The sequence below is a fragment of the Pseudomonas sp. B10(2017) genome (assembly GCF_002113295.1).
Classification (GTDB): Bacteria; Pseudomonadota; Gammaproteobacteria; order Pseudomonadales; family Pseudomonadaceae; genus Aquipseudomonas; species Aquipseudomonas pudica.
On the sequence record NZ_NEJU01000029.1, the window covers coordinates 1 to 50648 of the forward strand.

At 63.0% G+C, this 50648-nt stretch carries 43 protein-coding genes and 1 pseudogene; 30 read left to right on the forward strand and 14 right to left on the reverse strand.

Features of this window, described 5'->3' with window-relative positions:
- The 3 genes from CAF92_RS24540 to CAF92_RS24550 form a co-directional block, all read right to left on the reverse strand.
- Positions 1 to 158: transposase (locus tag CAF92_RS24540; protein ID WP_143516222.1), on the reverse strand; the 158-nt coding region annotated here is incomplete at its 3' end.
- 101 nt (positions 159 to 259) lie between these two features.
- Positions 260 to 1702, reverse strand: a complete 1443-nt coding sequence (locus CAF92_RS24545; RefSeq protein WP_085602193.1) for a SulP family inorganic anion transporter — start codon at positions 1700 to 1702, stop codon at positions 260 to 262.
- Between the two features lie 84 nt (positions 1703 to 1786).
- Entirely contained in the window at positions 1787 to 3493 is a 1707-nt protein-coding gene (locus tag CAF92_RS24550) for a S8/S53 family peptidase (RefSeq protein WP_085602194.1), read from the reverse strand.
- Positions 3494 to 3648: 155 nt separating this feature from the next.
- Here CAF92_RS24550 and CAF92_RS24555 point away from each other — a divergent pair, with 155 nt between their 5' ends.
- Together CAF92_RS24555 and aceA are read left to right on the forward strand one after the other, a co-directional pair.
- Complete coding sequence (locus CAF92_RS24555) at positions 3649 to 4413, forward strand: secretin N-terminal domain-containing protein (protein WP_173015139.1); 765 nt, start codon at positions 3649 to 3651, stop codon at positions 4411 to 4413.
- Positions 4414 to 4902: 489 nt separating this feature from the next.
- Positions 4903 to 6228, forward strand: a complete 1326-nt coding sequence (gene aceA / locus CAF92_RS24560; RefSeq protein WP_013973380.1) for an isocitrate lyase — start codon at positions 4903 to 4905, stop codon at positions 6226 to 6228.
- Between the two features lie 367 nt (positions 6229 to 6595).
- Here the strand turns inward: aceA and CAF92_RS24570 are convergent, their stop codons facing one another.
- Positions 6596 to 6838, reverse strand: coding sequence for a hypothetical protein (locus CAF92_RS24570; RefSeq protein WP_085602196.1), 243 nt, complete (start codon positions 6836 to 6838; stop codon positions 6596 to 6598).
- A 523-nt stretch (positions 6839 to 7361) separates the two neighbouring features.
- Between CAF92_RS24570 and CAF92_RS24575 the strand changes: the two genes are divergently transcribed.
- The 14 genes from CAF92_RS24575 (at position 7362) to nuoN (ending at position 23373) form a co-directional block, all read left to right on the forward strand.
- Complete coding sequence (locus CAF92_RS24575; RefSeq protein ID WP_085602197.1) at positions 7362 to 8024, forward strand: lysoplasmalogenase; 663 nt, start codon at positions 7362 to 7364, stop codon at positions 8022 to 8024.
- 383 nt (positions 8025 to 8407) lie between these two features.
- Positions 8408 to 8821, forward strand: coding sequence for an NADH-quinone oxidoreductase subunit A (locus CAF92_RS24580; RefSeq protein WP_003251427.1), 414 nt, complete (start codon positions 8408 to 8410; stop codon positions 8819 to 8821).
- 9 nt (positions 8822 to 8830) lie between these two features.
- Complete coding sequence (locus CAF92_RS24585) at positions 8831 to 9508, forward strand: NADH-quinone oxidoreductase subunit B family protein (protein ID WP_003251429.1); 678 nt, start codon at positions 8831 to 8833, stop codon at positions 9506 to 9508.
- A 78-nt stretch (positions 9509 to 9586) separates the two neighbouring features.
- Complete coding sequence (nuoC, locus tag CAF92_RS24590; protein WP_085602198.1) at positions 9587 to 11368, forward strand: NADH-quinone oxidoreductase subunit C/D; 1782 nt, start codon at positions 9587 to 9589, stop codon at positions 11366 to 11368.
- A 2-nt stretch (positions 11369 to 11370) separates the two neighbouring features.
- Complete coding sequence (gene nuoE / locus CAF92_RS24595) at positions 11371 to 11868, forward strand: NADH-quinone oxidoreductase subunit NuoE (protein ID WP_003251433.1); 498 nt, start codon at positions 11371 to 11373, stop codon at positions 11866 to 11868.
- Positions 11865 to 13229, forward strand: a complete 1365-nt coding sequence (gene nuoF / locus CAF92_RS24600; protein ID WP_085602199.1) for an NADH-quinone oxidoreductase subunit NuoF — start codon at positions 11865 to 11867, stop codon at positions 13227 to 13229. The genes nuoE and nuoF overlap by 4 nt, the downstream gene beginning before the upstream one ends.
- Before the next feature lie 133 nt (positions 13230 to 13362).
- Positions 13363 to 16077: an NADH-quinone oxidoreductase subunit NuoG gene (gene nuoG, locus CAF92_RS24605; protein ID WP_085602200.1), complete on the forward strand. Its 2715-nt coding sequence runs from the start codon at positions 13363 to 13365 to the stop codon at positions 16075 to 16077.
- On the forward strand, positions 16074 to 17081 hold the full coding sequence (gene nuoH / locus CAF92_RS24610) for an NADH-quinone oxidoreductase subunit NuoH (RefSeq protein WP_028632275.1): 1008 nt from the start codon (positions 16074 to 16076) through the stop codon (positions 17079 to 17081). The genes nuoG and nuoH overlap by 4 nt, the downstream gene beginning before the upstream one ends.
- Before the next feature lie 11 nt (positions 17082 to 17092).
- Positions 17093 to 17641 carry an NADH-quinone oxidoreductase subunit NuoI gene (gene nuoI / locus CAF92_RS24615; RefSeq protein WP_016488223.1) on the forward strand — a complete coding sequence of 183 codons (549 nt, stop codon included), beginning with the start codon at positions 17093 to 17095 and terminating at the stop codon, positions 17639 to 17641.
- A 10-nt stretch (positions 17642 to 17651) separates the two neighbouring features.
- Positions 17652 to 18152, forward strand: a complete 501-nt coding sequence (gene nuoJ / locus CAF92_RS24620; RefSeq protein WP_003261007.1) for an NADH-quinone oxidoreductase subunit J — start codon at positions 17652 to 17654, stop codon at positions 18150 to 18152.
- 3 nt (positions 18153 to 18155) lie between these two features.
- Entirely contained in the window at positions 18156 to 18464 is a 309-nt protein-coding gene (nuoK, locus tag CAF92_RS24625) for an NADH-quinone oxidoreductase subunit NuoK (protein ID WP_003251446.1), read from the forward strand.
- A complete protein-coding gene (gene nuoL / locus CAF92_RS24630; protein ID WP_046615590.1) occupies positions 18461 to 20314 on the forward strand; it encodes an NADH-quinone oxidoreductase subunit L in 1854 nt (617 codons plus the stop codon). Before nuoK ends, nuoL begins: the two co-directional genes overlap by 4 nt.
- 49 nt (positions 20315 to 20363) lie before the next feature.
- The gene (gene nuoM / locus CAF92_RS24635; protein WP_046615589.1) at positions 20364 to 21896 is read left to right on the forward strand and encodes an NADH-quinone oxidoreductase subunit M; all 1533 of its coding nucleotides are present in this window, start codon (positions 20364 to 20366) and stop codon (positions 21894 to 21896) included.
- Between the two features lie 7 nt (positions 21897 to 21903).
- Positions 21904 to 23373 carry an NADH-quinone oxidoreductase subunit NuoN gene (nuoN, locus tag CAF92_RS24640; RefSeq protein ID WP_025339926.1) on the forward strand — a complete coding sequence of 490 codons (1470 nt, stop codon included), beginning with the start codon at positions 21904 to 21906 and terminating at the stop codon, positions 23371 to 23373.
- Positions 23374 to 23452: 79 nt separating this feature from the next.
- On the opposite strand, the gene CAF92_RS24645 is transcribed toward nuoN, so the two are convergent.
- Entirely contained in the window at positions 23453 to 23716 is a 264-nt protein-coding gene (locus tag CAF92_RS24645; protein WP_046615588.1) for an ogr/Delta-like zinc finger family protein, read from the reverse strand.
- Between the two features lie 200 nt (positions 23717 to 23916).
- Here CAF92_RS24645 and CAF92_RS24650 point away from each other — a divergent pair, with 200 nt between their 5' ends.
- Positions 23917 to 24309 carry a helix-turn-helix domain-containing protein gene (locus tag CAF92_RS24650; RefSeq protein WP_046615587.1) on the forward strand — a complete coding sequence of 131 codons (393 nt, stop codon included), beginning with the start codon at positions 23917 to 23919 and terminating at the stop codon, positions 24307 to 24309.
- On the opposite strand, the gene CAF92_RS24655 is transcribed toward CAF92_RS24650, so the two are convergent.
- Genes CAF92_RS24655 through CAF92_RS24665 form a run of 3 tightly spaced genes read right to left on the reverse strand, consistent with a single transcriptional unit; the run spans position 24306 to position 25268 of the window.
- Complete coding sequence (locus tag CAF92_RS24655; protein WP_046615586.1) at positions 24306 to 24668, reverse strand: hypothetical protein; 363 nt, start codon at positions 24666 to 24668, stop codon at positions 24306 to 24308. The two genes, CAF92_RS24650 and CAF92_RS24655, sit on opposite strands and share 4 nt — an antisense overlap.
- The gene (locus CAF92_RS24660; RefSeq protein WP_046615585.1) at positions 24661 to 25008 is read right to left on the reverse strand and encodes a head completion/stabilization protein; all 348 of its coding nucleotides are present in this window, start codon (positions 25006 to 25008) and stop codon (positions 24661 to 24663) included. Before CAF92_RS24660 ends, CAF92_RS24655 begins: the two co-directional genes overlap by 8 nt.
- An 11-nt stretch (positions 25009 to 25019) precedes the next feature.
- Entirely contained in the window at positions 25020 to 25268 is a 249-nt protein-coding gene (locus CAF92_RS24665) for a helix-turn-helix domain-containing protein (protein WP_046615584.1), read from the reverse strand.
- Between the two features lie 220 nt (positions 25269 to 25488).
- On the opposite strand from CAF92_RS24665, the gene CAF92_RS24670 reads away from it, so the two are divergent.
- Complete coding sequence (locus CAF92_RS24670) at positions 25489 to 27555, forward strand: TonB-dependent receptor domain-containing protein (RefSeq protein WP_085602201.1); 2067 nt, start codon at positions 25489 to 25491, stop codon at positions 27553 to 27555.
- A 187-nt stretch (positions 27556 to 27742) separates the two neighbouring features.
- Here CAF92_RS24670 and chrR read toward each other — a convergent pair whose 3' ends face one another.
- Complete coding sequence (chrR, locus tag CAF92_RS24675) at positions 27743 to 28300, reverse strand: class I chromate reductase ChrR (protein ID WP_085602202.1); 558 nt, start codon at positions 28298 to 28300, stop codon at positions 27743 to 27745.
- Positions 28301 to 28457: 157 nt separating this feature from the next.
- On the opposite strand from chrR, the gene CAF92_RS24680 reads away from it, so the two are divergent.
- A complete protein-coding gene (locus tag CAF92_RS24680) occupies positions 28458 to 28676 on the forward strand; it encodes a hypothetical protein (protein ID WP_003261019.1) in 219 nt (72 codons plus the stop codon).
- Here the strand turns inward: CAF92_RS24680 and CAF92_RS24685 are convergent.
- The 4 genes from CAF92_RS24685 to CAF92_RS24700 all read right to left on the reverse strand — a co-directional run bounded on the left by CAF92_RS24685 (position 28660) and on the right by CAF92_RS24700 (position 33127).
- Complete coding sequence (locus CAF92_RS24685) at positions 28660 to 30909, reverse strand: Orn/Lys/Arg decarboxylase N-terminal domain-containing protein (RefSeq protein ID WP_085602210.1); 2250 nt, start codon at positions 30907 to 30909, stop codon at positions 28660 to 28662. The genes CAF92_RS24680 and CAF92_RS24685 overlap by 17 nt on opposite strands.
- A 174-nt stretch (positions 30910 to 31083) precedes the next feature.
- Positions 31084 to 31842 (reverse strand): DNA polymerase III subunit epsilon, encoded by a 759-nt coding sequence (gene dnaQ / locus CAF92_RS24690; protein WP_085602203.1) that lies wholly within the window; start codon positions 31840 to 31842, stop codon positions 31084 to 31086.
- Positions 31843 to 31893: 51 nt separating this feature from the next.
- Positions 31894 to 32340, reverse strand: coding sequence for a ribonuclease HI (rnhA, locus tag CAF92_RS24695; protein ID WP_003261021.1), 447 nt, complete (start codon positions 32338 to 32340; stop codon positions 31894 to 31896).
- 13 nt (positions 32341 to 32353) lie between these two features.
- Entirely contained in the window at positions 32354 to 33127 is a 774-nt protein-coding gene (locus CAF92_RS24700) for a class I SAM-dependent methyltransferase (protein ID WP_025339935.1), read from the reverse strand.
- A gap of 85 nt (positions 33128 to 33212) precedes the next feature.
- Here CAF92_RS24700 and gloB point away from each other — a divergent pair, with 85 nt between their 5' ends.
- The 8 genes and pseudogenes from gloB to CAF92_RS24740 all read left to right on the forward strand — a co-directional run bounded on the left by gloB (position 33213) and on the right by CAF92_RS24740 (position 44021).
- On the forward strand, positions 33213 to 33992 hold the full coding sequence (gene gloB, locus CAF92_RS24705) for a hydroxyacylglutathione hydrolase (RefSeq protein WP_085602204.1): 780 nt from the start codon (positions 33213 to 33215) through the stop codon (positions 33990 to 33992).
- A 100-nt stretch (positions 33993 to 34092) separates the two neighbouring features.
- Positions 34093 to 35523, forward strand: coding sequence for a lytic transglycosylase domain-containing protein (locus CAF92_RS24710; protein WP_046615577.1), 1431 nt, complete (start codon positions 34093 to 34095; stop codon positions 35521 to 35523).
- 217 nt (positions 35524 to 35740) lie between these two features.
- Positions 35741 to 37570 (forward strand): extracellular solute-binding protein, encoded by a 1830-nt coding sequence (locus CAF92_RS24715; protein ID WP_218191752.1) that lies wholly within the window; start codon positions 35741 to 35743, stop codon positions 37568 to 37570.
- Positions 37567 to 39402 (forward strand): extracellular solute-binding protein, encoded by a 1836-nt coding sequence (locus tag CAF92_RS24720; protein ID WP_046615575.1) that lies wholly within the window; start codon positions 37567 to 37569, stop codon positions 39400 to 39402. Before CAF92_RS24715 ends, CAF92_RS24720 begins: the two co-directional genes overlap by 4 nt.
- A gap of 1 nt (position 39403) precedes the next feature.
- Positions 39404 to 40477 (forward strand): microcin C ABC transporter permease YejB, encoded by a 1074-nt coding sequence (locus CAF92_RS24725; RefSeq protein ID WP_009686399.1) that lies wholly within the window; start codon positions 39404 to 39406, stop codon positions 40475 to 40477.
- Position 40478: 1 nt separating this feature from the next.
- Entirely contained in the window at positions 40479 to 41498 is a 1020-nt protein-coding gene (locus tag CAF92_RS24730) for an ABC transporter permease (protein ID WP_046615574.1), read from the forward strand.
- Between the two features lies 1 nt (position 41499).
- Positions 41500 to 43110: an ABC transporter ATP-binding protein gene (locus CAF92_RS24735; RefSeq protein ID WP_046615573.1), complete on the forward strand. Its 1611-nt coding sequence runs from the start codon at positions 41500 to 41502 to the stop codon at positions 43108 to 43110.
- Positions 43111 to 43758: 648 nt separating this feature from the next.
- Positions 43759 to 44021: pseudogene (locus CAF92_RS24740) on the forward strand (DUF3077 domain-containing protein).
- A 194-nt stretch (positions 44022 to 44215) separates the two neighbouring features.
- On the opposite strand, the gene CAF92_RS24745 reads toward CAF92_RS24740, so the two are convergent.
- Positions 44216 to 45379, reverse strand: a complete 1164-nt coding sequence (locus CAF92_RS24745; RefSeq protein ID WP_085602206.1) for an ATP-binding protein — start codon at positions 45377 to 45379, stop codon at positions 44216 to 44218.
- A 181-nt stretch (positions 45380 to 45560) separates the two neighbouring features.
- Here CAF92_RS24745 and CAF92_RS24750 point away from each other — a divergent pair, with 181 nt between their 5' ends.
- The 3 genes from CAF92_RS24750 to CAF92_RS24760 all read left to right on the forward strand — a co-directional run bounded on the left by CAF92_RS24750 (position 45561) and on the right by CAF92_RS24760 (position 50553).
- Positions 45561 to 48491 (forward strand): aminotransferase, encoded by a 2931-nt coding sequence (locus CAF92_RS24750; RefSeq protein ID WP_085602207.1) that lies wholly within the window; start codon positions 45561 to 45563, stop codon positions 48489 to 48491.
- 74 nt (positions 48492 to 48565) lie between these two features.
- Positions 48566 to 49471, forward strand: a complete 906-nt coding sequence (locus CAF92_RS24755) for a LysR family transcriptional regulator (RefSeq protein WP_025339945.1) — start codon at positions 48566 to 48568, stop codon at positions 49469 to 49471.
- Between the two features lie 122 nt (positions 49472 to 49593).
- On the forward strand, positions 49594 to 50553 hold the full coding sequence (locus CAF92_RS24760) for a hypothetical protein (RefSeq protein WP_085602208.1): 960 nt from the start codon (positions 49594 to 49596) through the stop codon (positions 50551 to 50553).
- The last annotated feature ends 95 nt before the right edge of the window (positions 50554 to 50648 follow it).

The following is a 50648-nucleotide window of genomic DNA, read 5'->3' on the forward strand; positions in this document are numbered from 1 at the left end:
CGAGGGCTGAGGCTGGCACCGACTTGGTAGCCAGCAACCCAGCGCCGAAGCAGGCTGAAATCGATGCCAAAGTGTTGTGCCACCTTGCGAAAGCCCCGGCTGCCCTCTAGGTAAGCGGTGATAGCCGTGAGCTTGAACTGCTCTGTGTATTTACCCATAGATCCCCCAAGGGTTGGATTGGTGTCCAACTTCTTGGGGGCAGTCCACCCTGTGGGAGCGGCTTTAGCCGCGAAGAGGCCGGTACAGGCAACAACCACTCTCAGTGCTGCTCACCAGCCCGCTTCAGCAATTTCTTGCAGCGCTCCGACAGATGCACCACCCGCAATTGCTTGCCGGCCCTGGCATAACGCTCGCGCAAGGTCTTCAACGCGGCAATCGCTGAATAATCGACAAAGCTCAAATGCTGGCAGTCCAGGGTCACCTTGGCCGGGTCGTTAGCCGGGTCGAACTGGTTCAGGAACACCGTAGTCGAGGCAAAGAACAGTGTGCCGTGCACCTGGTAACGCTTGCCGCCCTCCCCATCCTCACGGCTATCGGCATACAGCTCCCGCGCATGCTGCCAGGCAAAGTTCACCGCCGCGATGACGATGCCGAACAGCACCGCCACCGCCAGGTCGGTGAGCACCGTGACCACGGTCACCGCGATGATCGCCAACACATCGCTAACCGGCACCTTGTGCAGCACCCGCAAAGACGCCCAGGCAAACGTCTGCTGCGCCACAACGAACATCACCCCGACCAGCGCCGCCAGCGGAATGCGCTCGATAAGCGGCGACAGGAACAACACGAACAGCAGGACCATCACCCCGGCCACCACGCCCGACAGCCGGCCACGGCCATTGGAGCTGAGGTTGATTACCGTCTGGCCGATCATCGCGCAGCCCCCCATGCCACCGCACAGGCCGGAAACCATGTTGGCCGCGCCCAGTGCCATGCACTCGCGGTCCGGGTAGCCACGGCTCTCGGTGATTTCATCGGTCAGGTTGAGCGTCAGCAGGGTTTCCAGCAGGCCGACCATAGCCATCAGCACCGCGTAGGGGGCGATGATCTTCAGGGTCTCGAGGTTCCACGGCACGTCTGGCAGGGCCAGCTGTGGCAGGCCACCGGCGATGCGCGCCATGTCGCCCAGGGTGCGGGTAGGCAGATCTAGCAGGTACACCAGCAAACCAACACCAAGGATCGCTACCAGCGCTGGCGGCACCGCACGGGTCAACTTCGGCAGCACATAGACCACCGTCATGGTCAGCGCCACCAGGCCGATCATCAGGTACAGCGGTACACCGCCTAGCCAGTGCCCGCCCTCCTTGAAGTGCTCCAGCTGGGCCATGGCGATGACGATAGCCAGGCCGTTGACGAAGCCGAGCATCACCGGGTATGGCACCAACCGCACCAGCTTGCCCAGGCGCAGCAAGCCGAACAGGATCATCACCACGCCGCCCAGCAAGACCGTGGCCAGCAGGTACTGCGCACCGTGCTGCACCACCAGCGCAACGATCACCACCGCCATCGAGCCGGCGGCACCGGAAATCATCCCCGGCCGACCACCGAACAGCGCCGTCAGGGTGCAGATGATGAAGGCGCCATACAGGCCCATCAGCGGGTTGAGGTGAGCCACCAGGGCAAAGGCGATGCACTCGGGCACCAGGGCGAACGAGGTGGTCAGGCCGGCGAGCACGTCGGCACGGAGTCGGGCGGGTTTCATGGGTATCCTGTGGTGCAGTCCGGATGGACGGATCGAAAACAAGCGGGCGCGATGTTACGGAATTTGTCCGGCAGCGGCCACCGTTCAGCGCACCCGCTCCCGGCTTTGCACCGCCAGGTCCAGGGCGCGCCGCATGTCCAGGCGCGCCGAACGCCCCAGGTCGGGGTGGTTCAGTTGGCCGCCACGCTCAGACGGCAGGATCGGCGCCGTCAGGTCCTCGGCGTCCATCGCTTCGAAATCCTGCTCGGCGCCCAGGGTCAAGGCGCTGCGTCGCAACAGCATGCGCACCTGTTCGGGGGTCAGGGCCGGGTTGATCGACAGCATCGTCGCCACGGTTGCAGTCACCAACGGTGTTGCGTACGACGTGCCACAATGCGCAGCGCCCGCACCCGGGCGAATGCAGGCCGCCGCACTGACATCCACGCGCATGTCGATGTTGGAGCTATGACGCTTGCGCACATGGCCAGGGTGTTCGACCGCCACTGACTTGTCACTGCGCTGGTGCCCGCCCACCACCAGCAATTGTTCGGTGATGAACGACGATGGCAGGCGATATTCATCCGTACCCGACCAGGACGCACCATTACCTGCCGAGTTGACCACCACCACATCAGGGTGCTCGGCGCGCAGCCACAGGAAGAACTCCTCGAGCAGTTCCTCATAGCCACTCATGGCCAGCCCGGAACGCACCAGCGAATCGACTTCGTCACCTTTGACATCGCGCGCCCCTACCCGATGGATGCCCCAGCTCCAGTTCAACACCCGCACCCCATCCTCGACCAGGTTCACCGATGCAGCGATGTTGGCGGTGATACCGGCATCCGAGTTGCGCTCGACAATCACCTCGAAGCCAGGACTGTGCTTGCCCAGCCTTGGCAAAAAGCCTTCATCCTGGTTCGCCAGGATACCGGCCACATGGCTGCCGTGACTGCCTGGGCGGCCACCGTCGCGCGCATACAGGCACGTCTGCGCCTGCTCGCAGCGCCCTCGATAATGGCTGAAGCCTGGCGCGTCGAAGTCCACCTCTCGCTCGATCACCCCGACCCGCACCGGTTGCACCGGCAAGCTGGAAGCGGCAATTCGCCGCTGGTAGTAATACAGCGCGTCCATGAAGCGGTTTGCGGCCCATTCATCCGCCTGATTGATGGCCTGGGCATCGCGTCCGCTGCCTTCCTCGCCACGCTCCGGGGCAGACTCCTCGACAATCACTGCATCCACGCTGACTTCACTGCCCATGCGCAGGATCATCGCGTCGCGCTGCACCAGGTCGCCCACTGGCAAGCGCAACTGGTAGACATTCAGCGGCGGTATGGTACCCACGACCTGGGCGCCGTACTTCGCGGCGATCCGTCGGGCTTCGCCGTAGCCATCATGTTTTTCCTCGATCAAAAGGCTTACCAGGTCCACATAGGTGGTGAGGCCATCCATGTTCTTCGCCACTTCATCAGGCCCGGCGGCCACAACATGGCTGCGCTGGCGGGTGAGCCAAACCGGGTTGCTGGTGCGCTCGCCGTCTTCCAGCCACAGCGGAGCACTGCGCAGGGCTTGTTCCGCCAATTTGAGCGTAAGCCGGTCACCGTGCCGCTCGAAATCGGCTGTCGGCAGCCGCGCACCACCAAGCCAGACCGTCGGCAGCTGCGCCCCGAGCCCCTCGGCGCGCAGGCACCATTGCTGCTGGCCATCGCCAAGCAGGTCGCCGCAACGCTGCAGCTGCTTGATGCGCAACGAATCAGCTGCAGCCTGGGCACCAAGGCTGCAAAGCCACAACAACAGGATCAGACCACGCTTCATGCCATCAGCCCCACTCACTCCCTGTGAATGCGACTGACGGGAAAGATCAAAGGTTCAGCTATGGCGGACAGCCGTCTCGCCCCAGGTGCTTTGGTAGCCACTTCCCCATCATCGACATGATCCAGACCCGGCAGGAAGTCAGTAAATTTGCCATCATGTCCATTCCACCTGCGGAGATCATGGACATGCCGCTACGCCCCCTATTCGCCGCCTTGCTGCTGGCCGCCAGCCTCACCGCCCAGGCCGCCACCGAGGTATTGCCGCTACAACACCGCAGCAGCGCCGAACTGCTGCCCGCCGCCCAGGCGTTCATTGGCAAGGATGGCACGGTCAGCGCCTTCGAGAACAAGCTGATCGTCAACGCCAGCCCCGAGCGCATCGACGACCTGCGCACCCTGCTGCAACAGCTGGACACCGCACCCAAGCGCCTGCTGATCAGCGTCGACAACAACGACAGCAACTTCCAGGACAACCGTGGCAACGCACGTGTCATCCACTACGGCACCAGCAACCGTGACGGCGGCCTGCAGCAGATTCAGGCCAGCGAAGGCCAGCCGGCGCTGATCCAGGTTGGCCAGAGCATCCCGATCACCAGCACCAGCACCGACGGCTACGGACGCATCCAGAGCAACACCGAATACCGCAACGTGACCCAGGGTTTCTATGTCACCCCCACCTTGAGTGGTGACACGGTTCGTCTGCAAATAAGCACCAATAATGATCGCATCAGTCAGGAACGTGCTGATGTAGTGAAAGTGCAAAGCACCGACACGACAATCACCGGCAAGCTCGGAGAATGGATCACCCTGGCGGGCTACAACCAGCAGAGTCAAGCCGACCGTAGCGCGTCAAGCCACAGTTACAGCACCCAACGGGGTGAAAACATGACTTTGCGTGTCAAAGTCGACCTTCTCGACTGATCCCAGGCAATTCAAGGCCTCGACCAAAGGCCTTGAAACTGACTGCCAAGTCGCATTAGACCAAAGATGTAGTAAGTGAAAAAAACCACTACAAAACATTTGACAGGGTCTTTTTCCCAAGGGCATGATGGCCTCGCTCCCGCTAATCAGGGGCCCTGGCAAGGGCCTTCGAGGCGCGCTCCTCCCACCCCTGGAGGCGTCTCGTGTCTATACGGCCCACAAGGCGGTTCGACGGGATTGCGACTGCAACGAAGAAGTTGTCCCGAGGGACGGAAGCGCATCACCGCAGTAACGGCAATCGCGTAGCACCGCAGCAAGGCAACCACGAGCCGACCTGCCGGAGCACCCTTTCGCCCAGCCTGCACACCCTTCCCCTTCGAGCCTTCGCGTTCGCCGCCGCACTCCTGCGAACAGGACAGCCGCCAGCTCCTGATCTGCTCCGAGCATCAGCACAATTACCCCAAGATCGATGCGACGAGGTTTATTTCCATGGCACTGACACGCGAACAGCAAATTGCAGCCCTCGAGAAAGACTGGGCCGAGAACCCGCGCTGGAAAGGCGTGACCCGTACCTACACCGCCGCTGATGTCGTTCGCCTGCGTGGCTCCCTGCAGCCGGAGCACACCCTGGCCCGCCTGGGTGCAGAAAAACTGTGGAAGCTGGTCACCGAAGGTGCCCACCCGTCCTTCCGCCCAGAAAAAGATTTCGTCAACTGCATGGGCGCCCTGACCGGCGGCCAGGCAGTGCAGCAGGTCAAGGCCGGCATTCAGGCCATCTACCTGTCCGGCTGGCAGGTTGCCGCCGACAACAACTCGGCCGAGTCGATGTACCCTGACCAGTCGCTGTACCCGGTCGACTCGGTACCGACCGTGGTCAAGCGCATCAACAACGCCTTCCGCCGCGCCGACCAGATCCAGTGGAAAGCCGGCAAGAACCCGGGCGACGATGGCTACATCGACTACTTCGCACCGATCGTGGCCGACGCCGAAGCCGGTTTCGGTGGCGTACTCAACGCCTATGAGCTGATGAAGAACATGATCGAAGCAGGCGCCGCCGGCGTGCACTTCGAAGACCAGCTGGCCTCGGTGAAAAAATGCGGCCACATGGGTGGCAAGGTGCTGGTACCGACCCAGGAAGCCGTGCAAAAGCTGGTGGCCGCGCGCCTGGCAGCTGACGTATCGGGCGTGCCGACCATCATTTTGGCCCGTACCGACGCCAACGCCGCCGACCTGCTGACCAGCGACTGCGACCCGTACGACCAGCCGTTCGTGATTGGCGAGCGCACCCGTGAAGGCTTCTACAAGGTACGCGCCGGCCTCGACCAGGCTATCGCTCGTGGCCTGGCCTACGCACCGTACGCCGACCTGATCTGGTGCGAAACCGCCAAGCCGGACCTGGACGAAGCCCGCCGCTTCGCCGAAGCGATCAAGAAGGAGTACCCGGACCAGATCCTGTCGTACAACTGCTCGCCTTCCTTCAACTGGAAGAAGAACCTGGACGACGCGACCATCGCCAAGTTCCAGCGCGAGCTGTCGGCAATGGGCTACAAGCACCAGTTCATCACCCTGGCCGGCATCCACAACATGTGGCACGGCATGTTCAACCTGGCGCACGACTACGCCCGCAACGACATGACCGCCTACGTGAAGCTGCAGGAGCAGGAATTCGCTGACGCCAACAAAGGCTACACCTTCGTGGCGCACCAGCAGGAAGTGGGCACTGGCTATTTCGACGACATGACCACCGTGATCCAGGGTGGCGCATCGTCGGTGACTGCACTGACCGGTTCGACCGAGGAAGAGCAGTTCCACTGATAGTGGGTTGCTGCTGAAGAAAGGCCCGAGGCTTGTGAAAGCCCCGGGCCTTTCTTTTTGGTCTGTACCACACCTATCAGGAATACACCGAACCTGTAGGAGCGGCCTTGTGTCGCGAAAGGGCTGCAAAGCAGCCCCAGCATTTTTTGCCTCGATGCTTAAATCCCGGGGCCGCTCTGCCGACGGTGAATTGGGTGTCTTCTGTGGTCAATTTTGAATCCCCTGAAAATTCTCGACCGCCTGAACGGGCCCTTTCGCGGGTGAACCCGCTCCCACAGGGACTGTGCAAGTCTTGAAGACTGTGGTGATCCTGTGGGAGCGGGTTCACCCGCGAAGAGACCCGCCCAGACAACACATCACTCAAGCCTCAGTGCAAAGTCCGAGGCTCAGCAGGCATCTGCACCTGAATCAATGCCGACTCAAGCAAAGCCCGCAGCGCATCCAGCTCATGTATCGAGGTCATCATCAGGATCGATGCCGGGGATTTGGGCTGCAGCAGCAAGGCCTGATGCGCCACGGTCGCCGCGCACAGTGCGTAGTCGGTGGCCTGGATCAGGGTGTCTTCGAGGGACTGGGTGTTATGAGGTGGGTCGGGGACAACTTTCAGCATGACTCGCTCCTTTCTTTCCTGTTTGGCTACCATCCGCCCGCTGTCAAACGGTTGGGTGGCAGCTATGCGCGGGTTGACAGACCGGTGGAAAGAAAGAAAGACCGGCGCACGCGAGCGTGCCCACACGCACAGCCGCCATTGAGGCAAAGCGAGTGCACCTTCTTTCAATTCCGGCCTGTCAAAGCCGTGTCGTTGATGTGCAACGGCACGCCGAGACTAGAGCGCTGCCACAGCAGCCGCAACGGAAAAAGGCGGCAAGAGTATGTTTGGGAAATGGCCTACATGGAAGGGGTTAAATCCGACATCTCAGGTGTTCTGCGCCCGGTTGCGTCAGGGCGGCGAGGTGCCTGCCTTGTTTTTTGCGGTGTTGCATAGACCGAGCGCCGCCCGCGCGGCGCTCGGTCTCACAGGCGCCACATTCCTTTCATCAAGCCCATGGCAGCCCCAACACAATCCAAAGGCATCACCGGCAAAACCCACGATCAGGTCTATGCTTGAGGCAGCCCAGCCGCAAGGACCGCCCATGCCTCGCCCAAGCCACCTGATGATTCTCGCCTTGGCCGCCGCAGCCTTCTATATATACGCACTGACCAGCGACAACACCCTGCTCGCCCTGCTGGCCAAACCGATCCCGGTACTGGCCCTGATCGCCTGGCTGCGCAGCGCTCCTGCCACACCTTATCGCCGCTGGATCACCCTAGGCCTGGCATTCTCGGTACTCGGCGACATCTTGCTGGCCATCCCCACTGACCTGTTCGTGTTCGGCCTGGCCGCCTTCCTCTGCGCCCACCTGGCTTACCTGCGCGCCTATTGCAGCCAGACCCTGCGCCCAGCCCTGCCCGCACTGCTGCTGAGCGCCATCACCGGCATCACTCTGCTCGGCGTGCTGGTCAGCCACGGTCTCGGCCCGCTACTGATCCCGGTCGTGCTCTATGCCTTGGCCATCAGCGCCATGCTCTGGCGCGCCCTGGCCTGTGGCGGGCTCGCCGCGCTCGGCGCCTGCCTGTTCGTGCTCTCCGACAGCCTGATCGGTATCGACCGCTTCGTCAGCCCGTTCGCCGCCACGCCGTACCTGATCATCCTCACCTACTGGCTCGGCCAGTGGGCGATCGCTTCATCAGCCAGTCATCGCTCAATCGATAAAGAATTGACCCAGAGCGGTACGAGCGGTGTCGAACGGTGCTAGAACAGAGGTTTTTCACATTTGCAAGTAGAGGGAATCGCCAGATGAACTTTACAAGGCGCAGAACAGAAGAAATATCAGGGCTCAGGCCAAATGATATTAATTATCATTACGAAACTTGCAATTCGTTACCCGCCGCAAGAAACATAATTAACAAAAACGCGCGCAATGCCCGAATATCAAGGCTTTCAGCCAGTTAGACGCAGGTTTTGTACTTAATCCTACGAATAATTTTGCGACAGAAATTTTACTTGCACGGGGTTTACCCATAAAATCAGCGCGATTGATTCAGCTGCGACATTTGGTCACTGGATGTGCGACACCAGGTCGCCGCTCTACACTTATTTCAGACTGCAGAGCTGGGTCTCTGTATAAGGATCTCTAGCATGTCCGATTCGGCAGGACTCATCGCCCACAACTGGGGCTTTGCCATCTTCCTCCTGGGTGTCGTCGGCCTGTGCGCCTTCATGCTCGGCCTGTCCAGCCTGCTCGGTAGCAAGGCCTGGGGTCGCGCCAAGAACGAACCCTTCGAATCCGGCATGCTGCCTGTCGGCAGCGCCCGCCTGCGCCTGTCCGCCAAATTCTATCTGGTCGCGATGCTGTTCGTGATCTTCGATATCGAAGCCCTCTTTCTCTTTGCATGGTCTGTGTCCGTCCGCGAAAGCGGCTGGACCGGATTCGTCGAAGCACTCGTTTTCATAGCAATTCTGTTGGCTGGTCTTGTCTACCTATGGCGCGTCGGGGCACTTGATTGGGCTCCCGAAGGTCGCCGCAAGCGGCAAGCGAAGCTGAAACAATGAGGCTTTGGCATGCAATACAATCTCACCAGAATCGATCCGGATGCGCCCAACGAGCAGTACCCGGTCGGTGAACGGGAAACCGTCACCGATCAACTGCTGGAGGACCAGGTCCACAAGAACATCTTCATGGGCAAGCTTGAAGATGTGCTGCGTGGCGCGGTCAACTGGGGTCGCAAGAACTCCCTCTGGCCGTACAACTTCGGCCTGTCCTGCTGCTACGTGGAAATGACCACGGCCTTCACGGCACCCCACGACATCGCCCGCTTCGGCGCCGAAGTCATCCGGGCCTCGCCGCGTCAGGCCGACTTCATGGTCATCGCCGGTACCTGCTTCGTCAAAATGGCGCCGATCATCCAGCGCCTGTACGAGCAGATGCTCGAACCGAAATGGGTCATCTCCATGGGTTCGTGCGCCAACTCCGGCGGCATGTACGACATCTACTCGGTCGTTCAGGGGGTCGACAAGTTCCTCCCCGTGGACGTCTATGTGCCTGGCTGCCCGCCACGCCCTGAGGCTTTCCTGCAAGGCTTGATGCTGCTGCAGGAGTCGATCGGCCAAGAACGACGCCCGCTTTCCTGGGTTGTTGGTGATCAAGGTATTTACCGTGCCGAGATGCCAGCCCAGAAAGACCTGCGTCGTGAGCAGCGCATTGCAGTAACCAACCTGCGCAGCCCCGACGAAGTCTGATCCAGCGACCTGCCGCCCGCTCCCCTGGAGCCGGCGGCCTGGCTTCATTCTTAACGTTGACCCAAAGCGACCGAGACCATGACAGCGGACAACGCTATTTTCATTCCGCCCTACAAGGCTGACGACCAGGATGTGGTCGTCGAACTGCATAACCGTTTTGGCGCCGAAGCATTCGTCGCCCAGGAAACCCGCACCGGCATGCCCGTGCTGTGGGTCAAGCGCGAGCAGCTCAAGGAAGTGCTCAGCTTCCTGCGCGGCGTGGCCAAACCGTACAGCATGCTGTACGACCTGCACGGCGTCGACGAGCGCCTGCGCACCCAGCGTCGCGGCCTGCCAGCCGCCGACTTCAGCGTGTTCTACCACCTGCTGTCGATCGAGCGTAACAGCGATGTGATGATCAAGGTGTCGCTCAGCGAAGGCGATCTGAACCTGCCGACCGTGACCGGTATCTGGCCGAACGCCAACTGGTACGAGCGCGAAGTCTGGGACATGTTCGGCATCGACTTTGCCGGCCACCCGCACCTCAGCCGCATCATGATGCCGCCCACCTGGGAAGGCCACCCTCTGCGCAAGGACTACCCGGCCCGCGCCACCGAGTTCGATCCCTACAGCCTGACCCTGGCCAAGCAGCAGCTTGAAGAGGAATCGGCACGCTTCAACCCGGAAGCCTGGGGCATGAAGCGCCAGGGCGCGAACGAGGACTACATGTTCCTCAACCTCGGCCCCAACCACCCTTCCGCGCACGGTGCCTTCCGTATTGTCCTGCAGCTGGACGGCGAAGAGATCGTCGACTGCGTACCGGACATCGGCTACCACCACCGTGGCGCCGAGAAAATGGCCGAACGCCAATCCTGGCACAGCTTCATCCCCTACACCGACCGTATCGACTATCTCGGCGGGGTGATGAACAACCTGCCGTACGTGCTCGCGGTCGAGAAGCTGGCCGGCATCAAGGTGCCACAGAAGGTCGACACCATCCGCGTGATGCTGGCCGAGTTCTTCCGTATCACCAGCCACCTGCTGTTCCTGGGTACCTACATCCAGGACGTCGGCGCCATGACCCCGGTGTTCTTCACCTTCACCGACCGCCAGCGCGCCTACACCGTGATCGAAGCGATCACCGGTTTCCGCCTGCACCCGGCCTGGTACCGCATCGGTGGCGTCGCCCACGACCTGCCGCGCGGCTGGGACAAGCTGGTCAGGGACTTCGTCGAATGGCTGCCCAAGCGCCTCGACGAGTACGAAAAGGCCGCCCTGCAGAACAGCATCCTCAAGGGCCGTACCATCGGCGTTGCCGCGTACAACACCAAGGAAGCGCTGGCCTGGGGTACCACCGGTGCCGGCCTGCGTGCCACCGGTTGCGACTTCGACCTGCGCAAAGCCCGCCCCTACTCCGGCTACGAGAACTTCGAGTTCGAAGTACCGCTGGCCCACAACGGCGATGCCTACGATCGCTGCATGGTCCGTGTCGAGGAGATGCGCCAGAGTATCCGCATCATCGACCAGTGCCTGCGCAACATGCCGGAAGGCCCGTACAAGGCGGATCATCCGCTGACCACGCCGCCGCCGAAAGAGCGCACCCTGCAGCACATCGAAACCCTGATCACGCACTTCCTGCAAGTCTCGTGGGGCCCGGTCATGCCGGCCAACGAGTCGTTCCAGATGATCGAGGCGACCAAGGGCATCAACAGTTACTACCTGACGAGCGATGGCGGCACCATGAGCTACCGCACCCGGATCCGTACCCCGAGCTACCCGCACCTGCAGCAGATCCCTTCAGTGATCAAAGGCAGCATGGTCGCCGACCTCATTGCGTACCTGGGCAGTATCGACTTCGTTATGGCTGACGTGGACCGCTAAGCATGAACAGCACGCTTATCCAGACAGACCGTTTCGCCCTGAGCGAAACCGAGCGCTCGGCCATCGAGCACGAAATGCATCACTACGAGGACCCGCGCGCGGCGTCCATCGAAGCCCTGAAGATCGTCCAGAAGGAACGTGGCTGGGTGCCGGACGGCGCCATTCACGCCATCGGCGAAGTACTGGGCATCCCGGCCAGCGACGTCGAAGGTGTCGCCACCTTCTACAGCCAGATCTTCCGTCAGCCGGTCGGCCGCCACATCATCCGCGTGTGCGACAGCATGGTCTGCTACATCGGCGGCCATGAATCCGTGGTCAGCCAGATCCAGAGCGAACTGGGCATCGGCCTGGGCCAGACCACCGCCGACGGGCGCTTCACCCTGCTGCCGGTATGCTGCCTGGGCAACTGCGACAAGGCCCCGGCGCTGATGATCGACGACGACACTTTCGGTGACGTGCAGCCGGCTGGCGTTTCCAAACTGCTGGAGGGTTACGTATGACCATTACTTCCTTCGGCCCGGCCAACCGCATCGCGCGCACGGCCGAAACCCACCCGCTGACCTGGCGCCTGCGTGACGACGGCGAGCCGGTCTGGCTTGCCGAGTACGAATCGAAGAACGGCTACGCTGCCGCCCGCAAGGCGCTGGCGCAAATGTCGGCCGACGACATCGTGCAAAGCGTCAAGGACTCCGGCCTCAAGGGCCGCGGTGGTGCAGGCTTCCCCACTGGCGTGAAGTGGGGCCTGATGCCCAAAGACGAATCCATGAACATCCGCTACCTGCTGTGCAATGCGGACGAAATGGAGCCGAACACCTGGAAGGACCGCATGCTGATGGAGCAACAGCCCCATCTGCTGGTCGAGGGCATGCTGATCAGCGCCCGCGCCCTGAAGGCCTACCGTGGCTACATCTTCCTGCGTGGCGAATACACCACCGCAGCGAAGAACCTCAACCGCGCCATCGAGGAAGCCAAGGCCGCCGGCCTGCTGGGCAAGAACATCCTCGGCAGCGGTTTCGATTTCGAGCTGTTCGTGCACACCGGTGCCGGCCGCTACATCTGCGGTGAAGAAACCGCACTGATCAACTCGCTGGAAGGCCGTCGCGCCAACCCGCGCTCCAAGCCGCCCTTCCCTGCCGCCGTTGGCGTGTGGGGCAAGCCGACTTGCGTGAACAACGTCGAAACCCTGTGCAACGTCCCGGCCATCGTCGCCAACGGCAACGACTGGTACAAGTCGCTGGCCCGCGAAGGCAGCGAAGACCACGGCACCAAGCTTATGGGCTTCTCCGGCAAGGTGAAGAACCCGGGCCTGTGGGAATTGCCGTTCGGCGTCACCGCCCGCGAACTGTTCGAGGATTATGCCGGCGGCATGCGCGACGGCTTCAAGCTCAAGTGCTGGCAGCCAGGCGGCGCCGGTACAGGCTTCCTGCTGCCCGAGCACCTCGACGCGCAGATGTACGCCGGCGGCATCGCCAAGGTCGGCACCCGCATGGGTACCGGTCTGGCCATGGCGGTGGACGACAGCATCAACATGGTTTCGCTGCTGCGCAACATGGAAGAGTTCTTTGCCCGCGAGTCGTGCGGCTGGTGCACCCCATGCCGTGACGGCCTGCCGTGGAGCGTGAAGATGCTGCGCGCACTGGAAAAAGGTCAGGGCCGCGCCGAAGACATCGAGACGCTGCTGGGCCTGGTCAACTTCCTCGGCCCTGGCCGTACCTTCTGTGCTCATGCACCGGGTGCCGTCGAGCCGCTGGGCAGTGCCATCAAATACTTCCGGTCCGAGTTCGAGGCCGGTGTCGCTCCCGCTGCGGCTGGCGATGCCCTGCGCCCCAACCTGGCCAAGCCGATCGTGGTCGGCGCATAACAAGATGATTGAGGCGGGTGGTCCGTGCCACTCGCCAGCTTGCCGGCAGGCCCGAGAAATCGTGGCGTGTCGCAAGCTCACCGATTTCCATTAGCCACGCCCGCTCACGCGGGCCAACGAAGAACTTTGAACAATGGCCACTATCCACGTAGACGGCAAAGCGCTCGAAGTCAACGGTGCAGACAACCTGTTACAGGCCTGTCTGTCGCTCGGCCTCGACATCCCTTATTTCTGCTGGCACCCGGCGCTTGGTAGCGTTGGTGCCTGCCGGCAGTGCGCGGTCAAGCAGTACACCGACGAGAACGACACCCGCGGTCGTATCGTCATGTCCTGCATGACCCCTGCCTCCGACGGCACCTGGATCTCCATCGACGATGAAGAGTCCAAGGCGTTCCGCGCCAGCGTCGTCGAATGGCTGATGACCAACCACCCGCACGACTGCCCGGTGTGCGAGGAAGGCGGTCACTGCCACCTGCAGGACATGACGGTAATGACCGGCCACAACGAGCGCCGCTACCGTTTCACCAAGCGTACCCACCAGAACCAGGACCTCGGCCCGTTCATCGCCCATGAGATGAACCGCTGCATCGCCTGCTACCGCTGCGTGCGTTACTACAAGGACTATGCCGGTGGTACCGACCTGGGCGTTTACGGCGCCCACGACAACGTGTACTTCGGCCGCGTCGAAGACGGCGTGCTGGAAAGCGAATTCTCCGGCAACCTGACCGAGGTCTGCCCGACCGGCGTGTTCACCGACAAGACCCACTCCGAGCGCTACAACCGCAAGTGGGACATGCAGTTTGCCCCGAGCATCTGCCACGGCTGCTCCAGCGGCTGCAACATCAGCCCGGGCGAGCGCTACGGCGAACTGCGTCGGGTGGAAAACCGTTTCAACGGTTCGGTCAACCAGTACTTCCTGTGCGACCGCGGCCGCTTCGGCTATGGCTACGTCAACCGCAAGGATCGCCCGCGCCAGCCACACCTGGCCGACGGCACCAAGCTGGGCCTGGACGCTGCCCTGGACAAGGCCGCCGACCTGCTGCGCGGCCGTACCATCGTCGGTATCGGCTCGCCACGCGCCAGCCTGGAAAGCAACTACGGCCTGCGTGAACTGGTAGGTGCCGAGTACTTCTACTCGGGCATGGAGGCCGGCGAACTGGCCCGCGTGCGCCTGGCCCTGAACGTGCTGAACAACAGCCCGCTGCCGGTCCCGACCCTGCGCGACATCGAAGATCACGACGCCGTGTTCGTGCTTGGTGAAGACCTGACCCAGACCGCTGCCCGCGTTGCCCTGGCCGTGCGCCAGGCTACCAAGGGCAAGGCCGAGGCCATGGCCGAAGCAATGAAGGTGCAACCGTGGCTCGACGCCGCCGTGAAGAACATCGGCCAGCACGCGCTGTACCCGCTGTTCATCGCTTCGCTGGCTGAAACCAAGCTGGACGACGTCGCCGAAGAATGCGTGCACGCCGCCCCGGCCGACCTGGCCCGTATCGGTTTCGCCGTGGCCCACGCTATCGACCCGAGCGCCCCTGCCGTCGAAGGCCTGGACGCCGAAGCGAAAGCCCTGGCCCAGCGCATCGCCGACGCCCTGGTCGCAGCCAAGCGCCCACTGGTCGTAGCCGGTACCTCGCTGGCCGACCCGGCGCTGATCGAAGCCGCCGCCAACATCGCCAAAGCGCTGAAACTGCGCGAGAAGAACGGCTCGCTGAGCCTGGTGGTGCCTGAAGCCAACAGCCTCGGCTTGGCCATGCTCGGTGGCGAGTCGGTCGATGCCGCGCTGGACGCGGTCATCAGCGGCAAGGCCGATGCCATCGTCGTGCTGGAAAACGACCTGTACACCCGCGTACCAGCCGCCAAGGTCGATGCAGCCCTGGCCGCAGCCAAGGTAGTGATCGTTGCCGACCACTCGAAAACCCCGACTGTCGACCGCGCCCACCTGGTGCTGCCGGCCGCCTCGTTCGCGGAAGGCGACGGTACCCTGGTCAGCCAGGAAGGCCGTGCCCAGCGCTTCTTCCAGGTCTTCGACCCGCAGTACCTGGACAGCAGCATCCAGATCCACGAAGGCTGGCGCTGGATGCACGCCCTGCGTGCCACCCTGCTGAACAAGCCAGTCGACTGGACCCAGCTGGACCACGTCACCAGCGCCTGCGCCGAAGCCGTCCCGCAACTGGCCGGCATCGTCAACGCCGCACCAGGCGCCGCATTCCGCATCAAGGGCTTGAAACTGGCCCGTGAGCCGCTGCGCTACTCCGGCCGTACCGCCATGCGCGCCAACATCAGCGTGCACGAGCCACGCACCCCGCAAGACAAGGACACTGCGTTCGCCTTCTCCATGGAAGGCTACTCGGGTTCGGCCGAACCGCGCCAGCAGGTTCCGTTCGCCTGGTCGCCGGGCTGGAACTCGCCGCAGGCCTGGAACAAGTTCCAGGACGAGGTCGGCGGTCACCTGCGTGCCGGTGACCCGGGCGTGCGCCTGATCGAATCGCAAGGCGACCGTCTGCACTGGTTCAACGCCATTCCGGGCGCCTTCAACCCAGCCCGTGGCACCTGGACTGCCGTGCCGTTCTTCCACCTGTTCGGCAGCGAAGAGAGCTCCTCGCGCGCCGCCCCGGTGCAAGAACGCATCCCGGCAGCCTATGTGGCCTTGGCCAAGTCCGAAGCCGACCGTCTGGGCGTCAACGACGGTGCCCTGCTGAGCCTGAACGTGGGCGGTGTGGCCCTGCGCCTGCCGCTGCGCATCAATGAAGAGCTGGGCGCTGGCCTGGTCGCGTTGCCGAAAGGCCTGGCCGGCATTCCGCCTGCCATCTTCGGTGCATCCGTCGAAGGTCTGCAGGAGGCAGCACAATGAGCTGGTTCACCCCCGAAGTGATCGATGTGATCCTCTCCGTGCTGCGGGCCATCGTGGTCCTGCTGGCGGTGGTGGTCTGCGGCGCGCTGCTCAGCTTCGTCGAGCGCCGTCTGCTGGGCTGGTGGCAGGACCGTTACGGTCCGAACCGCGTCGGCCCGTTCGGCATGTTCCAGATCGCTGCCGACATGCTGAAGATGTTCTTCAAGGAAGACTGGAACCCGCCCTTCGTCGACCGCGTGATCTTTACCCTGGCACCGGTAGTGGCCATGAGCGCACTGCTGATCGCCTTCGTGGTCATCCCGATCACCCCGACCTGGGGCGTCGCCGACCTGAACATCGGCCTGCTGTTCTTCTTCGCCATGGCCGGCCTGTCGGTCTACGCGGTGCTGTTCGCCGGCTGGTCGTCGAACAACAAGTACGCCCTGCTGGGCAGCTTGCGTGCCTCGGCACAGACCGTGTCGTACGAAGTGTTCCTGGGCCTGGCGCTGATGGGCGTAGTGGTGCAGGTGGGTTCGTTCAACATGCGCGACATCGTTGAATACCAGGCCCAGAACCTGTGGTTCATCATTCCGCAGTTCTTCGGCTTCTGCACCTTCTTCATCGCTGGCGTCGCCGTGACTCACCGTCACCCGTTCGACCAGCCAGAAGCGGAGCAGGAACTGGCCGACGGCTACCACATCGAGTATGCCGGCATGAAATGGGGCATGTTCTTCGTCGGTGAATACATCGGCATCATCCTCATCTCGGCGCTGCTGGTAACCCTGTTCTTCGGTGGCTGGCACGGCCCGTTCGGCATCCTGCCGCAACTGTCGTTCCTGTGGTTCGCGCTGAAGACCGCGTTCTTCATCATGCTGTTCATCCTGCTGCGCGCCTCGATCCCGCGCCCACGCTATGACCAGGTGATGGACTTCAGCTGGAAGTTCTGCCTGCCGCTGACCCTGATCAATTTGCTGGTGACCGCTGCGATCGTGCTCTACAACACGCCAGCCGTCGCGGCCCAGTGAGGATTTGACCCATGTTCAAGTATATCGGCGACATCGTTAAGGGCACCGGCACCCAGCTGCGCAGCCTGGCAATGGTGTTCTCCCACGGGTTCCGCAAGCGCGACACCCTGCAGTATCCCGAAGAACCCGTGTACCTGCCGCCGCGCTACCGCGGCCGCATCGTCCTCACCCGCGACCCCGACGGCGAGGAGCGCTGCGTAGCGTGCAACCTCTGCGCGGTGGCCTGCCCGGTCGGCTGCATCTCGCTGCAGAAGGCCGAGACCGAGGACGGCCGCTGGTACCCGGAGTTCTTCCGCATCAACTTCTCGCGCTGCATCTTCTGCGGCCTGTGTGAAGAAGCGTGCCCGACCACCGCGATCCAGCTGACTCCGGATTTCGAAATGGCCGAGTTCAAGCGTCAGGACCTGGTGTACGAGAAAGAAGATCTGCTGATCTCCGGCCCCGGCAAGAACCCTGACTACAACTTCTACCGTGTTGCGGGTATGGCAATCGCTGGCAAGCCGAAGGGCGCTGCGCAGAACGAAGCCGAGCCGATCAACGTGAAGAGCTTGCTCCCATAAGGACAGAAAGATGGAATTCGCTTTCTACTTCGCATCCGGGATCGCCGTGGTCTCCACCCTTCGGGTGGTGACCGGCACCAACCCTGTGCACGCCTTGCTTTACCTGATCATTTCGCTGATTTCCGTGGCCATGATCTTCTTCGCCCTGGGTGCGCCGTTCGCCGGCGCCCTGGAAGTGATCGCCTACGCCGGCGCCATCATGGTGCTGTTCGTGTTCGTGGTGATGATGCTCAACCTCGGGCCGGCTTCGGTCGCCCAGGAGCGGGGCTGGCTCAAGCCCGGCATCTGGGCCGGGCCGGTGATCCTCGCCGCCCTGCTGCTGCTGGAGCTGCTGTACGTGCTGTTCGTCACCCCGAGCGGCGCCGGCATCAGCGGTACCACCGTGGGCCCGAAAGAAGTCGGCATCAGCCTGTTCGGCCCTTACCTGCTGGTGGTCGAACTGGCTTCGATGCTGCTGCTGGCCGCGGCCGTCACCGCCTTCCACCTGGGCCGCAACGAGGCGAAGGAGTAAATCATGGGTGCTATCCCTCTCGAGCATGGTCTGGCGGTCGCCGGCATCCTGTTCTGCTTAGGTCTGGTTGGCCTGATGGTCCGCCGCAACATCCTCTTCGTGCTCATGAGCCTGGAAGTCATGATGAACGCCTCTGCCCTGGCGTTCGTCGTCGCCGGTGCCCGTTGGGTCCAGCCCGACGGCCAGGTGATGTTCATTCTGGTGATCAGCCTGGCAGCCGCCGAAGCCAGTATTGGCTTGGCCATCCTGCTGCAGCTGTATCGCCGCTTCCACACTCTCGACATCGATGCTGCCAGTGAGATGCGCGGATGAACCTTCTCTTCCTGACTTTCGTCTTCCCCCTCGTCGGCTTCCTGCTGCTGTCGTTCTCGCGCGGGCGGTTCTCGGAGAACCTTTCCGCCCTGATCGGCGTCGGCTCGGTAGGCCTTTCGGCCGCCGTTGCCGCCTACGTCATCTGGCAATTCAACGTCGCCCCGCCTGAAGGCGGCGCGTACAGCCAGCTGCTGTGGCAGTGGATGTCGGTGGACGGCTTCGCGCCGAACTTCACCCTGTACCTGGACGGCCTGTCGGTCACCATGCTCGGCGTGGTCACCGGTGTCGGCTTCCTGATCCACCTGTTCGCCTCCTGGTACATGCGTGGCGAAGCCGGCTACTCGCGTTTCTTCGCGTACACCAACCTGTTCATCGCCAGCATGCTGTTCCTGGTGCTGGGCGACAACCTGCTGTTCATCTACTTTGGCTGGGAAGGCGTGGGCCTGTGCTCGTACCTGTTGATCGGTTTCTACTACAGCAACCGCAACAACGGTAACGCGGCACTCAAGGCATTCATCGTCACCCGCATCGGCGACGTGTTCATGGCCATCGGCCTGTTCATCCTGTTCGTCCAGCTGGGTACCCTGAACGTGCAGGAACTGCTGGTGCTGGCACCGCAGAAGTTCCAGGCTGGCGACACCTGGATGGTGCTGGCAACCCTGATGCTGCTGGGTGGTGCGGTCGGTAAATCGGCCCAGCTGCCACTGCAGACCTGGCTGGCCGACGCGATGGCCGGCCCAACTCCGGTCTCCGCACTGATCCACGCGGCAACCATGGTGACCGCGGGCGTGTACCTGATCGCTCGTACCAACGGCCTGTTCCTGCTGGCACCGGACATCCTGCACCTGGTAGGCGTGGTCGGTGGCGTGACCCTGGTACTGGCCGGCTTCGCCGCGCTGGTGCAGACCGACATCAAGCGTATCCTCGCCTACTCGACAATGAGCCAGATCGGCTACATGTTCCTGGCCCTGGGCGTTGGCGCCTGGGACGCGGCGATCTTCCACCTGATGACCCACGCCTTCTTCAAGGCCCTGCTGTTCCTTGCCTCCGGTGCGGTGATCGTTGCCTGCCACCACGAGCAGGACATCTTCAAGATGGGTGGCCTGTGGAAGAAATTGCCGCTGGCCTACGCCAGCTTCGTGGTCGGTGGCGCTGCCCTGGCTGCCCTGCCGATCGTGACCGTGGGCTTCTACTCCAAGGACGAGATCCTCTGGGAAGCCTTCGCCAGTGGCAACACCGGCCTGCTGTATGCCGGCCTGGTCGGTGCGTTCATGACCTCGCTGTACACCTTCCGCCTGATCTTCATCGCCTTCCACGGCGAAGCCAAGACCGAAGCCCACGCTGGCCACGGCATCAGCCACTGGCTGCCGCTGGGCGTGCTGATCGTGCTGTCGACCTTCGTCGGCGCCTGGATCACCCCGCCGCTGGCAGGTGTGTTGCCTGAAAGCGCCGGCCACGCTGGTGGCGAAGCCAAGCACGCGCTGGAGCTCACTTCGGGCGCCATCGCCATCGCCGGTATCCTGCTGTCGGCCCTGCTGTTCCTGGGCAAGCGCCGCTTCGTCAGCGCCATCGCCAACAGCGGTATCGGCCGTGTCCTGTCGGCCTGGTGGTTCGCCGCCTGGGGCTTCGACTGGATCTACGACAAGCTGTTCGTCAAACCTTACCTGCTGATCAGCCACATCCTGCGCAAGGACCCGGTTGACCGCAGCATCGGCCTGATCCCTCGCCTGGCTCGCGGCGGCCACGTCGCCATGAGCAAGACCGAGACCGGCCAGCTGCGCTGGTACACCGCTTCGATCGCCGTTGGCGCAGTGCTGGTACTCGGCGCTGTGGTAGTGGCCGCGGTATGACCATGAACCTTGCGAACCTTGCGACCCTGCAAAAGGAAACGAACCCGTCATGATTTTGCCTTGGCTGATCCTGATCCCCTTCATCGGCGGCTTCCTGTGCTGGCTGGGTGAGCGCTTCGGCGCCACCCTGCCGCGCTGGATCGCGCTGCTGACCATGTCCCTGCTGCTCGGCATCGGCCTGTGGCTGTGGGGTAACGGCGACTACACCCTGGCCCCCGCTCCGGGCGCCGAGCCTGCCTGGGCCCTGGAATACAAAGTCCAGTGGATCCAGCGCTTCGGCATCAGCATCCACCTGGCCCTCGACGGCCTGTCGCTGCTGATGATCCTGCTCACCGGCCTGCTCGGTGTGCTGTCAGTACTGTGCTCCTGGAAAGAGATCCAGCGTCACGTCGGCTTCTTCCACCTCAACCTGATGTGGATTCTCGGCGGCGTGGTCGGTGTGTTCCTTGCCCTGGACCTGTTCCTGTTCTTCTTCTTCTGGGAAATGATGCTGGTGCCGATGTACTTCCTCATCGCGCTCTGGGGTCACAGCTCCGCGGACGGCAAGAAGACCCGGATCTACGCGGCGACCAAGTTCTTCATCTTCACCCAGGCCAGCGGCCTGATCATGTTGGTGGCGATTCTCGGCCTGGTGCTGGTCAACTACACCAACACCGGCGTGATCACCTTCAACTACAGCGACCTGCTCAAGGCCGAACTGCCAGCCGGTACCGAATACCTGCTGATGCTGGGCTTCTTCATCGCCTTCGCGGTGAAGCTGCCGGTGGTACCGTTCCACTCCTGGCTGCCTGACGCTCACGCCCAGGCGCCGACCGCAGGCTCCGTGGACCTGGCCGGTATCTTGTTGAAGACTGCGGCCTACGGCCTGCTGCGCTTTGCCCTGCCGCTGTTCCCGAACGCTTCGGCCGAGTTCGCGCCAATCGCCATGACCCTGGGCCTGATCGGTATCTTCTACGGTGCCTTCCTGGCCTTTGCGCAAACCGACATCAAGCGCCTGGTCGCCTTCTCCAGCGTCTCGCACATGGGCTTCGTACTGATCGGTATCTACTCCGGCAGCCAGCAGGCCCTGCAAGGCGCGGTGATCCAGATGCTGGCCCACGGCCTGTCCGCTGCCGCGCTGTTCATCCTGGCCGGCCAGCTGTACGAGCGCCTGCACACCCGCGACATGCGCCAGATGGGTGGCCTGTGGCACCGCATCGCCTACCTGCCGGCCATCAGCCTGTTCTTCGCAGCCGCCTCCCTGGGCCTGCCCGGTACCGGCAACTTCGTCGGCGAGTTCCTGATCCTGATCGGCAGCTTCGCCAGCGTGCCGTGGATCACCGTGATCGCCACCACTGGCCTGGTGTTCGGTTCGGTGTACTCGCTGATCATGATCCACCGCGCCTACTTCGGTCCGGCCAAGACCGATACCGTGCTGGCCGGCATGGACGGTCGCGAGCTGATCATGGTCCTGGGCCTGGCGGTACTGCTGATCCTGCTGGGCGTGTATCCGCAGCCGTTCCTCGACACCTCTGCCGCCACCATGAGTGGTGTGCAGCAGTGGCTCGGTTCCGCTTTCACTCAACTCGCTTCGGCCCGGTAAGAGCGCTATGGAATTCACCACTCAACACTTCATCGCATTGGCGCCGATGCTGATCACCACCATCACCACAGTGGTGGTGATGCTGGCGATCGCCTGGAAGCGCAACCACTCGCAGACCTTCCTGCTGTCCACCGTGGGCCTCAACCTGGCCCTGCTGTCGATCCTTCCGGCGCTGAAGGTTGCGCCGCTGGCGGTCACCCCGCTGATCACCATCGACAAGTTCGCCTGCCTGTACATGGCGATCATCCTGGTGGCGACGCTGGCCTGCGTCACCCTCGCCCACGCCTACCTCGGCGAAGGCTCCAAGGGCTTCCCGGGCAACCGTGAAGAACTGTACCTGCTGCTGCTGATGTCGGCTCTCGGTGGCCTGGTGCTGGTCAGCGCCAACCACCTGGCCGGCCTGTTCATCGGCCTGGAGCTGCTGTCGGTACCGGTCTACGGCCTGGTGGCGTATGCCTTCTTCAACAAGCGCTCGCTGGAAGCCGGCATCAAGTACATGGTGCTGTCGGCCGCAGGCTCGGCCTTCCTGCTGTTCGGCATGGCCCTGCTGTACGCCGACGCCGGCAGCCTGAGCTTCGACCAGATCGGCAAGGCCCTGGCCGCCACCAGCATGCCAAGCCTGGTGGCCCAGCTGGGCCTGGGCATGATGCTGGTCGGCCTGGCCTTCAAGCTGTCGCTGGTACCGTTCCACCTGTGGACCCCGGACGTGTACGAAGGCGCCCCGGCACCGGTCGCCGCCTTCCTGGCCACCGCCAGCAAGGTTGCGGTGTTCGCCGTTGTCGTGCGCCTGTTCATGCTCTCCCCTGCTGCCAGCAGCGGCGTGCTGAGCACCGTACTGGCGGTGATTGCCGTGGCCTCGATCCTGATCGGCAACCTGCTGGCACTGACCCAGAGCAACCTCAAGCGCCTGCTGGGTTATTCGTCCATCGCCCACTTCGGTTACCTGGTCATCGCCCTGGTCGCCAGCAAGGGCCTGGCCCTGGAAGCCATGGGCGTGTACCTGGTCACCTACGTGATCACCAGCCTGGGCGCCTTCGGCGTCATCACCCTGATGTCCTCGCCTTACGGCGGCCGTGACGCCGATGCACTGTACGAGTACCGCGGCCTGTTCTGGCGCCGTCCGTACCTGACTGCGGTGCTGACCGTGATGATGCTGTCGCTGGCGGGCATTCCGCTGACCGCCGGCTTCATCGGCAAGTTCTACATCATCGCCACCGGCGTCGAGTCGCACCTGTGGTGGCTGGTCGGTGCCCTGGTGATCGGTAGTGCCATCGGCGTCTACTACTACCTGCGCGTCATGGTCACCCTGTACCTGGTCGAGCCGAACCTGCGTCGTCACGACGCTCCGCTGAAGTGGGAACAGCGCACCGGTGGCGTCATGCTGCTGGCCATCGCCATTCTCGCGTTCGTGCTGGGTGTGTACCCGCAACCGCTGCTGGAAATGGTTCAGCAAGCCGGCCTGCAACTGATCGGCTGATCGCCCTGGCAAGACAAGACACCCCGCTCATGCGGGGTGTTTTTTTATCTGCGCGCTTTTCATCCGTGAGCTTGAAGGCTCATTCATCAGATTTGTCCTGGACGGCCCCCGGCAGCGCTGCCTTGCGTAAATCACCATTGGCAGAGGGCAGGTACACTTCCGGGTTGGGCATGCCGCTGGGCGAGAGTTCATGGGTCATTTCAAACTCGGCGCGCACCGACCAGCCACATGCCTCGTTGGTGCATTGCAAATAGGCGATCCGCAGGAAAATATGACGCCCTTCACTGGTGCGTATGCGCATCCGGCTGTGGCAATGCGGGCAAACCAGCTTGTATGTACTCACGGCAAGTACCTGCAAGCATTGTTCAGGCTTACCCTCTGTGAGAATAGTCTTCCGGTTTTGTCAGTATTGGCTGCATGTATAGGTGTATTCTTCAGTTTGATGCTTCTCATTGCAGGAATGCTCCTTAAAACGCAGGGCTGTATTCATAACGAGTAGTTTAAGCCCATGGAATATCATTAAACCAGTCATGGATATTTGTTATGAGTACCCAAGTACTTGCTTCGGTTCTGACCAGACTGAAGCTTCTGACCGCTACGGAATCTGACGCCGAGCTGTCCAGAGCGCTTTCGATCAGCCCGCAGACATTGAGCAGCTGGAAGGTGCGCGACAGCATTCCTTATTCACTTTGCATAGACATCGCCAGGCAGTATGCATGCTCACTGGACTGGCTTCTGCTGGGTGAGCCCGAACGAAATCGCGCAGGCCTGGACAACGAAGGCTGGGAACAGGACATGCTCGCGCGCCTGCGCACCCTGTCGCTTGCCGATCGCCAGGCCGTTCTCCTGCTGGTCCAGGACAAACAGCGCATCCAGCAGCTGGAACGGCAATTGAGCGCGCTGACCAGTCGCTCGCCCAATACCGCCAGCGGCTAGCCCCGGCGGCGCCAGCGCTGGATAAGTTCGCGCGGGTCCAGCGTATCCAGCCAGACCATCACCTTGAGGCTGATGGGGATCACCACCACGGCAGCCACGAACCCCGCCATGCCGCGGCTCAGCAAGGGCACCAGTGACGAAACCAGCGGCTCGAACAGGTGGCCCACCCCCACGGTCACGAACACCAGCAAAAGTTTCTTGCCCAGTGTCAGGCGCCTGGCCTTGTTGGTGATCAACCGGTCGCGCGCCGCGCTCACCAGCAAAGCCCCCAGCAGCGCGGCGAACAATACGTTGCCATCCACGCCCAGCAACTCAACCAGCGCCCGGGCCAGGCTGTCGAAAACAGATTCTTCAGTCATGGGCAGCCCCTCGGTGTGCAGCGGCCAGGTAGCCCGCCGAGCCCAGGTTATGCATGACCGCTGCTTCGACAAAGCGGATGTAGCACACCCGCAATGCACGCCCATGGTCATGCCCGGCCACATCCTCGAGGCGCTTGTAGCCCCGTTCTCGCAACACCGCCCGCCAGCGCGCGAATTCGCGTGCCGCGTCGATGGCGGCGCAGCGTGCGGCCACTTCCAGCGCAGCCTCACTGACAGGCCGCTGCAGGTTCAGGCGCTCACGCAGCCTGCCGAGGTCCACCCGTGGCCAGAATGGGTCATGGCAATCGGCAAAACGGGGTAACCGAGGATCGTTGCCCATGCTTCACCCCCTCACTGCTCGGCCAGCATGCCGTAGCGAATGGCCTTGATCACCGCAGCCACCCGCGTGGGCACGTCGAACTTGCGCAGGATGTTCGACACATGGAAGTTCACTGTCGATTCCTTGCACTCAAGGATCTGGCCAATCTCCCACGAGCTCTTGCCGTAGGCACACCACAACAGTACTTGCCGTTCACGTGGCGTCAGGCGAACCGGGGCGTCCACCAGGGGTTGCTGCGAGTGTCGTGCGTTGTCAGTCATGTTTGAACTCCACGGGTGATTGAGCGAGGCATCGCTGCCGGTCTGCAATCACCTTACGAAGCGCAGGTCGCTCTGCTCCATCGCTACGGCTTGTAAAGAACTTTCGTACAAAACCGTCTGACGAAGGTTGCGCGATATTTGTCGACTTTCCTCGTGCTCCAAGCGGCATTTCGCTCGTCTCAACGCCGTTGTCCAATCGCCTTTCGCCTGGAGTCGTACAATGCGTTGCGTTTTGCCCCCGCCATCCTGCCTCGGCCTGCTGGCTGCTTTCGCTGCCTCCCAGCCCGCCCTGGCGGCACCTTCGGTCGAGTTGGGCCAGGTGCTGATCACCGATGAGGAGCAGAACGACCTGACCGCAGCCAGCGAACGCCTGCACGAAGTACCGGGCGCCAGCAACCTGGTGGACATGCAGCGTGTCGGGCAAGGCCGGGTTGCCAGCAACCAGGATGTACTTGCCTACCAGCCCGGAGTATTCGCCCAATCGGCAGGCAACGATGGCATCAAGCTTTCGATCCGCGGTTCGGGCATCAACCGCGCACCTGGGGCCCACGGTTCCGGGGTGTACACGATGTTCGACGGCCTGCCGCTGACCGGCCCGGGCGGTACGCCCTACGAGCTGTTCGAGCCGCTGTGGCTGAGCCGTGCCGAAGTGCTGCGCGGTGCCAACGGCTTCGACCAGGGTGCCCTCGCCCTTGGCGGTGCAATCAACTACGTCACCCACACCGGCTACGACGCCGCACCGCTGCAGGTGCGCTACGAAGTCGGCAGCCGCGGCTACCAGCATCGGCACATCAGCTCGGGACAGGTGCTGGGCAACCTCGACTACTACGTGGCCCTGACCGATTCGGAATATGACGGCTACCAGGCGCACAGCAGCGGCAGCGCCAAGGGCGTTGCCGCCAACATCGGCTACCGCTTCAACCCGAACCTGGAAACCCGCTTCTACCTGCGCTATCGGGAAACCGAGAACGAATTGGCCGGGCGCCTGACCAAGGATCAGATCAAGCACCACCCCCGCGCGGCCAACCCGGCCTACCTGGCCCGCGACGACAGCCGCCCGCAACCGGGCAGCACCTGGGCGGGCAACAAGACCACCTTCTACCTCGACGACGATGCGCGGCTGGAAGCCGGCCTGGTCTACCACGACTACCCGATGGACCTGCGCGAAGGCCCAATGCGCCTGAAGGTGGCCTATACCGATGTGAGCGGCACCTTGAACTACTTCCGCCGCGACACCCTGTTCGGCCACGAGAGCAAGACCACCATCGGCTGGCGCACCACCAAGCACCTGCCCAACAGCGGTGCTTCGCAGTTCACCCGCAATGGCGACGTGTTCGGTGAGCGCACCCGCGACTTCAGCTACCAGGGTTCGGACACCGTGCTACATGTGGGCAATGACCTGGAGCTGGTACCGAACCTGTGGCTGACCACTGGCCTGGCGATGATCTATACCCGCCGTGAAAGTGATGTCACTTACCACCCTGCCGGGGGCGGCAAAGTGAGCCAGCATGACTGGGACTATGCACCACGCCTGGGGCTGCGATATGACATCAGCCCGGACCTGCAGGTGTACGGCAACCTGAGCCGCTCGGTCGAACCACCCCATCCCTGGGCCCTGATCTGGAGTGCGCCCACAGCCAATCAACCGATCGAAATGCAAAACCAGACGGCCACCACACTGGAATTGGGCGCACGCGGCGAATCGGCATTGGGGCATTGGGACCTGGCGTGGTACTACTCGCAGGTTCGCCATGAATTGCTGGCGGTGGAGATCGTGCAAGGCGCTCCGGCCAAGGAATTCAACGCCAGCCCCACCGTGCACCAGGGTGTGGAGGCAGGCCTCGACAGTACCCTGTGGGAACGCGCCGGTACTGGCAAGCTCAGCCTGCGTCAGGCCTATACCTTCAGTGACTTCCACTACCGCGATGACGACAAGTTCGGCGACAACCGCCTGCCGGGCATCCCCATGCACTACTACCAGGCCGAGCTGCGCTATGACTGGCCGAACGGCTTCTATGCAGGGGTGAACACGCAGATGGCGTCGAAGGTGCAGGTGGACTACGCTAATAGTTACCACGCCGATGAATATGCCTTGCTCGGCGCACGCCTGGGCTGGGACTCACCGAAGCAGGACTGGCAGACCTGGCTGGACCTGCGCAACCTCACCAACAAGCGTTATGCGGCGACGGTGACACCTGGCTACAACGATGCAGGAAAGGATGAGGCCCGTTCGACGCCGGGCGAAGGCTTTGGCGTGTATGCCGGGGTTTCCTACAGCTTCCGCTAATCCGCTGGGGCCACTGTGCGGCCCATCGCCGGCAAGCCAGCTCCCACACCGACCGCATCGTTCTCAATCCATGTGAATTCCTGAAGAAGCAAATCTCCAGAGCCAACCCGGTCGGTGTGGGAGCTGGCTTGCCGGCGATGGGCTGCGCAGCAGCCCCTTTTGAAAGCTGACACCGAATGAACAGGCCTCAAACCGCCCTGTTCAACTTCACCCAGGAAGCGAACTTGTCAATGAACGCCTGCAAGAACGGCCGGGTCTTGTCGTTGAGCTTGCCCGAATCCTCGAACAGGCTCGCCGCGCCGCCGATGTAGGCCTCGGGCATCTGCATGCACGGCATGTCCAGAAACACCAGCGACTGGCGCACGGCATGGTTGGCGCCAAAGCCACCAATGGCCCCCGGCGACACACTGACCACCGCCGTCGGCTTGCCACTCCAGGCGCTTTGCCCGTAGGGCCGCGAGCCCACATCGATGGCATTCTTCAGGCCGCCAGGCACCGAGCGGTTGTACTCCGGGGTAACGAACAGCACCGCATCACTGCGGCGGATCTCGTCGCGAAAACGCTTCCACGCGTCCGGCGCGTCGGCCTCGATATCCTCGTTGTACAATGGCAAATCGCCAATCTCGACGATCTTCAGGGCAAGGCTGGACGGCGCCAGCTCTGAGAGTGCGCGGGCGACCTTGCGGTTGTAGGACTCCTTGCGCAAGCTACCGACGACCACTGCTACCGAATACACCTGGCTCATGGCAATTTCCAACCTCTGCTGGGTAAAGAGACGTTGTAGTTATAGATGACCGTTCCTCGGCGCTTTGGTTTTTTTTCCGCGGGGCGAAAACTTCCGACGCTGTTGCACGGTCTATGCCTGCAGACATTTCTCACGTAATTCAGAGGTTTCCACCCAAATGGCAGCAGTAATGGTCGGCCAATTCCACGCCCGTGACGCCGAAGGCCGCATCTACCCCGTGCACGAGTTCCAGGAGTCGACCCTGCAAACCGACGGCAGCACGCTGGGCGCCCCCATCACCACCTATCGCCTGGCCATCGGCGACAAGGTCAACCACCTGGGTGAAAACCGCTTCGAACTGGCGCGCAGCGGCGTCGAGATCATTCGCATTCCTTGATGCAATCCACCGTGTAGCAGCCGCTTTCGTTCTGCAGGCCGTGCACGTCGGCGACGAAACCAGGGAAGCCTTGGTTGAACGCCCGGGCAAAGGCCAGGTAATCGATTATCGAGCGGGTCGCCTCGGTGAACCGCTCCCCTGGCATGATCAACGGAATACCAGGTGGGTACGGCACCAGCATAACCGCCGCCACCCGCCCCAGCAGCGCCTCGATCGGCACCGCCTCCACCTCACCGCGCACCATCTGGTCATAGGCCCGGGCCGGGCTCACGGCCACCTCTGGCAAGCGCGTGAACAGCCGCTTCAGCTGCTTGGCCGTGGCATTGGCGCGGTAGCAGCCATGCAACTGGTCGCACAGGTCGCGCAGGCCCATGCCCAAGTAGCGTGAGGCATCGGCCGCCACCACGCTCGGCAGGCAGTCGCTCAGGGCGGTATTGCCGTCATAGTGGCGCTTGAACTCCAGCAATTCGGTAAGCAAGGTGCTCCATTTGCCCTTGGTGATGCCCATGGAGAACAGCACCAGAAAGCTGTACAGGCCGGTTTTCTCCACCACCAGCCCCCGCTCCCAGAGGAACTTGCTGACCACCGCCGCCGGGATGCCATGCTCCCCCAGCGCACCGCCCGCGCTCAGGCCCGGCATTACCAGGGTCACCTTCAAAGGGTCGAGCAGCACATAGTCGTCCGCCACTTCGCCAAAGCCATGCCACTCCGCCCCCGGCTGCAGCAGCCAGTCCTGCGCGGCCAGGCGGTGGATGCCTTCGGCGCTCGGCGGCTGCCAGATGCTGAACCACCAGTCGTCCGCAGCGATGTGCTCGCGCAGGTTGGCCAGGGCACGGCGAAAGCTCAGCGCCTCGTCGAACATTTCTTGCAGCAGCGAACGCCCGGCCGGCCCTTCCATCATGGTCGAGGCCACGTCCAGCGAAGCGAGGATGCTGTACTGCGGCGAGGTCGAGATGTGCATCATGAACGCTTCGTTGAAGCGGTCACGGTCCAACTGGCGCCTGGCCCCGTCCTGCACATGAATCATCGAGGCCTGGCTGAACGCGGCCAACAGCTTGTGGGTGGAATGGGTGCTGAACACCAGCGGGCTGTCTGCCACGCAGGCCGTGCCCATGGCATGGCGCCCGGTGAAGAAGTCGTGGAAGGCTGCATAGGCGAACCAGGCCTCGTCGAAGTGCAGCACCTCGACACTGGCACCCAGGGTCTGCTTGATCAGCCCGGCGTGGTAGCACAGGCCGTCGTAGGTGGAGTTTGTCACCACCGCCAGCTTGATGCGCTGCCCGCGATCACGGGCGAGAGGGTTGGCCTGGATCTTCGCCTGGATCGCCTCGGCGCTGAACTCGCTGAGCGGGATCGGGCCGATGATGCCGAGCTCGTTGCGCTCCGGGCAAAGATAGAGGGGAATGGCACCGGTCATGATGATCGCGTGCACCACCGACTTGTGGCAGTTGCGGTCCACCAGCACCAGGTCGTCGCGGCCAACCATGGCGTGCCAGACGATCTTGTTGGCCGTGGAGGTGCCATTGATCACGAAGAAGGTGTGGTCGGCGCCAAAGTTGCGCGCGGCCCTGGCTTCGGCTTCGGCCAAGGGGCCGGTGTGATCGAGCAGCGAGCCCAGCTCCGGCACGGAAACGGACAAGTCCGAGCGCAGGGTGTTTTCCCCGAAGAACTGGTGAAAGGCCTGGCCCACCGGGCTTTTGCGATAGGCCACGCCGCCACCGTGGCCCGGGGTGTGCCAGGAATAGTTGGACTGCGCGGTGTGCTGCACCAGGGCCTTGAAGAACGGCGGCAGCAGGCCGTCGAGGTAGATATGTGCGGCACGCGCCACCTGGCGAGCGAGAAACGGTACGGTGTCTTCGAACAGGTAAAGAATGCCGCGCAGCTGGTTGAGCTCACTCATGGCTTCGGCAGGGGCGTTCTCCAGGGTTACCTGTTCGCCCAGGGCGAAAATCGGCAGGTTGGGGGCACGCAGGCGGGCCAGGCGGATCAGCTCGGCCATGTTCTGCAGCAGGTGGGTATTCTCGCCGACGCCCTCGGCGGCAATCAGCATGCAGGCCAGGCCATGGTGGGTGGCGGCGACCAGGCAGGCCTCGGCATGGTCGGCGGCGGCGAGGATGGCAAAGCCGTCCTGGCGCAGTTCCTCGGCGATGCCCCGCACACGCTCGCCAGCAACGCTGTCGGCCTTGATGGCGCGGTGCACGATGAGGATGGGGAACTTGAGGTCCTTGTACATCAGGTGGCTACCTCCGAAGGACATGGCGTCCATTTCAGGGTAGTAGAACCTGTGTGGTCAGGACCTGCCTCTTCGCGGGCTTGCCCGCTCCCACAGGATTCCCAACAGGCTCAAGGCCTGTGCAATACCTGTGGGAGCGGGCGAGCCCGCGAAGTGGCCGGAGCAGGCGAAAGATTAGCCTGCAGGTGTCTCGGTCAGAGCCTGCCACATGGATGGCCCACCCGCCGACTTGGCAATGGCCGCCAGGCGCTCGGCATGCGCCTCCAGCTCCTCGGCACTGGCCATGATCACCCTCCCGGGCACACGCCCGGTAATACGGCGAATCTCGCTGCCACCAGCACCCGCCCCTTCATCCCCGGCCTCTGCGCCATGCCCGGCCAGCGACAGGCTGGTCTGGCCACCGGTCATTGCCAGGTAGACGTCAGCCAACAGTTCCGAGTCGAGCAATGCGCCGTGCAGTTCACGGCCCGAGTTGTCGATGTCGTAGCGTTTGCACAGCGCATCCAGGCTGTTGCGCTGCCCCGGGTGGCGCGAGCGCGCCAGCAGCAGGGTGTCGAGGATGGTGCAGTGCTGCGAAATGTCCGCGCGGTCCTGCTGGCCCAGCAAGGCAAATTCGTTGTTGATGAAGCCAACGTCGAACGCCGCGTTATGGATGACCAGGGTGGCGCCCTGGATGAACTCGAAGAACTCTTCGGCAACATCAGCAAAGCGCGGCTTGCCGACCAGGAAGGCATCGGTGATGCCGTGGACGTTGATGGCGCCCTCGTCACTCTCGCGGTCCGGCTGCAGGTAGACGTGGAAGTGCCGCCCGGTCAGGCGCCGGCCGATGACCTCGACACAGCCGATCTCGATGATCCGGTGGCCTTCGCTAACCGGCATACCCGTGGTTTCGGTATCGAGAATGACGAACCGTTTATCTTGCTGCTGCTCCACGCGGGGCGCTCCAACTTGCATCAGTTACAAAGGCCGGAATTGTACCCCAGCTCAACGCTTGGCGCGCACCTCATCGACCCCACGGTTGGCCAGCTGGTCGGCACGTTCGTTGCCGGGGTGGCCGATATGCCCGCGCACCCACTTCCAGGTCACCTTGTGGCGGTTGACCTGCTCATCCAGCTGCTGCCACAGGTCGGCATTCTTCACCGGCTCCTTGGCCGCGGTTTTCCAGCCGCGCTTCTTCCAGTTGGTCATCCATTCGTTGATGCCCTTCATCACGTACTGCGAGTCGGTGGTCAGCACCACTTCGCATTCGCGTTTCAGCGCCATCAAGCCCTGGATCGCGGCCATCAGCTCCATGCGGTTGTTGGTGGTTTCGCGTTCGCCGCCCCACAGTTCCTTCTCGACGCCCTTGTAGATCATAAGGACGCCCCAGCCGCCAGGGCCAGGGTTGCCCTTGCAGGCACCATCGGTAAACATCTCGACGCTTTCGCTCATGTACCACTCATGTTCAGTGCTTTTCAGTATCCGGGTTGGCCGCCGTGCGGTTGACCTTGGCCAGTGGCAGCGGCAGCAGCTTGCCCATCGGCTCGCGACGCTCCTGTCGCAACGGCCGCAGCCCCACCACCATCTTGCGCGCTACCAGCAGGTATACCCCGCCACCGGAGCTCTGCCAGCCGCCGGCCACCCGTTCCCAACCCGCCAGGCGCTGCTGCCAGGCCGGTGAGGCAAGCGGCGGACGATAGCACCCGAAGCGGCGTTTCTCCAGCGCGAAGCCCAGCAGGTTGAGCCAGTCGCCTACCCGCGACGGCGAGATGCAACGGGCCTTGCGCAAGGCGCCGTGGCTGAAGAAATGGCGCATGCCCCAACTGCTCCAGGGGTTTATCCCGACGATGAGCAGGTGCCCGCCAGGGCGCACCGCGCTGGCCGCCTCGCGCAGCAGGCCGTGGGGCGAAAGGCAGAAATCCAGGCCATGCTGCAGCACCACCACGTCGGCGGCGTGCTCGCTCAGCGGCCATGCCTGCTCTTCGCAGACGATCTCCACCCCCGGCAGCGGCGCGCCGAGGCGCACGTTGCGCTGCACCTGGGGCGCGCTGGGCGGCGGCTCGGCGCAGGGCCCGTAGTGCACAAGGTAACCCCCGAAGAAGCGCCCGAGCTCTTCTTCCAGCAGTTTTTCCTCCTCCTTGAGCATCAGTTGGCCGAGTGGGCCGTTGAACCACTCACGGGCCAGGCTGATCAGCTTGACCCAGTCCGGGTCGGCCTGGGCAAAGGCTTGGTCGGTCATTGCGCTCTCCCTCGAAGGTTCTCGCACCGCGCCATCGCGGATAAGATGCCCTCATGTGCCACGCTAGGCGAATCGGATCCGCACCATGATACAGATCGATGCTCTCCCCGCTTTCTCCGACAACTACATCTGGTTGTTACAGGATACTGCCAAACGCCGCTGCGCGGTGGTCGATCCGGGTGACGCCGGCCCAGTGGAACGCTGGCTGTCGGCCAACCCTGGCTGGGTACTGAGTGACATCCTGGTCACCCACCACCACAACGACCACGTCGGCGGCGTGGAACGGCTCAAGCAACTGACCGGCGCGCGGGTATGCGGCCCGGCCCACGAGCGCATTCCCTGCCGTGACCTGGCGCTGGACGAAGGCGACCAGGTAACCGTGCTGGGCGTGACCTTCCAGGTGCTGGCCGTGCCCGGCCATACCCTGGGGCATATCGCCTTGTTCAGCGACCAGCCGGCAACGCCGGTGCTGTTCAGTGGCGACACGCTGTTCGCCGCCGGCTGCGGGCGCATGTTCGAAGGCACCCCCGAACAGATGCAGCCTGCCCTCGCCCGCCTGGCAGCCCTTCCAGAGCAGACCGAGGTGTACTGCGCCCACGAATACACACTGAGCAACCTGCGTTTCGCCAAGGCGGTGGAACCTGACAACATGCACGTTCAGCGGCGGTTCGAGGACGTTACCCGTTTGCGCGCCGACAATCGCATCACATTGCCATCAACGATCGGTCTGGAGCGCCTGACCAACCCCTTCCTGCGCACCTCTGAAACATTAGTTAAACAAAAAGCAGACGAATGGAAGGGACATTCAAACCCCTCGCATGTCGCTGTTTTTGCTGCCTTGAGGTCTTGGAAGGACACCTTCTGATAACCTCAAGATATATCGCAAGCGATGGTCAAAGGTTGACCAGGCCCGGAGCGGTTTCTAGAATCGCCGAAATTTTTCGCCCGGAAACCTGTGTCAGCCGATGTCTTCCCGTAGCCGCAGAACCTCTCATTCCGTCGCCCTGACGCGCCTGGCCCAAATCAGTGCGCTGGCCCTGGCCGCCACTTTGGTGGGCTGCCAGAGCACCCGTCAGCTCGACGAATCCGATAGCGTTCGCGCGCACAACTACCAGGCGCGGATCAAGCACAAGCCTTCACCGCTGCTGGTCAAGCCGGCCGAACAGGCACCACAGGATGTGTGGGAACGCATGCGCCAGGGCTTTGCGCTGCAGGACAACATCGACGTCAACCCGCGCATCGAGCAGCAGCGCCTGTGGTTCGCCAGCAACCCAAGCTTCATCGAAAGCGCCGGCGAGCGTGGCAGCCTCTACCTGCACTACATCGTCGAGCGCCTCGAAGAACGTGACATGCCGCTGGAGCTGGCTCTGCTGCCAGCCATCGAAAGCGCCTACAACCCGATGGCCTACTCGCGCGCCCATGCCGCGGGCATGTGGCAGTTCATCCCCTCCACCGGCCGTCACTTCAACCTGCGCCAGACCAACTTCTACGATGGCCGTCGCGACGTGACCGCCTCGACCAACGCCGCACTGGACTACCTCAGCCGCCTGCACGACATGTTCAACGGCGACTGGCTGCTGGCCCTGGCTGCCTACAACGCCGGCGAAGGCACGGTCAGTCGCGCCATCGAGCGCAACGAACGGCTCGGCCTGCCCACCGACTACTGGAACCTGCCGCTGCCGCAGGAAACCCGCGACTACGTGCCCAAGCTGCTGGCCCTGTCGCAGGTGGTACTCACGCCGGAAGCCTATGGCGTGAACCTGAACCCGATCGCCAACGAACCCTACTTCGAGGCGGTGGCCATCAACGACCGCCTCGATCTGTCGCGGGTAGCGGCCTTCGCCAACATCGACGAAGACGAGCTGATCCAGCTCAACCCGGCATTCAAGAAGCGCATGACCGTGGATGGCCCGCAGCAGCTGCTGGTACCCACCGCCAAGGCACAGCTGCTAAGCGACAGCCTGTCCAACCTCAAGCCCGAGCAACTGGTCAGCCTGCAGCCGAACAAGGCCGTGTTCGCCCGCGCGGTGGCCGAAGCCAAGGCCCCGGTGGCGGCACGCAGCTACCGGGTCAAGCGCGGCGACAACCTGGGCGCCATCGCCAAGGCCAACCGCGTTTCGGTCAAGGACATCAAGCGCTGGAACCGCCTCTCCGGAAACAGCGTTCGCGCTGGCCAGGTCCTGGCCCTGCGCGGTGGCAGCGCGCCGAGCGCCGCTGGCAATCGGGTAGCCGCCTCCGGGCAGCGCTCCACGCAGTACAAGGTACGCAAGGGCGACTCGCTGTACCTGGTGGCCAAGCGCTTCAACGTGGAAATGAAGCACCTCAAACGCTGGAACCCGCGCAGCGGCCATGCCCTGAAGCCAGGCCAGACCCTCACCGTCTACCTCTCGCATTGATGTAGTACGGGGCCGCTGCGCGCCCCATCGCCGGCAAGCCAGCTCCCACACCGGCCGCATCGACTTCAAGTCCTGTGCAGTACCTGTGGGAGCTGGCTTGCCGGCGATGGGCTGCAAGGCAGCCCCTTGCATCCTCAAGTTCGCACTCTTTTTCCAACCCCACCAAGCTGTTACTGTACTCCGATCAAAGCCCAACGCCTCTGGATCGGATGCCGACTTGATACGTCCCCTCCTGCTGTCACTCAGCCTGGCCTTGAGCTTTCCCGCAGCCGCGATGGTGAGCGAAAGCCACGGATACGCGCAGTTCGGCACGCTCAAGTACCCAGCCACATTCACCCATTTCGACTGGGTCAACCCGCAAGCGCCCAAGGGCGGTACCTTGCGGGCCATGGCTTTCGGTACCTTCGACACCCTCAACCCCTACACCTTCAAGGGGTCGAGCCCGATTACCACGCCCAATTTCCAGCAATACGGCATCAGCGAGCTGAACGAGCCGCTGATGGTCGGCACCGGCCAGTACGACCCGTCCGGCGACGAACCGACCTCCAGCTATGGCCTGATCGCCCGCTCGGTGGAGTACAGCGAGGACCGCAGCTGGGTGGTATTCAACCTGCGCCCGGAAGCCCACTGGCATGACGGCAAGCCGATCACTTCGGCAGACGTGGCCTTCTCCTATCGCACCCTGCTCAAGGATGGCCACCCGATCTACCGCACCAACCTGCAGGAAGTGCAGCGGGTGGACATCCTCGGCCCACTGCGCATCCGCTTCGTCTTCAAGCGCGCAGGCAACCCGCTGCTGATCCTGCGCCTTGGCGAAATGCCGGTGCTGCCCAAGCACTACTGGCAAAAGCGCGACTTCAAGGCCACCACCTTCGAGCCCCCGCTGGGCAGCGGCCCCTACCGCATCACCCAGGTCCAGCCTGGGCGCCGGCTGGTGTTCGAACGGGTGAAGAACTACTGGGGCAAGGACCTGGCGGTGAACCGTGGCAAGTACAACTTCAACCGCGTGGAGTACGAGTTCTACCGCGACGCCACGGTCGCTTTCGAAGCATTCAAGGCCGGCGAGTTCGACATCTATATCGAGCACCAGGCGAAGAACTGGGCCAACGGCTATAACTTCCCGGCCGTGCGCCGAGGCGAGGTGATCAAGGCGCAGATCCCGCACCGCATCCCCACGCAAACCCAGGGCCTGTTCATGAACAGCCGACGGGCCACCTTCAGCGACCCACGAGTACGCCAGGCACTGGGGCTGATGCTCGACTTCGAGTGGACCAACCGCGCCCTGTTCAGTGGCGCCTACCGCCGCTCGACCAGCTACTACCCCAACAGCGAATTCGCCGCCACCGGCCTGCCCACCGGCAAGGAGTGGCTGCTGCTGGCACCGTTCCGTGACCAGTTGCCGGCCAGCCTGTTCAGCGAACCCTACAAGGTCAGCCGCACCGATGGCCGTGGCATCAGCCGCCAGACCCTGCGCCAGGCCCTCGGCCTGCTCGACCAGGCCGGCTGGAAGCTGAACGGCCAGCGCCTGGTCGACAGCAAGGGCCGGCAGTTGCGCATGGAGCTGCTGCTGGTAAACCCCAACCTTGAACGCATCCTGCAACCTTATGTCGAAAATCTGGCCAGCATAGGCATCGATGCGCGCTTGCGTACCGTGGACCGCGCCCAGTACAAACAACGCCTTGACCAGTTCGATTTCGACATGATTCTGATGACACTGAACCAGACCCTGAGCCCCGGTCTCGAACAGTGGCTGTACTTCCACTCCAGCCAGGCCACAACCAAAGGCAGCAAGAACTATGCTGGGGTCAGGGACCCGGTGGTCGACCATCTGCTCGACACCCTGCTCGCCGCCCGCACCCGCGATGACCAGGTCGCCGCCGCCCGCGCCCTGGACCGCGTGCTCTCATGGCAGTACTACATGATCCCAAACTGGTACCTCGACAATCATCGCCTGGCCTACCGCAACCGGTTCGCCTTCGTCACCACGCCGCCCTACACCCTTGGGCTGAACAGCTGGTGGATCAAGACTTTGGAGAAAGCCCAATGACGCCAACCCACCGACTGCGCCGGCTGGCTGGCAGCCTGTTGCTTGCCTGCCTGGGCCTTCCCGCCCTGGCTGCACCGCAACACGCGCTCACCCTGTACGACGAGCCCCCCAAGTACCCCGCCGACTTCAAGCACTTCGCCTACGTCAACCCTGACGCCCCCAAGGGTGGTACCTTCCGCCAGTCCAGCTTCGGCGGCTTCGACAGCCTCAACCCGTTCATCAACAAGGGCGTGCCGGCCGAGAATATCGGCAGCATCTACGACACGCTGATGCGCCAGAGCCAGGACGAGCCGTTCACCGAGTACGGCCTGGTGGCCGGCAAGATCGAAAAGGCCCCGGACAACAGCTGGGTGCGCTTCTACCTGCGCCCCGAGGCACGCTTTCACGACGGCCACCCTATGCGCGCCGAAGACGTGGTGTTCACCTTCAATGCTCTGATCAAGGACGGCGCGCCGCTGTACCGCCAGTACTATGCCGACGTCGCCGAAGTGGTCGCCGAAGACCCACTGACAGTGCTGTTCACCTTCAAGCACAAGAACAACCGCGAGCTGCCGCTGATTCTCGGCCAGTTGCCGGTACTGCCCAAGCACTGGTACGAAAGCCGCGAATTCAACCGCGGCAACCTCGAAATCCCGCTGGGTAGCGGCCCGTACAAGGTCGCCGAGGTCAAGGCCGGGCGCTCGGTGCGCTACGAGCGGGTCAAGGACTACTGGGCCAAGGACCTGCCGATCAACCGTGGCTTCTACAACTTCGACGTCATGACCTTCGACTCCTACCGCGACACCACCGTCGCCCTGGAAGCACTCAAGGCCGGTGCGTTCGACTATGCGCTGGAAGTCAGCGCGAAGAACTGGGCCACCGCCTACAACGTACCCGCCGTACGCGATGGCCGCCTGATCAAGGAAGAGTTGCCCAACGGCAACCCCACCGGCATGCAGGGCTTCATCTTCAACATCCGCCGCCCGGTGTTCCAGGACGTGCGCGTGCGCAAGGCGCTGAGCCTGCTGCTGGACTACGAGTGGACCAACAAGCAGCTGTTCAACGGCGCCTACACCCGCACCGGCAGCTACTTCGAAAACTCGGAAATGGCCGCACGCGGCCTGCCAGGCCCCAACGAGCTGAAAATCCTCGAACCATTGCGTGGCAAGGTACCCGAGCAGGTATTCAGCGAAGCCTTCCGCAACCCGGTCAGCGACGGCAGCGGCATGATCCGCGAACAGCAGCGCCAGGCCTACAAGCTGCTGCAGGAAGCGGGCTGGAAAATCGTCGACGACAAGATGGTCGACGCCCAGGGCAAGCCGGTGAGCATCGAGTTCCTGCTGGCACAAACCGAGTTCGAACGCATTCTGCTGCCGTTCAAACGCAATCTCGCCGATCTCGGCATCGACCTGAACATCCGCCGGGTCGACGTTTCCCAGTACATCACCCGCCTGCGCTCGCGCGACTACGACATGATCGTCGGTGGCTACCCGCAGTCCAACTCGCCGGGCAATGAGCAGCGCGAGTTCTGGTCCAGTGCCGCCGCCGACAACCCCGGCAGCCGCAACTTCATCGGCCTGCGCGACCCTGCCATCGACCAACTGGTGGAACAGCTGATCAACGCCGATTCGCGGCAGAGCCTGATCGACCACTGCCGGGCTCTCGACCGCGTACTGCTGTGGGGCTACTACGTGATCCCCAACTGGCACATCAAGACCTGGCGCGTGGCCTACTGGAACCACATCGGCCACCCGGACGTCTCGCCCAAGTACGACATCGGCATCGACACCTGGTGGATCAAACCCGGCGCAACCCCGGCCGTCAGCGAAACCACTGCGGACGAGGCCGAATAACATGCTGGCCTACATCCTGCGCCGCCTGTTGCTGATCATCCCGACCCTGTTCGGCATCCTGATCATCAACTTCATCATCGTCCAGGCCGCACCCGGCGGCCCGGTCGAGCAGATGATCGCCAAGCTCGAAGGTTTCGAAGGCGCCACCAGCCGCATTGCCGGTGGCGGTGCCGAAGTGTCCGTGGCCGGCTCCAATTACCGTGGCGCCCAGGGCCTGGACCCGGCACTGATCGCCGAGATCGAACGCATGTACGGCTTCGACAAGTCGCCGCCCGAGCGCCTGTGGATCATGATCAAGAACTACGCCCGGCTGGACTTCGGCGACAGCTTCTTCCGCGATGCCAAGGTCATCGACCTGATCATCGAGAAGATGCCTGTGTCGATTTCGCTTGGGCTGTGGAGCACGCTGATCATGTACCTGGTGTCGATCCCGCTGGGCATTGCCAAGGCCGTACGCCACGGCAGCCATTTCGACGTGTGGACCAGTTCGGCGATCATCGTCGGCTACGCCATCCCGGCGTTCCTGTTCGCCATCCTGCTGATCGTGCTGTTCGCCGGCGGCAGCTACTTCGACTGGTTCCCGCTGCGTGGCCTCACCTCCAACAACTTCGACGAGCTGAGCACCACCGGCAAGGTGCTGGACTACTTCTGGCACCTGGTGCTGCCGATCACCGCGCTGGTCATCGGCAACTTCGCCACCATGACCTTGCTGACCAAGAACAGCTTCCTCGACGAGATAAACAAGCAATACGTGGTCACCGCCAAGGCCAAGGGCCTGAGCCGGCCACGGGTGCTGTACGGCCATGTGTTCCGCAACGCGATGCTGCTGGTGATTGCCGGTTTCCCTTCGGCGTTCATTGGCATCTTCTTCACCGGTTCCTTGCTGATCGAAGTGATCTTCAGCCTCGACGGCCTCGGCCTGATGAGTTTCGAGGCAGCCATCAACCGTGACTACCCGGTGGTCTTCGGCACCCTGTTCATCTTCACCCTGCTGGGGCTGGTGGTGAAACTGATCGGCGACCTGACCTACACCCTGGTCGATCCACGCATCGACTTCGCCAGCCGGGAGCACTGACATGGCCTTGTCCCCCCTCAACCGCCGGCGCTTCGAGCGCTTCAAGGCCAACCGCCGTGGCTGGTGGTCGCTGTGGCTGTTCCTGATCCTGTTCGGCCTGAGCCTCGGCGCCGAGCTGATCGCCAACGACAAGCCGATTGCCGTGCGCTACGACGGCGAATGGTACTTCCCGGCGTTCAAGCGCTACCCGGAAACCACCTTTGGCGGCGAATTCCCGCTGGAAGCCAACTACAAGAGCCCGTACATCCGCGACCTGCTGGAGAAGAAAGACAGCTTCGTGCTGTGGGCACCGATCCCGTTCAGCTACCAGAGCATCAACTACGACCTGCGCGTACCCGCCCCGGCCCCACCGTCGGCGGACAACTGGCTGGGTACCGACGACCAGGGCCGCGACGTGCTGGCACGGGTGATCTACGGCTTCCGCATTTCGGTGCTGTTCGCCCTGACCCTGACCGTGCTCAGCTCCATCGTCGGCGTGATCGCCGGTGCCTTGCAGGGCTTCTATGGCGGCTGGGTCGACCTGGCCGGGCAACGTTTCCTGGAAGTCTGGTCGGGCCTGCCGGTACTGTACCTGCTGATCATCCTCGCCAGCTTCGTGCAGCCCAATTTCTGGTGGTTGCTGGGCATCATGCTGCTGTTCTCGTGGATGAGCCTGGTGGACGTGGTGCGCGCCGAGTTCCTGCGTGGGCGCAACCTGGAATACGTGCGCGCAGCCCGCGCGTTGGGGATGCGCAACGGCGCGATCATGTACCGGCACATCCTGCCGAACGCCATGATCTCGACCATGACCTTCATGCCGTTCATTCTCACCGGCGCCATCGGCACCCTCACCGCCCTGGATTTCCTCGGCTTCGGCCTGCCGCCGGGCGCACCATCACTGGGCGAACTGGTGGCCCAGGGCAAGTCCAACCTGCAGGCCCCATGGCTGGGCATCAGCGCCTTCGCCGTGCTGGCGCTGATGCTGAGCCTGCTGGTGTTCATCGGCGAATCCGCCCGCGATGCCTTCGACCCGAGGAAGTGACATGAGTGAACAGAACCTGATCGAAGTGCGCGACCTGGCGGTGGAGTTCGTCACCGGTGACCAGGCTCACCGCGTGGTGAACGGCATCAGCTTCGACATCCGCAAGGGTGAGACGCTGGCACTGGTGGGCGAGAGTGGCTCGGGCAAATCGGTCACCGCGCACTCGCTGCTGCGCCTGCTGCCCTATCCCCTGGCGCGCCACCCCAGCGGCAGCATCCGCTATGAGGACAAGGACCTTCTGCAGCAGAACGAGAAGACCATGCAGCGCATTCGCGGCAACCGCATTGCGATGATCTTCCAGGAGCCGATGACCTCGCTGAACCCGTTGCACTGCATCGAGAAGCAGATCAACGAAATTCTCCTGCTGCACAAAGGCCTGACCGGCAAGGAGGCCACGGCGCGCACCCTGGAACTGCTGGAGATGGTCGGCATTCCCGAGCCACGCAAGCGCCTGAAGGCCCTGCCGCACGAACTGTCCGGCGGGCAGCGCCAGCGGGTGATGATCGCCATGGCCCTGGCCAACGAGCCGGAACTGCTGATTGCGGATGAGCCGACCACGGCACTGGACGTGACCGTGCAGTTGAAGATTCTCGACCTGCTCAAGGAACTGCAGGCACGTCTGGGCATGGCCCTGCTACTGATCAGCCATGACCTGAACCTGGTACGACGCATCGCCCACCGCGTGTGCGTGATGCAGCACGGGCAGATTGTCGAGCAGGCCGAATGCGCCAGGCTGTTCAGCGCCCCGCAGCACCACTACACGCAGATGCTGATCAATGCCGAGCCCAGCGGGCTGCCGGCGCACAACCCGGTAGGCGCGCCGTTGCTGGAGGTGGCTGACCTCAAGGTCTGGTTCCCGATCAAGAAGGGCCTGCTGCGGCGCACGGTCGACCATGTGAAGGCAGTGGACGGGATCAACTTCAGCTTGCCGCAAGGGCAGACGCTGGGGATCGTCGGCGAGTCCGGGTCGGGCAAGTCGACCTTGGGTTTGGCGATCTTGCGGCTGATCTCCAGCCAGGGCGGCATTCGCTTTCATGGGCAGAATCTGGAAGGTCTCAACCAGAAGGCCGTGCGCCCGTTGCGCCGGGAAATGCAGGTAGTGTTCCAGGACCCGTTCGGCAGCCTGAGCCCGCGCATGTGCGTGGAGGACATTGTCGGCGAAGGGTTGCGCATCCACCGCATCGGTACCGCGCAGGAACAGGAAGCTGCAATTATTGCGGCCCTGGAGGAAGTGGGGCTGGACCCGCGCACGCGGCATCGCTATCCACATGAGTTTTCAGGCGGGCAGCGCCAGCGCATTGCCATTGCCCGGGCGTTGGTATTGAAGCCGGCGCTGATCCTGCTGGATGAACCTACGTCGGCGCTGGACCGCACGGTGCAGCGGCAGGTGGTGGAGTTGCTGCGCAATCTGCAGCAGAAATACAACCTGACCTACCTGTTCATCAGCCATGACCTGGCGGTGGTCAAGGCGTTGAGCCACCAGTTGATGGTGATCAAGCATGGGCACGTGGTGGAACAAGGGGATGCGCAGGCGATCTTCCATGCGCCGCAGCATCCGTATACCCGGCAGTTGCTGGAGGCGGCGTTCTTGGAAGTGGATGCGGCTAGTTAGCTTTTGACCGCGCCGGCTTCAAGCCGTGCGCTATCCCTGTGGGAGCTGGCTTGCCGGCGATGGGCCGCAAAGCGGCCCGCTTTCGGCGAGGTAAAAAACAGACTTATCCCCTTCCTTGCAGGCCATTTCCCAAACATACTCCTGCCGCGTGTTTTCCGTTGCGGCTGCTCTGGCTGGGCTCCAGTCTCGGTTGGTCGCTGAAGATCAGCGATACAGCTTTGACAGGCTGTGACGGTTAATTCACGCAGGCAGTCTCCGCTTCATGGTGGCTGTGCGTGTGGGCACGCTTGCGTGCGCCGGAACTTTTGCGTGATTAACCACCGGTCTGTCAACCCACGTACAGCTGCCACCTGACTGTTTGACAGCAGGCAGATGGAGGCCCCCAGAGGTTAATCACGATGTTGAAGTTTGTCCCCGATCCACTCCCACTCCATCCCCTCGAAGTCGCTCTGCTCCAGGTGCTGACGCTCGCCAAACCCAAGACTTGCACCAAGGCTGATTAATATGTCGCCAGGGCCGGCCCTTTCGCGGGCACGCCCGCTCCCACAGGGTCACCACAGGCTTCAAGACTTGCGCAGTACCTGTGGGAGCGGGCGTGCCCGCGAAGAGGCCGGCCCAGGCAGTCGAGAATTTTGAGGGGATTCAAAAATGACCAAAGAAGACACCCAATTCACTGTCGGTAAAACCACGTTCTACCAAGGCGAACACGGCACCCACCCACTTTTCCGCATAGAGCCCGGCATCCCTGCCGCGATGCCCGCGAGCAATCCTCAGAGCTGATGGGCTATGTACGCGAACTGACCATCACCGGCCTGATGGACGAGAAACCGATGATGATCTGGGCTGCCCACTACCTGAGTGCGATGGCCAAGGCGCTGATGGATGATGCCGAGCTGGGCATGATGCGCTGATTGGCATCACAGGCCATAACGCACATATGGGAGCGGTCTCGTGTCGCCAAAGGGCTGCAAAGCAGCCCCGGCGATTTATGCTTTCATGCAGAAATCTGGGGGCCGCCCTGCGGCCGTTTCGCGACACAAGGCCCTCCCCACGAGAGATTGCACACCCCGGGAGGCCGGCGCCAGCTGGCCTACGTAGATGCAGCTCAGAGCCGGCCCAACAACTCCTGCCGCTCGCGCCAGATCTCCTGTACAAAGGGGTCGGTCACCCCATACAGCCCATGCCCCCGACGCATGATCAGGTTAGCGGCCAGCAGTTCGTTGGCAACCGGCTGTATCTCTTCGACACGCACTTCACGCCCCACAGACTTCGAATACTCGGCCGCCGCTTCGTTGGAGAATACCCCACGCGCATCGCCTTCGACCGATGCGATCCGGGCAAAAATCGCCTCAGCCAGGACGCCCAGCTCCTCTACTTTCATCAGTTCCAGGTCAGCAGCCGCCGACCGCAGCGTTGATGCGATTACCGGCAGCACCTCATCCGGCCCCATCCCGGACGCAGGTGAGTGAACCAACTGCCGAAGTGCACGAATGAACTCCTCGGGCCTGCTGCCCAGCGTTTTGAATGCCTGTGCCGCGACATCCAGCGACGGCAAGTTGCCCAGGCCATCTTTTGCGAGCCGCTTGAGCCAGAATTCGACATAGTCCCTGTCCAGCACCGGATACGGCACGTTTGTGGCACCGGCAAAAGCTTGGTTACGCCGCGCGGTCAACTCGTTGACCATCGCCCGGTGAGAGCCGGTACCGATGAACAGGAAGTGCCCTGGCGTGTTCGGGCGCGGATTGATGGCATCGCGCGCAGCCTTGAGCGCCAGCATCATCTGCTGGCCGTCCTCGGTTGTGATTGCCTGCTGCACCTCGTCGACGACCAGCACAACGTCAGTCCTGGCCTGGTCCACAACCTCGGTCAGCGCTTCCGCAAGTGTGACACCGCCCTCTGTGCCCAAGGTTTCCAGGTTAAAGCCAAACTTCAGCCCAGCCACTTCGACCTCCGCGCCACGCAGGGCCTTGAGTTTCTGCAAGAAAGCCGAGGTAGGTTTCTGAAGATCAGCAAGGGCTTTACGCACTGCGGCGAGGACCAGCACGACCGGGCTGGTCTGGGTATCACTCCAGAGGTCGACATAGATCACCAATGCACCCATTTCCTCCAGTGCAGGGATCAAGTCGTTCTTTAAAAAGGTGGTTTTGCCAGTCCTGCGCAGCCCGGAGAAAAACAGCCCTGATCTCAAGCCGATATTCAGGGCGGACGGTTTCAACAGCTGCCTGGCCATGTCGGCAGCCAGTTCACGGCGCGGGAAGATGTCGATCATGGCTTTATCCGAAATTATTGAATACCAATAATTATTGGCAGAGAATAATTTAATGTAAAGGCGTACAGGCAGGTCGGTTCGAAAGCCATCATCAAATTTTCTGACAACAATCGTCTTCCATCATCAGCCAGATCGGGCATAAATTCTCCACCGTCAACCCCAGCAGCAACGGTAGAGCCCCATGTCCAGCCCACAACACCAGCCCGCCTCCCCTGCCCTGACCACGCTGATCCAGCGCTCCGGCCTGCCCAGCCCGTCGCTCACCGAAGCCCAGGCACATGCCGTGCTGCAGACGCACTACGGCATTGCCGGCAACCTGACGGCACTGGGCAGCCAACAGGACCTGAACTTCCGTGTAGACGCACCACAAGGCCGTTTCGTGCTCAAGGCCTGCCACGGCAGCTACGCCCAGCTGGAGCTCGAGGCCCAGCACGCGGCCCTGGCCTACCTGCGCGAACAGGGCTTGCCAGTGCCCGCCGTGCGCCCGGCCAGCGATGGCCAGATGCTGCTGGCGTTGGAAATAGACGGGAAACCACTGCGCATGCGCCTGCTCGACTACATCGAAGGCCAGCCTTTGACCCGCCTCAAGCACATGGAACCACGCCTGATGGCCGAACTCGGCGGGCTCTGCGCGCGGCTGGACAAGGCCTTGGCCACTTTCGACCACCCGGGCCTGACGCGCACCCTGCAATGGGACCCGCAACATGCCCAGGCACTGATCCAGCACCTGCTGCCCGTGCTGCGCAACGCCGAGCAACGCGCCCGCATCGAGCGGGCCACCCAACTGGCCGCCGAGCACCTGGCGCCGCTGATCGACCAGCTGCCAAGCCAGGCCGTGCACCTGGACATCACCGACGACAACGCCGTCTGGGCCCGCGATGGCGAGCGCCAATGGCAGCTGCAAGGGGTGATCGATTTCGGCGACTTGTTGCGCACCTGGCGCATCGCCGACCTGTCGGTGACCTGCGCTGCATTGTTGCACCACGCCGAGGGCGACCCGCTGCGCATCCTGCCGGCCGTGCGTGCCTACCAGGCGCTCAACCCTCTGAGCGAAGCCGAACTGCGGGCGCTGTGGCCACTGGTGCTCAATCGCGCTGCCGTGCTGGTGCTGAGCAGCGAACAGCAACTTGCCGTCGACCCCGGCAACCAGTACACCCGCGACAACATCGCCCATGAATGGGAGATCTTCGACACTGCCACCGCCGTGCCTTACGCGTTGATGGAAGCGGCCATCCTGCAAGCTGCTGGCCTGCAGCCAGCCACGCCGGACCTGAGCGGCTGCGCCCTCCTGCTGCCGGACCTGGATGGTCAGGCAGTGACGCGCGTCGACCTGGGTGTACTCAGCGTGCATTGCGAGGCGGGCAACTGGGAGCAACCAGGCTTCGACCAGCACCTGCTGACCACGCAACCGGCCCCTGCCTGCAGCCTGCACGGGCAGTATCGCCTGTCGCAAACCCATATCGACCGCCCCGAAGAGCCTGCCACCTGTGCTCTGGGCGTAGAGCTTCATGTACCCAACGGCAGCCTGGTGCAAGCGCCAGATGCAGGTACCTGGCAACGCCATGGCGACGGCCGTGGCTGCCTGCGCAGCGCGCACTGGGCGTTGTGGCTGCGAGGCCTGGAAGATGTGCCTGCAGATGGCCAGGCCGTGGAAAAAGGCCAGTCGCTGGGTAGCAGCTGTGGCTTCCTAAGCGTGCAGCTGAGCCTGGATAGCGGCATTCAGCCGCCGTTCTTCGCCGCCCCATCCCAGGCTGCCGCCTGGCTGGCCCTGTGCCCGTCGCCAGCTGCGTTGCTGGGCTTCGACTGCAATGCCGAGCCGCTGCCTGACCCACAGGCCCTGCTGGCTCGCCGCGATGCCAGCTTCGCCCGCTCGCAGAAGCACTACTACGCGCAACCACCTCACATCGAACGCGGCTGGCGCAACTACCTGATCGACATGCAGGGCCGCTCGTACCTGGACATGCTCAACAACGTTGCTGTGCTGGGCCACGGCCACCCGCGCATGGTAGCCGAGTCGGCACGGCAGTGGTCGCTGCTGAACACCAACTCGCGCTTCCACTACGCGGCCATCACCGAGTTCTCGGAACGCCTGCTGGAGTTGGCACCCGAAGGCTTCGACCGGGTGTTCATGGTCAACAGCGGCACCGAAGCCAACGACCTGGCGATTCGCCTGGCCTGGGCCTACAGCGGTGGGCGCGACCTGCTCAGCGTGCTAGAGGCCTACCACGGCTGGTCAGTGGCCACCGATGCCATTTCAACTTCCATCGCCGACAACCCGCAGGCTTTGGAAACCCGCCCGGACTGGGTGCACCCGGTCGAGGCGCCGAACACCTTCCGCGGCCGCTTCCGTGGCGCCGACAGCGCCACCGACTACCTGCGCGACCTCGACGCCAAGCTGGCTGACCTCGATGCCCGTGGCCGCCAGCTGGCAGGCATCATCTGCGAGCCGGTGTACGGCAATGCCGGTGGTATTTCGTTGCCGGCCGGTTACCTGCGCGAGGCCTATGCCAAGGTCCGCGCCCGGGGCGGTGTGTGCATCGCCGACGAAGTGCAGGTCGGCTATGGCCGCCTGGGCGAGTACTTCTGGGGCTTCGAGGAACAGGGCGTGGTGCCCGACATCATCACCATGGCCAAGGGTATGGGTAACGGCCAGCCACTGGGCGTAGTCATCACCCGCCGCGAGATCGCCGAAGCGCTGGAGGCCGAGGGCTACTTCTTCTCCTCGGCCGGCGGCAGCCCGGTCAGTTGCCGCATCGGCATGGCGGTGCTGGATGTGATGCAGGAGGAAGGCCTGTGGGATAACGCCAGAAACACCGGGCGCTATTTCAAGGCGCGCCTGCAGGCACTGGTGGACAAGCACCCGCTGGCCGGCGCGGCACATGGTTCGGGCTTCTACCTGGGGCTGGAACTGGTGCGCGACCGCGCAACGCTGGAACCGGCAACCGAGGAAACCATGGCCCTGTGCAACCGCCTGCGTGACCTGGGCATTTTCATGCAGCCGACCGGCGATTACCTGAACATCCTCAAGATCAAGCCGCCGATGTGCACCACCCGGGCGAGCGTGGACTACTTTGTCGACAGCATTGATCGGGTGCTCTCCGAAGACCTGTAAAGAATTGCGAAGCTGGCCGAGGAGTGTTCATACTTTTCGGCCACAACGCTTCCTCGTCATCAGGTTTACTGACAATGGCCTTTACCAGCGACTCCCTGGCAATCTTCCTCGCGGTGCTGGAGGCAGGCTCGTTCTCTGCCGCCGCGCGCAAGCTGGGGCGTGTGCCTTCGGCCGTGAGCATGGCCATCGCCCAACTGGAGGCTGAGCTGGACCTGGTGCTGTTCGACCGGGCCACGCGCAAAGCCTTGCCCACCAGTGCCGCCCTGGCCCTGGAGCCCCAGGCCAGGCAGGTGATCTGCCAGCTCAACCTGCTCGACGCCCAGGCCCTGCAACTGCACAAGGGCCTGGAAAAGCGCCTGACCATCGCCATGGCCCCCGAGCTGCAGACCGGCCGCTGGAGCCAGCCGCTGGAAACCCTCGCCCAGGAATTTCCCAGCCTGGAAATCGAAGTGCGCTCGGCCACCCAGGCAGAAGCCATTCGCCTGCTGCATGACGGCAGCGTGCAACTGGCACTGGTCTTCGAACGGCCTGGCATCGACGAGCGCGAGTCATTCCTGGAGGCCGGCAGCCAATTGCTGGTGGCCGTCGCCTCCCCCCGCCATCCAGCCGGGCAGAACAACGGCATGCCGTTGCCGGAAGAGGCGTTCGCCGAACAGCGGCAAATAATCGTGGCTTCGGGCAAGGCCACCGGGTCGGACCCGCGCATGGTGCTGTCGCGGCGCATCTGGCTGACCGACAGCTACCTGGCCACGCTGGACCTGGTGCAATCGGGCCTTGGTTGGGCCTACCTGCCGCAGCCGTTGGTCGAGCCGTTGATTGCTTCGGGCGCGCTGGCGGAAGTGCGCTTCGACAACATGGCAAGCCGGTTGCGCTTGTGGGTGGACATCATCTGGGTCAAGTCGCGCCCGTTGGGCCTGGGCGCCCGGCGTTACCTTGACGTGATGCGCCAATGCTTTGAAACGGAATCCCCTAGGTCCTGAGCGATACGACCACCTCGTCCGAAAGCGAAAAATCCTACAACTGGTTAGGAAGCCAATAACTACCTGCAGTATTGATTCCCCGTTAGGTTTCTGCTCGCCATCAAGAAGAAAAGGAACTTCTCATGTCGAGCCAGTCCGCGCAGGGCTACGTGCAGTCGGTCGATCACTTCGCCACTCGGCAGCGCAAGCCACAAGAGGCCCTCTACCTTTTACTCGACCCATTCGCTGGTTGCCCCCCTGAGCACCCGCTAGGCATCGCTGCCCTCAGCGAAGCGCTGGGTAGTGATGCCGTAACGCGCGTCGACTGCAGCGGGCTGGTGCAGGATCCCGAGTGCTGGCCAGCTCTGGTGCGGCTTGCCAAACCCGGGGATGCACCAACAGCCCTTGCCCCATTAAGCGCGACCTGCGCCGCTCGTGAATCAGCGGCTACCTGGCACTACGTGTGTGGCTGGCTGATCAGCGATCAACCCGCCGCCCTCATCGCCCAGCACATCAGCCAGCAGTGTCAGGTGCTGCACCAACCAAAACCACACGGCATCACCGCCTGGTTCGAACCCGTGCGGATGGCGCTGTTGCGCGCGACTCTGAAAAACGCGGGCGAAGTCCTCGGGCCGGTTCGCAGCTGGCTACATCCCGATGGTTGTGGCAGTTGCGAGGTATTCGAGCGGAAACCCATGGCTGGCGAACTGGCCGTCCCCGAGGCCGTGAGGGCGACCCAGCATGTTGCACCACAGATCATTCAACTGCTCTGTGCCTGGCATCGCCTGAGTGCCGTGCAGCATCCCCATGCACTCTGGCACTTCGCAGGCACATCAGGCTTGCCGGAAAACGCACCCACCCATGCCATGAACCTGATCCTCAAAGCCTTCAGGCAGGGCCTGCGCGACCGCGCCGATATCCAGTGCATGTGCCTGCACATGCTCATGATCCACCCACTGCTCCTTCAGCACCCGACCATCCAGCACGACGTGGAGAAGGCAGCTGCCGGCGAGCAACGCCTGGCGGACCGCTTCGCCAGCTACGACGACTGTACCTGGTCTCACATCGTCGCCGGCCTGCCGCAGGCAAGGAGTTACTCATGAGCATCAGCAAAACCATCCACATCGCCATGCAGGAAGAAATCCCCAACACCTACGGCACCTGTAACGCCTGCGGACGCTCCGGCCTGCCAATTCTG

What these genes read in the sequence shown, in the direction of transcription:
- CAF92_RS24575 (WP_085602197.1), top strand. Translation starts at nt 7,362, where the DNA reads ATGCCTCGCCCAAGCCACCTGATGATTCTCGCCTTGGCCGCCGCAGCC.
- CAF92_RS24760 (WP_085602208.1), top strand. Translation starts at nt 49,594, where the DNA reads ATGTCGAGCCAGTCCGCGCAGGGCTACGTGCAGTCGGTCGATCACTTC.
- nuoN (WP_025339926.1), top strand. Translation starts at nt 21,904, where the DNA reads ATGGAATTCACCACTCAACACTTCATCGCATTGGCGCCGATGCTGATC.
- CAF92_RS24735 (WP_046615573.1), top strand. Translation starts at nt 41,500, where the DNA reads ATGAGTGAACAGAACCTGATCGAAGTGCGCGACCTGGCGGTGGAGTTC.
- CAF92_RS24665 (WP_046615584.1), bottom strand. Translation starts at nt 25,268, where the DNA reads ATGACTGACAACGCACGACACTCGCAGCAACCCCTGGTGGACGCCCCG.
- CAF92_RS24725 (WP_009686399.1), top strand. Translation starts at nt 39,404, where the DNA reads ATGCTGGCCTACATCCTGCGCCGCCTGTTGCTGATCATCCCGACCCTG.
- nuoC (WP_085602198.1), top strand. Translation starts at nt 9,587, where the DNA reads ATGACAGCGGACAACGCTATTTTCATTCCGCCCTACAAGGCTGACGAC.
- CAF92_RS24660 (WP_046615585.1), bottom strand. Translation starts at nt 25,008, where the DNA reads ATGGGCAACGATCCTCGGTTACCCCGTTTTGCCGATTGCCATGACCCA.
- CAF92_RS24750 (WP_085602207.1), top strand. Translation starts at nt 45,561, where the DNA reads ATGTCCAGCCCACAACACCAGCCCGCCTCCCCTGCCCTGACCACGCTG.
- CAF92_RS24680 (WP_003261019.1), top strand. Translation starts at nt 28,458, where the DNA reads ATGGCAGCAGTAATGGTCGGCCAATTCCACGCCCGTGACGCCGAAGGC.
- CAF92_RS24655 (WP_046615586.1), bottom strand. Translation starts at nt 24,668, where the DNA reads ATGACTGAAGAATCTGTTTTCGACAGCCTGGCCCGGGCGCTGGTTGAG.
- chrR (WP_085602202.1), bottom strand. Translation starts at nt 28,300, where the DNA reads ATGAGCCAGGTGTATTCGGTAGCAGTGGTCGTCGGTAGCTTGCGCAAG.
- CAF92_RS24585 (WP_003251429.1), top strand. Translation starts at nt 8,831, where the DNA reads ATGCAATACAATCTCACCAGAATCGATCCGGATGCGCCCAACGAGCAG.
- CAF92_RS24570 (WP_085602196.1), bottom strand. Translation starts at nt 6,838, where the DNA reads ATGCTGAAAGTTGTCCCCGACCCACCTCATAACACCCAGTCCCTCGAA.
- aceA (WP_013973380.1), top strand. Translation starts at nt 4,903, where the DNA reads ATGGCACTGACACGCGAACAGCAAATTGCAGCCCTCGAGAAAGACTGG.
- CAF92_RS24555 (WP_173015139.1), top strand. Translation starts at nt 3,649, where the DNA reads ATGTCCATTCCACCTGCGGAGATCATGGACATGCCGCTACGCCCCCTA.
- CAF92_RS24720 (WP_046615575.1), top strand. Translation starts at nt 37,567, where the DNA reads ATGACGCCAACCCACCGACTGCGCCGGCTGGCTGGCAGCCTGTTGCTT.
- CAF92_RS24745 (WP_085602206.1), bottom strand. Translation starts at nt 45,379, where the DNA reads ATGATCGACATCTTCCCGCGCCGTGAACTGGCTGCCGACATGGCCAGG.
- CAF92_RS24710 (WP_046615577.1), top strand. Translation starts at nt 34,093, where the DNA reads ATGTCTTCCCGTAGCCGCAGAACCTCTCATTCCGTCGCCCTGACGCGC.
- CAF92_RS24755 (WP_025339945.1), top strand. Translation starts at nt 48,566, where the DNA reads ATGGCCTTTACCAGCGACTCCCTGGCAATCTTCCTCGCGGTGCTGGAG.
- CAF92_RS24650 (WP_046615587.1), top strand. Translation starts at nt 23,917, where the DNA reads ATGAGTACCCAAGTACTTGCTTCGGTTCTGACCAGACTGAAGCTTCTG.
- nuoF (WP_085602199.1), top strand. Translation starts at nt 11,865, where the DNA reads ATGACCATTACTTCCTTCGGCCCGGCCAACCGCATCGCGCGCACGGCC.
- nuoE (WP_003251433.1), top strand. Translation starts at nt 11,371, where the DNA reads ATGAACAGCACGCTTATCCAGACAGACCGTTTCGCCCTGAGCGAAACC.
- nuoH (WP_028632275.1), top strand. Translation starts at nt 16,074, where the DNA reads ATGAGCTGGTTCACCCCCGAAGTGATCGATGTGATCCTCTCCGTGCTG.
- nuoI (WP_016488223.1), top strand. Translation starts at nt 17,093, where the DNA reads ATGTTCAAGTATATCGGCGACATCGTTAAGGGCACCGGCACCCAGCTG.
- CAF92_RS24545 (WP_085602193.1), bottom strand. Translation starts at nt 1,702, where the DNA reads ATGAAACCCGCCCGACTCCGTGCCGACGTGCTCGCCGGCCTGACCACC.
- CAF92_RS24685 (WP_085602210.1), bottom strand. Translation starts at nt 30,909, where the DNA reads ATGTACAAGGACCTCAAGTTCCCCATCCTCATCGTGCACCGCGCCATC.
- nuoM (WP_046615589.1), top strand. Translation starts at nt 20,364, where the DNA reads ATGATTTTGCCTTGGCTGATCCTGATCCCCTTCATCGGCGGCTTCCTG.
- CAF92_RS24730 (WP_046615574.1), top strand. Translation starts at nt 40,479, where the DNA reads ATGGCCTTGTCCCCCCTCAACCGCCGGCGCTTCGAGCGCTTCAAGGCC.
- CAF92_RS24550 (WP_085602194.1), bottom strand. Translation starts at nt 3,493, where the DNA reads ATGAAGCGTGGTCTGATCCTGTTGTTGTGGCTTTGCAGCCTTGGTGCC.
- nuoJ (WP_003261007.1), top strand. Translation starts at nt 17,652, where the DNA reads ATGGAATTCGCTTTCTACTTCGCATCCGGGATCGCCGTGGTCTCCACC.
- rnhA (WP_003261021.1), bottom strand. Translation starts at nt 32,340, where the DNA reads ATGAGCGAAAGCGTCGAGATGTTTACCGATGGTGCCTGCAAGGGCAAC.
- CAF92_RS24670 (WP_085602201.1), top strand. Translation starts at nt 25,489, where the DNA reads ATGCGTTGCGTTTTGCCCCCGCCATCCTGCCTCGGCCTGCTGGCTGCT.
- CAF92_RS24580 (WP_003251427.1), top strand. Translation starts at nt 8,408, where the DNA reads ATGTCCGATTCGGCAGGACTCATCGCCCACAACTGGGGCTTTGCCATC.
- nuoL (WP_046615590.1), top strand. Translation starts at nt 18,461, where the DNA reads ATGAACCTTCTCTTCCTGACTTTCGTCTTCCCCCTCGTCGGCTTCCTG.
- nuoK (WP_003251446.1), top strand. Translation starts at nt 18,156, where the DNA reads ATGGGTGCTATCCCTCTCGAGCATGGTCTGGCGGTCGCCGGCATCCTG.
- nuoG (WP_085602200.1), top strand. Translation starts at nt 13,363, where the DNA reads ATGGCCACTATCCACGTAGACGGCAAAGCGCTCGAAGTCAACGGTGCA.
- gloB (WP_085602204.1), top strand. Translation starts at nt 33,213, where the DNA reads ATGATACAGATCGATGCTCTCCCCGCTTTCTCCGACAACTACATCTGG.
- CAF92_RS24700 (WP_025339935.1), bottom strand. Translation starts at nt 33,127, where the DNA reads ATGACCGACCAAGCCTTTGCCCAGGCCGACCCGGACTGGGTCAAGCTG.